The sequence below is a fragment of the Acidovorax sp. Leaf191 genome (genome assembly GCF_001424425.1).
In the GTDB taxonomy this organism is placed as follows: Bacteria; Pseudomonadota; Gammaproteobacteria; order Burkholderiales; family Burkholderiaceae_C; genus Acidovorax.
The window spans coordinates 1-55,831 of the sequence record NZ_LMPT01000008.1 but is presented as its reverse complement, the minus strand read 5'-3'; the positions used below and the strand labels follow the sequence as shown (position 1 = coordinate 55,831).

Genomic DNA, 55,831 nt, shown 5'->3' with positions numbered 1-55,831 from the left:
AGCCAAGAACTTATCCACAACGTGAGCGTGAAGCTCACGAACCAGGGTGGGTCAGATCGAGATGGAAATGGTGGGTTACGGTTGCATGGAAATCAACAGTCGGGCATTCGGCCGCTGGCAGCGAACTCGCCTGGGTGGGGGCACTGATTCTCGTCGTGGTGCTTGTGCTTTCCTTTTGGGCAAGGCTGCGCAAGACAAGGACTGGGCGGAATGATTCGCAAGGCGCTCCACCGGCCGTCAACTGGTTGAGTCGTTTGCAAGGCAGATCAGCTTCCACACCCTTGGTCGTGGTAAGCACTCGACTGACGCCGACCCATAGCCTGCACGATGTGCAATGGCAAGGCCGCCGTTTGCTTATCGGATGCTGCGATCAATCCATACGGGTACTGAGTGAGGCACCAACGGTGGGAACCAGTGGCGAAGTCTCTGGAATGTCCGGCGACACCGAGAAAGCCACACGATGAGAGATCCTGGATCCTTTCTGTCAAAGGTGTCCCGCTCCCGGTCAACGAGGTACGTGGCAGCGCTGGGTATCGCTTGTTCTGTGCTCCTCACGGGCCTCGTACATGCACAGACCAAAGGGGCGCTCCCGCCAGTGGCGGCGGAGACTTCTCAAGCTCTGCGCATCGTGCTCGGGCTGACAGTGCTGGCTGTTTTGCCTGCCTTGTTGGTCTGCGTGACGGCGTTCTTGCGGATCATCATCGTCTTGTCCATGCTGCGCCATGCAATTGGCATGAACGAGACGCCCCCAAATACAGTACTGATCGGTCTCGCACTTTTTTTGACGATGTTCACCATGTCGCCAGTGATCGAGCGGGTCAACAAGGAAGCGTTTCAGCCGTTCATGGCTGGCGCCATAGGTTTTGAAGCGGGCTATACGAAGGGAGTTGCTCCGCTGAGGGAGTTCATGGTTCGCCAGACACGGGAACAGGATCTGGCTTTGATGATTGAATTGTCCAAGTCAAAACCACCAGAGTCTATGGAAGACATCAGCAATGTTCAGCTGATTCCTGCATTCATGCTGTCTGAGTTGCGTGCCGCGTTTCAAATTGGCTTCGTGGTGTTTCTGCCCTTTCTGCTCATCGACTTGATCGTCTCCAGTGTTCTGATGACGCTCGGCATGATGATGATGCCGCCAACCACCATTGCGTTGCCCATCAAGATCTTGATGTTCATCCTGATCGATGGATGGAGTCTCTTGCTCAAGGCCTTGGTTGGCAGCTTTCGCTAGATAGTGAGCGAAGCATGGGTATGGAGGGAACGAAAGACCCTTTCGAGTGCAACTTCTCAGATGGCTCTGACATAGGCATCTCAGAGTCAGGTTTGTGGCAGCGTTGGCACGGGGACGGAGACCTGAGCGCCCGGGAAGCACTGGTCAGCCTTTTCACTCCCTATGCACGCATGGTGGCCGCGGTAGCGTACAAAGGGCGGTTTCATGACGAGGTGGAGTTCGCGGACTATCATCAATTGGCCTGTGTCGGTTTGCTCGAAGCCATCGCGCGATTCAACCCAGACGCAGGAGTGCATTTCAAGGCCTACGCAACCCACAGGATTCGAGGCGCCATCCTTAGTGGACTTGAGAGGCAAACCGAGAAGAATCAGCAAATTGCAGCCCAACAGCGCCTTCGAAAGGAGCGCCTCGATTCGCTCAAAGATGCTCCGCAATCTTCATTGGGAGAGACTGCCGGCAGTCTTTCGGGTGATCTGCCCAATCCACTGCTCAGCTACATGGCCGAAGTCGGAATTGGCTTGGCTTTAGGGGTCATGCTGGAGGGCACCAGAATGTTTGCCTCGCCAGAGGACGCTTCGGTAGTGGCTTCGCCCGAGGTCGATTACTTTAAAAAGAGCGAAGCGCTTCAACTGGAAGAAACCTTGCACACCGCTATCGGCAACCTCGCGCAGCCTGAACGCCGAGTTATCCGCTATCACTACCACCAGGGCCTTGCATTCGAGGAGATTAGCCAATTGCTGGGCATTTCTCGAAGTCGTGTTTCTCAAATTCATCGCAAAGCACTGGCCCACCTCAGGCATCTTCTGTCGCAGCGACCGGGGGGGGATGTTTTCCTCTAACGCGCGAACTTGCCTCAGCAGCGAGACTGCCTCGTCAATCCCTAGCGCGCACCGCTGAATTAGGATGAATGAGTTGTCTGACGAGGCTCCAGCAACTGACTGACCTTTCTTCAATCATGAACTACGAATCTATCATTGCTGCTCAGAAATCCGCCTCTGTAGAGGTTGTGCGTCGCCTGGATCGCTTGGAGGCGTACCTGCGTGACGATCCCGGCAATGCCTCGTTGCTGGCGGAGGCGTTTGAAACAGCGTTGATCGCGCGCCAGTGGGATAGAGCACAGTTTCATATGCAACATGCTCTGGCGCTGAACCCTGGATCTTTGGCATGGTCGTTGCGAGAGGCCGATTTTTGGCTTGCACAAGGTAAGTCTGATGAAGCTCTGAATGTTTTGCACAAGCTGGAATCCCTGGCCTCGCCGCCTCCTGGCTTGGCAGATGCTGTATTGCACAACCTCGCACTTCTTGATTTTCAGTCAAACCAGTATGTGCAGTGCATTGCTCGTCTGCAATCGCGTATGGATACTGATGCCGCACCGGGATTTTCGCTGCCCCTGACCAAGCTTTGGCTGCGTGCCTTGCACCAGTCGGGAGAGTTGGATCGCGCGGTTCAATGGGTGCTTCATTTGAGTCCCGAGCACCGCCTTGACCCTGATGTCAGCGGCATCGCAAGCTTGATCGCGCTGGATTCTCAGCGGTTTGACCTCGCTGGCGAGTGGTCAGAAGCGGCACTTGTTCACGTCGGGCAGAGCAAGCGACCCATGGAGGCACTCATTGCCCAGGCCTCCCTCGCTTTGGCAAGACGTGATGCGGCTAGGGCCCGGGAACTGTCTCTGGCTGCTTTGCAAATGAATCCTGCCGATGGTCGCTCCTGGTCGACTTGTGCTTTCGCGGAACTGTTGGCTGGCGAGGCAGCACTGGCCAGCCAGCATTTTCAAACAGCGATCCAAACGATGCCGGAGCACATTGGTACTTGGCATGGACTAGGTTGGTCCAGGCTGATACAGCACCAACTGGAATCAGCGCGAAGCGCTTTTGAAGCTGCTCTCGCCCTAGACCGCAATTTTTCGGAAAGCCATGGTGGTTTGGCGGTGGTACTTGCTTTGGAGAACAACTTGCGAGGCGCTACTGAGCACGCTGAGCGAGCACTTCGCCTCGATCCCGCAAATCTCAGCGGGCGCTTTGCGCAGGCCATTCTCCGAGGTGAAATCAGCAACCCTCAAGCCTTCGAACAGTTGGCCCAGCGCCTGCTGAGCGATCAGGCCGCCCCGTTGGGAGGAGGGAGTATCTGGAGTGGTGCGCTCCAATCGGCGATGGCTCGGAGTGTGAACGCGCGGGCCGATTAGCCTCTAGGTTTTACGGGGATTTGCAGTGGTAAGGTCAACGGTGGCCACGAATACAACTTCCGCACAGCCATCACTGCGACCGGTTGCAAAGGCGCATTTTTTTCTGCGCCTCACGGTGCAGTTTCAGTAAGGAATCCATGGTGCTTCTGGCCACTCAATCCATTTACCGCCTTGCTGCGATCACTGCGTGTCTTCTGATGTCGAGCCCCCTATACGCCCAGGACAAGAACGCCGCGGCCTGTGATGCCGCCATGCTGGGCGATTTCAAGATCGTGGAAAAGCGCACCGCGCGGGGGAGCAGCAAGTCCGATGACGAGGATCGCATCCGGATCTCGCGCGACGGCAAGCGCTATGCCTTCTCATTCGTCGGGCCGGACGGCAAGGCTTTTCCGGACGACACCGGCAAGCCGAACGTGGAGTCACTGGCGCCCATCGATCCCGATGCTTTGTGGAAGATGTTGACGGGCAACGACAACGACGCGATAGCCGAAGCCAAGAAAAGTGGCACCACCGTGTGCGGGTTGAAAGGCAAGGACGGCTACTTCATGCGGATGAGCGACAAGGCGCAAACCAGCTTCACTGCAACGCTGGGCTCGGGGTTCGGCTCTGTGGTGCTGACACTGGAAAAAGCGCAGTAGCGGCGAGGCCGATCCAGACGTCGATCAGCCTGGGCCCAGCGCGAGCAGCCCCCCTGCGGCAAAAGGGCGTGCCCTTCGCGGGGCCACCTTGTCGCAACGCAGGGGCCGATGCGCAGGCACTCCCCCTCAAGATTTCATGCCAGGGCCGCCAACTGCGTGACCGACCCTGCGAACCAGTCCTGGTCGACAGGTCCGGTGACACCGGGGACCGGGGTGCCTCCGTTGGAAGTGCCGTCGCTGTACTGCCAGAAGGTCCACGCGTTCCATGGCGGCGGTATGCGGGGCGTGGCCGAATAGGCGGCCAGCCACAGCGGGCGGGACGCCAGCACCTCGCAGCCGGGCAACGCACAAAGTTGTTGCCAGAAGCCAGCGTCGGTGTAGAGCACCGTCTGACGGCCGAAGAGGGCGTCGGTCCGTGCCAGGAACTGCAGGGTCCATTGCAGGGTGTCTTCCGGGCTTTGTCCATCCAGCGTTTCCAGGTCCAGAACGGGCGGCAGGTCCTGCGGTCCCAGCGTCGCATCTGCCCTCACGGTGTCATAGAAGAACTGCGCCTGTGCAGTGGCGTCGGTGCTCGCTTGGCCGAAATGGTAGGCGCCCCTGAGCAGCCCTGCGGCCTCGCTACCCGACCAGTTGGTCTGGAAGTACGGGTCTACAAAGGCGATGCCCTGGGTAGCCTTGATGAAGCAAAAGGCCATGCCGCTGCCGGCCACGCTGCGCCACTGGACCATGCCTTGGTAGTGGCTGACGTCGATGCCACGGGTTTGTAAGGTCATCACGTCATGCCCCGAGGCAAAAGTTGCTTGGTGGACGGGTCTTTTTGTGCATGGTTTTTTTCCTTGCGGGACTGTCAGTGCGGGTGGCACGCGCCGCGCGCTGCCCCCAGTGTCTGGGATGCGTGCCAGCTTGGCGATTTCGGGGCATTGCCAGCGAGCACGCGCGCCTTTTGCTTCGACGATAGCTGCACAGGTTCCGAAAAACGACCTACCAAGTTTGTGAGTTGCGAGGCGTGGCGCGGACTTCCACACTTCACACGCATCGGCGGTACCTGCCATGGCTGTTCATTCACCCGCGCGCGCGACCGGGGGCTCCAGGCCCCCTTTCCCGCTGGTGGAGAGCCCTGCGGAACGGTATCGGCGGCATGCCACATTGCTCCACATGCGCCTGCGCAGACGAGGAGCCGTGGTGCCGATGTGAAGCAGAACCAATGAGGGGCGAACTGATGGCAATCCTGAAAAATAGCGCTACGCAGCGCAAGATCCATTTGCGGACGCTCCATGTGTTCGGGCGGGGCCGTTCGTCCGACACATTGCTGGACAGCCCGGACGCGTCACAACTGCATGCCTCCATCCGCTGGACGGGCACGGTGTGGGAGCTGCGCGACCACAGCCGCAACGGCACCTTGATCGACGGCACCTCCATGTCGCACGCCGACACCCAGGTGCTGCGCGTAGGAAGCACCGTGTGCTTTGGCCGCAGTCCGGGCGCTGCCTGGGTGGTGGAAGACTTGTCACCGCCCGGAAACCTGCTGTGGCCCCTGGGGCACGACGGCGCCCCCATACCGCTGCAGCGGTCCAACCTGCTGCCGCAAGGGCAGGGCGCCGAAGTGTCCATCCACTGCACTGAACAGGGCCAGTGGATCTGCACCAACCCGCATGGCAGCTGGACGCTGGAGGACGGTGATGAAGTCCGCTTCTCCAACCGGGCCTGGTGCTTCATTGCAGCGGCCGCCGAAGTCTCCTCCACGATGGAGTCGATGGCGACTGCCATCCCCTTCGTGCGTCCGCGCACGGCCTTGCGTTTCCATGTCAGCCTGGATGAAGAGCACGTGCGATTGGAGGTGCAGGAGCGGGACCGGACATTCGATCTCGGAGAACGCACGCACCACTATGCGCTGCTGACACTGGCACGCCTGCGCTGGGCGGATGCGCAGCGGCATCCGGACAGTCAGGCCCACGGATGGGTCGAACTGGATCGCCTGGCCAAGATGCTGGGGGTGGAGCCCGGGCATCTGAACATTCAGGTGTTCCGCATGCGCAAGCAATTGGCCCTGGCGATGCCGGCGGACTCCCATGTGCCCGAACTGGTCGAACGCCGCCGGGGATCGCTGCGTTTCGGCAGCCTGCGGTTTTGCATCATGCGCGGGAGCCAGCTCGAAGCCGACTTCGATCCGCTGTCGCTGAGCGGCCAGATCCACGCTGAAGAAAAGCTCGCTGCCTGACCCTGCCTCCCGATCGATATGACGCCCGTGCCCGCGCACGGTTTTCCCGTGGGCATGCCTGGCTATCAGGTGCTGGGTTTGCTGGGACAGGGCGCATCGGGCCAGGTCTTCAAGGCCCGGCAACGCAGCACCGGGCAACTCGTGGCAATCAAGGTTCCAGGTGCCGGTGCCGCGCGCGACCCGGCTGCGCGGCGCCGTGTGCACCAGCGGCTGCACCAGGAAACCCGGGTGCTGGCTCTGCTGCAGCACGCCCACGTGGTGCGGCTGCTGGACAAGGGCATGGCCGATGGAGGGTTTCCGTTCGCGGTCCTGGAGTACGTTCCGGGAGAGACGCTGCGCGACCTCCTGCAGCGCCACGGCAGGTTCCCCTTGCCGGATGCCGCGGCGCTCATGGCGCAACTGCTGGATGCCCTGAGCTTCCTGCATGTGCGCCACATCGTGCACCGCGACCTGAAACCCGAGAACGTGATGGTCGTGGCCACCGGGGTCACGTTGCATGCCAAGGTGCTGGACTTCGGGCTGGCCAGCCACCACGGAGCGCCGCAGTTCGCAGCGGGTGCGGAAGGGACGCCGGCCTACTGCGCGCCGGAGCAGTTGCGGGGCGACGCCTGCGTGCCCGCCACCGACCTCTACGCCTGGGCCTTGATCTTTGTGGAATGCCTGTGTGCCAGGCCCTGCGTCCAGGGGGCCGGCGTGACCGAAGTGCTGCGGCAGCAGCTGAGCCCATCGCCCATCGCATTGCCCGACGACGTGTTGCGCAGCCCGCTGGCCCCGCTGCTGCTGCGGGCTTTGCACAAGAACGTCCACCTGCGCGCGGCCGACGCCGCCCGGCTGTACGCAGAGCTTGCTCAATGCCTGGCGCAGATGCGCGCGGCCCCGCCGGGCCCGCCAGCGCTTTTGCCCGCGATGGCGTTGCCGGGTGCGCGCAGGAACTCCACGATCGACCCCCTGCTGCTGGCGCAAGAGCAGGCCAGGGGCACGCCATCGCGCGCCATCCTGAGCCTTACGCTGCGGCTGTATCCGGCCCGGGATGCGTCGCTGGAGCTGTCCGACCTGCAGGAGATCCGCGAGCAGCAGCTGCGCTGGTGTGCCAGCGCCGTGCAGTCCGGCCAGGGCCATGATGCGGGAACGCTGGGCGACTGCATGCTGTTCCACTTCGACCAGGGGCCCAGCAGTGCAGAGAACCTGCAGCGGGCCGCAGCGCTCGCCCAGGACCTTTGCATTCGTGTGCAGCGCCGAAGCCGCCTGCTGGAGGTGCAGCACGGCGTGCGGCTGGAGATATCCGGGGGCATGCACACGGCGGCACCCAAGCCGTCCGGAGCCTCGCCGGATGGCCGCCAGGCGGCCAATGTGACGCTGTACCTGAACAGCCTGGCAGGCCCGGGCACGGTCGTGCTGAGCCACCGGGCCCACAGCGAACTGGCGGGCAGCGTGCACTCGGAGGCCTATACCGGCATGGGGCCAGTGCGGCCCCCGGAGCCCGAGCCGGTGTACCGGCTCGCCCCGCAAGCCGCGCATCCGTGAACGGCACGCGGCTTGCCGCGTCATTCCCAACGCATCAGCGGATGGCGCAATGCAAGGAGCGGCGCACCGTGTGGATCGATGGATCGGTGGATCAGGTACGCATCAGCTGTTCGATCTGTTCCACCGGATAGCGGTGCCAGCGTCGGTTGGTGGTGTCCTTGGGGCTGGTGTTGCGTGCGTGCACCCAGGCCACGTACAGCTGCTGTTCAGGGTTGGTGGCAATGCGTTTGGCACGCACCGACCAGACGAACGCGTTGTCTTCGCCCACGTCGATGTCCGCAAATGGGGCGCTGCGCCAGAAATCCCGGCGGTAGCACAGCGTGCCGCCACACACCCAGGGCGTGCGGCCGTCGTACACGTACTGCCAGGCGCTGCGCGCTTCGGGGGCATAGAAGAAGACCTTGTCCAGCCCGCAGATATCGGCCTGTTGGGACTGCAGGGTGCGGACCTGCGAGCTGAGCCAGCCGGGGGCTCTCCAGTCGTCGTCATCCCAATGCGCAATCAGATCCCCACGCGCCAGCTCGCAAGCGAGATTGCGCTTGGTGCCGAGCGTGGATTTGCGGTCCAGCCGCAGATAGCGGATGTTCTCGTGCGCAGGGATGAGGTCTGCCACGCTGTCGCGCCCGTCGTCGAGCACGATCAGCTCGCGTGGCCCGTAGTCCTGCGCGAGGAACTGGCCGATCGCCTGTGGCACAAAATCGCGCCGGTCCGCGGTGGGCATGATGCAGGAAACCATTGGCATGGAGACGGCCTGTAGGTCTGAGGTTTGGGGGTGAAAATAGAAGTCGCCATCATCGGTCAGGCACTCCGGCAGGGGAACTCTGCGCCACGCCGCCTGCTGCAGGTAATGGCCTTCCTTGAACTTCCAGGTGTTGCCATCGTGGCGCACATAGACGCACAGCGACCGGCCCGCAATGCGGCACAGCCGCGCCCCGCCGCGCAGGGTTTTCTGCAGGAAATCCGCATCCTCCCTGAGCGAGGTGTGGGGGTACTGGCCGTGCCGCTCCCACAGGCTGCGCCTGAAGACCAGGGTGCCGCCGCTGACGTTCTCGAGGAACATCTGCCGAAACAGTGCGCGGCTGCAGGCCCAGAATTCGGCCTGTGGCCGGGCCATGAACAGCATGTCGTTGAGCCCCGTGATGTCCGCCACGTTGTGCAGGATGGGGGCCGCCTGGCGGCTCAGGCGCTGCGCGCCATACCAGTCGTCGTCGTCCCAGTGCGCGATGAGTTCGCCCCTGGCAACCGCACCGCTTCATTGCGCTTGGCACCGATGCTGGTGTGCGTGGGCGTGCGGATGCACCGGATGCGTGGGTCGTCGATACCAGCGGGCAGATCGGCATCGGTCTCGTACACGATGATGAGCTCGAGTGCCGGATAGTCCTGCCGCTGGAAGTACCGGATGGACTGCGCGACAAAGGCGGCGCGCCCCCGCGTGGGCATGATGCAACTCATCAACGGCGAGCCGGTGGCCACGGGCGGTGCCGGGGTCACGGGGTGTGCATGAGCCCGCTGGCCGGGAGCGGGCAGGGCGATGAACAGGCGCGTCTGCTCGGGCACCGCGAAGTGGCGGCATGCCTCTCCCGCGCAGTGGCCGTGGTAGGCCGCCGCTTCGCGGCGGCTTGCGGTGCGCAGCGCGCAGAACCGGTCCTGGTACAGCCGCTTGTTGGTCTCGAGCAAGCCATCGTGCGTGCCGGCCACCTGGGCGCACCGGGCCCCCCGGTGCACGAATGCCGCCTTGACCCACACCCCCTCGAAGCCGGCGCGGGCCGCGCGGATGTTGTAGTCCATCTCCCAGCACGGCCCCTGGGTGTATGCGGTATCGGCAGCGCCGATCGCTGCGACCACCTCGTTCTTCACCACGTAGCAAAAATCACCCAGGCTGTGCAAGGGGGCCAGCGGCACGCACGCGTCGCCGAAGCGGGCCAGCAAGGCATCGGCCTGCTCCCACAGGGCTTGCGGGTGGCCCGCGCAGCCGGGCGCGATGGCCTGTTCGTTCCAGCCCCGGTTGGTGGACGGGCCCGCCAGCCCGCGGCTGGGGTTGGCGTCCAGTGCAGCCAGCATCAGCTCCAGCCAGCCGGGGCAGACCTGCAGGCCGCTTTCCAGAAAGACATAGATGTCTGCGGGCTCGCTGACCAGCTGGTTGAAGCAGGCTGCGGCCCCGGGCTGGCGGGGCGCGGGCAGTTGTACCAGCGATGGCGGTGCCGGCTGCAGGGCCTGCATTGCCTTCGCCTGCAAGACGTGGTCGTCATCGGGCAGCAGTCGCAGCCCAAAGGTCAGCGGTGTGTTCTCGAAGATGCTCGAGAGCGTGGCGCACAGGCCGTCGGCCTCGCCGGTGACATGCACGCCGATGAGAATCTGGCGCTCTTGCGGTGCTGGCATTCACCACTCCTCGCTGGTGGCCACCAGGCCCGTGCCCAGCACCGCCTCCAGCTTTCGCCAGGGGCTTGCTGGGCCTTCGTCCGCCCAGTCGGTGACCGAGTCCAGCAGCCGTTCCAGTGCGATGGCCTTGGCATCGGCGGCGGCATAGAAGCGGGGATAGCACAGGAGCAACTCTTCGGTGCAGGCGCGAATCAGGGACTCCCTGCGGGCCGGCTCCGGAGCGTGGAAGGACGCATACAGCGTGGGCGGGCCGAACCTGCCCAAGCGCCGCCACAGGCCCGGAATCACGGTGTACTCACCGCCTTCGATGTCCATCTTGATGAAGTTGCAATCGCCGTCCGCGTGCCCGTGCAGGTAGCGCTCCATGTCCACCCCCTGCGCTTCGTGGCAGGGCTGACCGCTGGCGCCTGGCGCGGCCAGCATCCCCGACATGCTGTCGCCGAACTGGCTTTGCGCGCCGTAGTACAAGCCGCCCGCGTACAGTGGCATCGGACCGCTCTGCGCACCGATGCCGACTGCGTGCAGATGCAGCTTGCCGCGCAGTGCGGGGTTGGCGTCGGCGTTTCCGCTCAACTCCGCGAACGCGACCGGATCGGGTTCCACCGCGTGCACGCAGCGCGACAGCGTCGCAGCGTACAGTGCCGTGGGACCGATCCAGGCTCCCAGGTCCACGCAGCAGGCATCGGGTTGCAGGAACCGCCGCAGCACCTCGAAGGTGTGCGGCTCCCAGGCGCGGGCTTGCACCCGGTCCCAGAATGGCTGGCGTGCGTCGTCCGCACGCACATTGAAGATCCGCCCGCCCACTGAGATGCGGCGCGTGTTCTGTGCAGGGCTCATGGTCGGCGTGCTCCGCATTGACCGTCGGTTACCAGACCGTGTAGGGTGGCGGGCCGTCGTAGGTGGCGCTGAATTCAAAGGCATGGCCTTCGAAGATGAATCCCGGCACGTTGATCTGGCACCACACTGCGCCAGCATAGGGGCTGCTGGCTGGCGTCAGCTTCATCTGGATGCGGACGGACTGCTTCGAAGAGTCCTGCGTCTGCAAGGACAGCGGCAGAAAGTAGTCGTTGCCGTAGAAGTTGGCCTTCCTGCTACGGATCTCGCAGACCAGCGTCACGAACTGTCCGCTGCTGCTGTAGATCAGCTGAAAAATGAACTGGTAGTCCGCACTGGCCGGCCAGATCATCCGGATGGTGTTGCCCGCCACCACCTGCTGCTTCGGCAGCTCCGTGGAGGGGTAGACGTTGACCACGCCAGCGCCACCGGCATACAGCGCGCTGATGGCGACGTCCTGCACCGGCGATGTGCCCTGCAGCACGATGTCTGCGTTGCTGACCGGCGCGCTGGCGGACAGCGGTATGTCGGCCAGTGGTGGAACCTGCCGTGCCAGTGCCGAATGGCCTGCCGGGCCCGAGCCGTCGCAGTGGAACACCAGGCCGCCCATCTGCGTGATGACGCCGGGCGCCTCCATGCCCGTGCCGCACGACGGCACCAACTGCAGCTGGACCAGCGCCTGCCCTGGCAGTTGCGGGGGCTTTGGCTGGCACTGCGCGGTGCCGCCGGGGCCCTGGCACACATCCAGCCCCCAGGTGATGCCGGCCAGGTCGAACACTCCAGCACCGTCGTAGTTGACCCGCTGCTGCTCACGCCCCCAGCTGCCGCTGCTGGCGGCAGGCCGCTGCGCCACAGTGCCCGCCAACAGGCTGCTGGGGGTCGCTGCCGTGGCCATGCATTCAACGTCCGAGGCCAATGCCTTCGCCAGCGCGCGTGCACTGGCGTCGCCCTGCGGGGCCACGCCGCCTTGCTGCACCAGCGAAAAGCTGTAGGTGCTTTGGGGGGCCAGCGGGTCGATGTCGTAGGGTGTCGTTGGCAGCATGGCGGAAGAGCTTCCCAGGATGCTGCCGAAGACGAAAACCCAGTCGACCCATTGCTCGTCCGCCGCCATGCGCTGCAGCGAGGTGATGGCCAGCTGCACCTCCTCCATCGGGTAGGCCCCGGTCGCTCCGCAAAAAAAGAGCCCGGGGGCCATGAAGACCTTCAGCGTGTCGCCCTCGGGCACGGGTGGCGACGCCTGCGGCAGGGCGGCACGGGCGGTCTGCATCGCCCGCTCCATCAGTTGGCAGCGCGCCTGGATATCGAGCCGAGCGTCGCCCAATCCCCGATGTTGCGGTGACCCATCGGGGTGGACCTGGGGCGCGGTGTCGAGCACGTAGCCGATGAACTGGACATTTGTGTAGGCCATGCGATTTTCCTTGGTGGTTGTCTGAAAGCTTTGGCGGGTGGTGCCCCTCAGCGGCGCAGTCCGTAGGTGAACTTGATGATGTAGTTCACGGACACGTTGAGAGGGCGCGTCTCCTTCAGGCTCACTGGCACTGCGGTGCTCTGCCCCGTGCCTGCGACTGGGCCGCCGGTGGTCAGCGTGTTCTTCACGCTGGGAGCACCTGCGGCGGTGCCGTCGGGTGATGGAGCCGATGGGGCTGGCGCACTGCTGTAGGTGTGCTCATGGGCCTGCAGCGCGCTGGACTGGATCGAGCCGACGCCGTCGCTCGAGCCCTGTCCACCTGGCGGGGCTGTGCGATTGGCGATGTCGGGGTCGTTCTGGGTGCCGGTGCCCACGCCCCGCAGGAAGTAACCGCGGTAGTCCGGAATGTTGAACTGCGCGCCGGTGCCGCCGTACACATAGCCCAGCACGGCAAACAGCTCGGGGTATTCAGCGCAGGCCAGAGACCGGCCATCGCAGTACATCCACCCCCACGCCTCCAGCGGCTGGGTGGTGAATGCCGTTGGCGAAGCCGCGGTGGGAGTGCCGCTGCTGTCGGGCGCTCCCAGTGCGCCGGCAAACGCGGACACCGCCCCCACGGGCAGTTCTCCAAAACCTGGGCGTTGAAAAAAGGGGCTGCCTGCCCCCGGCATCACCATCATGGCGTGTTCCTTCCTAGCGCTGGCAAGCGCGTTCCGTGGGTTGAATCCGGCTCATCCAGCACCTGCATTGCCGTGGGCACCACCACCCGCCATGCCGGGCCCACGCGGTGCGGCGGCGGTGTTGGCGCGGGGCCCACGGCGTGCTTGAGGTCATTGACCAGTGCCAGGTCGCCGGCGTTGGCAGGGGCCAGCGGGTCGGGCCCGCTCCAGAGCATTCCGCTCGAGAAGAAATACAGGAATGCCATGGCATGTGCCGGCTGCACGGGCAGCATCACACGCGCCTGGCCGGCCTGCAAGAAATTTATGAACAGCGCATCACCACCCGCTGTGGGGCTACCCGGCTCTGGCGCGGCGGGCGGGGACCCCACCGCATCGGACACGCCGTAGAAGCTGTAGGCCATCTCGTTCCACTCGAGCACTTCGTCGAAGAACTGCAGGTAGCGCGGCTCGCCCACGGTGAACGGGGAGGGCGACCCGGGCGGCGACGAATACGCGCAGTATTCCGCCGCCCCGGGCAGCGTGGGCAGCCCGGTCAGCCGCTGCATGCGATCGAGCAGCAGCCGCTGGCACGCGTTCTTCAGTTCGCGCTGCTCGAGTTGCCGCAGCGCCAGCGGCGACCGCAGGGGCGTGCCGTCCGGTCCCCCGTGGCCGAAGCGGGCGCGGTACGCGGCCAGCCGCTCCTCGTACCCTTTGACGATGCTGGCGTACGTGCGAATGCGCCACTGGTCCATGCACCGGGGGGAGGGAATGCAGGTGACCTCGACATGGACCTGCGCCAGGCTGTCGCTCGGCGGCGAGAACAGTGGTTGGCTGTCCATCACGGACACGGGTACGGTCTCGTCCTCGCCGTCGAGCGTAACGGCAACTGCCGCCGAGCCAGCGCTCACGGTGTGCCGCCCCACGAGCACCATCGGCGCTGGCTGGCCCGGATAGGCACCGATGCAGGCGACAAAGGCCACCGTGGCGCAGTAGCCCGCCGGAACGGCCAGCTGCTTGTTCTCCCCGCTGCGCACCGTGGCGCACACGCAGCGCTTCGCCGGCGGTGGCGGCTCCAGATCCAGTACGCCGTAGCACGCGCCCAGTTGCGCATAGCTGCGCGGCCCGTCCACCCGGATGTCTTCGAAGGTGGCCACGCCCAGCTGTTGCGGGGACGGCGGCCTGGCGAAGTCCTGGCCTGCGAGGGCCTGTTCCTGTGCGATGAGGCTGGACCCAGGCTGGCACACCATGAATTCCATCATCAGCCGCTGGCCGTAGTTGACCACGCAGGCCTCGTACACCTTGTTCACCCAGCGGAACACGGCCCGCATGCTCTGGGGGCCTGCGGTGTTGTCGACGACGCTCACCACCGCGTCATCGGTCTGGCTCATGGTGCTGCTCGAGCGCGTGTGGCTGACACTGCGGCTGATGCGGTTGACGGTCTTGTTCAGGATGTCGCGCGCAAAGCGTGTGGTGTCATCCAGCCCGGGCTGGGCCCCTTGCTGCAGCGCGCGGGTCCACGAGCCATCCAGCGTGGCCTGCGTGGGAGGGCCGTAGCTGCTCGTGAACTTGTTGTACTGCTGGGTCTCGGCGACCTCGGCCACGGTCTTGCGAGACTCTTCCTGCAGGTTGCTGCGTTCGTCCGCGGCATCGTTCTGCAGGGTCTGCATCTCGGCCAGGGTCTGCTTTTGCTCGCTGTGCTGCCGGTGGGTGCGTTTGTGCGTCACCTCGCGCCGCTCACCGCGCATCACGTTTTCAATGCGTGCAATCTCGCCGCTCTGGTAGTGCAGCAGGCGCTGGCGCACCATCTGCAGGTCACCGATCGCGTAGGGCCCGATCCACCCGCCAGATGCACCAGGTGGCGGGCTGGCGGCATCGTGGCACGCAGGTAGCGGAAAGATGTTGGCAGGCAGGACCACCGTCGCCTTGTAGAGCGCCACCAGCTGGGCCGCGTTGATAGGCGCGGGCTGCAGGAGTGCCGGCGTTGCCGGGGTGCCGCTGGCCGCGACCGCCTCGGTCGCGCCCGAGGGCCAGGCCACGGCCAGCAGATGGGCCATCTGCAGCGTGCGGGTCAATGCGGCGAGCAGTGCCGTCTCGTAGCCCAGCACGATCACCAGCGCGAAGTAGCTCTGCCAGACACGGTCCAGGGTCTGCGCGTAGCTGGCCGATTCCAGGTAGGCCCAGCTCAGCCCGTGGCGCTGCAGCAGTTCTGTCACCTGTGCGTGTGCGGCGGCCAGCCATTCGCGCGGCGTGTCGCCTGTGGGGGGCGGCAACCGCGCCAGCAGTGCGGCGAACTCGCCCACCGGCCCGGGCAGCGGATGCAGGTCCGCGATGAAGTCGCCCTGGTAGGGCGCATCCCCGTCGATGAACTGCAGCGCCAGGGACCGCGCGGCCATTCGGCCCTGGCTGCGCGCAGCCACCAGATCGTCGGCAAAGCTGCTGGACGGAGGGCTGGCGCTGGTGTACTGCACGAACCCGTACAGCAGGTCGGTCGCCGTCACCTGGGGCCAGCGGCGCACATACACGTATGGGAAGAGTTCATCGGCGTGCTCGTCGATGAACGGCAGGGGCTCGACAGGATCGTCCGGCCCGTCGGGCTCGACCGGCGATGGCGATGGCGCCGGGGGCTGGGGCCTTGGCGGCGGGATCGGGCCGCGCATGGGACACGTGGCCATGATGCCCTCGAAGTGGTGGTCGTCCGACCGCCCCCGCATGCCGTAGTGGATATCGGCAAAGATGGCCGTGTGGGTGACCCCGTCGATGTGCACGGGGGTCTTTTGCTGCAGGTAGCCGGACACGTAGCAGCCCGAGGGAAACCTGAACTCGAAAGGCTGGGACGGCCACTGACCGGTGACGGTGACCTGCTGGCCGGGCGAATCGCCCGGACTGCAGGACACGATGACGCTGGAGGGAACATCGTCGTGCGGTGCGCGGTTGATGGTGATGTCGAAGACCAGGCGACCATCCATGGCGCTCCATCTTCTTTTGACCATTTCGTTCACGGGATGCCTCCTGGGTGGGCCGCGCCTGCGTCGCCTGCATCGGCGCAGGGCACCCGGGTGCCCCACGCCGACGCGTGGCTTCAGCACATCACGATGTTTTCGAGGTTGAACGCGAACGGCGTGGAGTTGGCGCCAGGGCCACCACCGGTCATCACGATGTCGGCGCTGGCGATGCCCAGCAGCGACAGCTCGGTGTTGATGTTGGAGATGATGGCCGAGTTCATGACCTGGCCCTGCACCACCTGCGACGCCACACCGATCCAGATGGTGGGCTTGAACTCGAACACTGCCTTTTGCTGCGGGGCGATGGAGGTCTTGGTGGCCAGCAGCTTGCCGTCCTTGTAGCAGCTCGCATTGATCGCGCCCTTGGGCAGCGAATTGAGCACCTGCACCTCGCGGGAGCTGGTGCCGCTGCCGGCGGCCACCAGGCGGTCGCCGGAAGTGGTCAGCGACATCTGGAACAGCTGGCCGTTTTGCGCGTCCAGCTGCGGCGTGTAGTTGCCGTAGCTGTCGCTGGCCCCGACCTGCATGGTCATGGGGAAGGTGAACGGGTGGTTGTCGCCCTGACCGCAGTATTTGATGACCTGCCAGGCCACCGCCAGTTCGTCGAAGTCGGTGGCCACGTTCTTTTGGAAGACGACGATCTCCGAGTTGTTGGTGTCGTTGGAGTTGTTGATGAAATTCAGTTGTACGCCCATGAGTTTTCTCCTGTTGGTGGAAGTGGTGGCAACACACCGCGCGTTGCCTGTTGGCCCCGACGGCCTCTCGGCCGGCAAGGCGAACCTTGTGTGCCCGGATCTGCCGCAGCGTTCAGATCCGGACGATGCTGTCGAGGTTGAATTCGTAGGGGGTCGAGCCCTCGCCCGGGCCGCCGCCGGACATCACGATGTCTGCGCTGGCGACACCCAGCAGCGATAGCTCCGTGTCGGCACTGCTCATCACGGCGGAGCTGATCGCGTCTCCCTGTGCGATCTGGGACGCCACGCCGATCCACAGCACGGGCGGATACTGGAAGACCGCCTTCTGGCCGGGCACCACGGCGTTCTTCGCACCCACCATGCGGCCGTCCTTGAAGACGCAGACGTTCATGGCGCCTTGGTCCAGGTCATTGAGCACGTCGACTTCATTGGAGGCGCTGGCGGCGCCGGATCGCACCAGGCGCCGAGAGCCTGACGGGGTCGACTGCAGCTTGAGCAGCTGACCGTTGTCAGCGCGAACGCGGGGCGAGAAGTTGCCGTATCCGTCGACCACACACACCTCGAAGCCCACCGGATAGGCAAACGGATGAAAACAATCACGGCCGCAGAAGCGGATGACCTTCCATGCCATGGCCAGCGAAGCCATGTTGGGCGCCTGGTTCTTCTGATAGATCACCACCTCCGACCTGTTGCCGTCGAGAGATCGATTGATGAATCGCAGCTTGATATCCATGAGGAACTCCTGCCTGATGTCCTGTCGCTGGGGGCTTCTTGCTGCCATTGCTCAGGCAGTGAAGCGACTGTAGGCAGAGGCCGCGATCAAAGCGATTACAGCCAATTACAACGAAGGGATGCTGGGTCGCGCGTCGCGTGGGTCAGGCAAAAGGGTTGGGACGGCAGTGGGGACGGATTGAGGCAACCGAGCTGAGACTGCTGTCAGGTCACCGCCGACCTTTTTCGTCAACCATGGCCTACGGCGGGCCAGTGCCCCAGGCGGCGACATTGCTTTGTCTTTCATTCAAGGAGATTCCATGAAAACCAACCTCATCGCCGTGGCCATCGCTGCCGGGTTTCTTGCCTCCACGGGCGCACACGCTTTGACAAGCGACCAGTACAAGGCAGAAAAGAACAAGATCGAAGCGGACTACAAATCGCAGAAGGTGCAATGCGACACTCTGAAGGCCAACGCCAAGGATGTGTGCGAGGAAGAGGCCGAAGCCAAGGAGAAGATTGCCAAGGCCGAGCTGGAGCAACAGTACAAGCCCAGCCCCGCCCATGCCCGCAAGGTGGCAGAGGCCAAGGCGGAGGGCGCGCATGACGTGGCCAAGGAAAAGTGCGACGACCAGACCGGCGACGCCAAGAACGCGTGTGAAAAGCAGGCCGAGGCCGACTACGACAAGGCCAAGGCAGACATCAAGGCCACCAAGTTCTGAACGATTGTGCGGGTGGGCCGCCGATCTGGCGCCCCCGCACCACACCGGCATGCGCGAGCCAGATGCCCCGGCTGGTTCACAGTGCCACACGCCGCGCCACTGCGCTGAATCCCTGCGCTTCAGAGACCCGCAAGCCGGCGCCAGGACCCCGCAGCGTCGCGGAAGGACCCGGCCTCGCTGAGCATCCAGTCCACCACAGCTTTCACGTGGGGGCTGGTTTTGCTGCGTTGGGGCACAACGAGGTGGTATCCGGCCGCCATGGGCAGGTAGAAGGGCCATGCCTCCACCAGTCTGCCCTGCATCACGTCGTGCGCGATGAGTGTGTCATGGCCTATGGCGATGCCTACTGCGGCCACAGCGGCCGTCAGGGTGGTCTCCGTGCCCTGCAACCGCATGTTCCTGGCGCCTGACAGATGCGTCGCGTTGCAGGCAGACAGCCACTGCTGCCACTTGCCGGCCCGCAGCGAGTCGTGCAGCCATGGAAAGCGCTGCAGGTCGCCCAACGTGCGAATCGGCCGTTCGGCCGCGAGCTGTGCAGATATCACCGGCACCAGGCTGTCGTGCATGAGCAGGTGGGATCCCGGCAGCGATCCATCGCCGTAGTGGATTCCGATATCGAAACGTTCCTTGCGAAAGTCTGCATCCCAAATCGAAGTGGCCAGGTCGATCTCTGCATCGATCCCCGCCACATGCAGCCGGGCCAGGCGCGGGATCAGCCAGCGGGAGGCAAACGACGGCATGGCCAGGATCTTGACGGTGCGCGATCTCAGGGCCGAGGTGCTTGCCAGCTGCGCTGCGCCGCGCGCCAACTCTTGCAGCGCACGGTGCACCGTCTCGAGGTAGATCTCGCCTGCGGGCGTCAGCTCTGCGCGCCGGTGCCCCCGCAAGACGAGCGTCTGCTGCGTACTGCGTTCCAGCGACGCGATGTGCCTGCTGATGGCGGATTGTGAACATGCCAAGTCACTGGCCGCAGCGGTAAAGCTGCCGCATCGGGCCACGGCCCGAAAGGCCTGCAAGGCTGCAAGGGTGATGTCGCTCATAGGCTCTGCTGCCGGGGCTGGGCAGGCAATCGGGATCGATGGGCAGTACGGTACCTCAAGCGGAGCCCGGCCGCAGGGGCAGACTGCGCGCACGGTGCCCTACGGCAGCGTGCACCGCATTGGCCACCGCCGCGATCACCGCGGACGTGCCCGGCTCCCCGATGCCTCCGGGCGGCTCGTCGCTCTGCAGCACGTGTACATCCACCTGCGGTGCCTCGGACAGCCGAAGCACGCGGTAGTCGTGGAAATTGCTCTGCTCCACACGGCCGCCCTGCAGCGTGATCTCGCCCCACAGCGCTGCCGTCACGCCAAACTGGATGCTGCCGTCCACTTGCGCATGGACGGTGTCCGGGTTGACGACCATCCCGCAGTCGACGGCACATACCACGCGGTCCACGCGAATCTCGCCTGCGGCGTCCACGGTGACTTCGGCCACCTGGGCCATGAAGCTGCCAAATGCCGACAGCACTGCAACGCCCCGGCCCCTGCGGGAGCCCTCGGCGTTTGCTGCAGGCAACGGTATGGCCCACCCCGACTTCAGCGCCACCAGTTCCAGCACGGCCCGCGCGCGGGACTTTGGGGGCAGCAGTGCCAGGCGGTAGGCCACGGGGTCCTGGCGCGACAGGGCGGCCAGTTCATCCACGAAGCTCTCGATCACGAAGCAGTTGTGCGTGGGCCCCACCCCGCGCCACCAGCCCGTGGCCAACCCCGGCATGGGCTCATGGCGCACATAGTCGAGCTGGGCAGCAGGCCATGTGTAGGGCCCAAGACCTGCTTCCACCGCATCGCCATCCAGGCCATTGCGAACAGCGCCCGGAGCGACCCGCGCGAGGATGGACGATCCCACTACCCGATGGGTGATGGCCGTGGGCCGGCCCTGCGCGTCCAGCGCCGCACTCAACCTGTCGGCGTACATCGGCCGCAGGATGTCGTGCTGGATATCCTCCTCGCGCGACCAGATGAACTGCACGGGGCCCTGCACCGTGCGCGCGAGCGCCACGGACTGCTCCACATAGTCCGCCTCCAGCCGGCGTCCAAAGCCGCCGCCCAGCAGGTGGTTGTGGATGCGGATCTTGTCGGCCGGCAGCGCCGATGCCTTCACTGCGGCATCGCGCGCGCGGATGGGCGCCTGCGTTCCCACCCACACGTCGCAGCCGTCCGGCGTGAGGTGCACGGTGCAGTTGACGGGCTCCATCGCCGCGTGGGCCAGAAACGGCGAGTGGTAGACCGCCGAATGGCGCGACGCGGCGCCTGCCAGGGCGGCTTGCACGTCGCCTTTCGACAGCGCCGATGCGGCATCCTGGCGGTCCAGCTGTCGCTCCAGGTCCTGGCGCAGCTGCGCGGTGGAGACGCCCGCCCCGGCGCCGTGATCCCACTCGATCTTCAGCGCCGCGAGCCCTTGCTTGGCCGCCCAGGAGTGGACGGCGATGACGGCCACGGCATTGGAGATTCGCACCACCTGGCGCACGCCAGACACCGCCAGGGCTGGGGCTTCGCCCACGCTGGCGAGCGTGCCGCCGAATACCGGGCACGCCGCCACCGCCGCGTAGAGCATGCCGGGCAGGCGCACATCGATGCCGTAGGTGGCCGACCCGTCGACCTTGCCCGCCACGTCCAGGCGCGGGATGGGTTTGCCAATCAACCGGAACAAGTGCCGGGGCTTGAGCGCCACCGGCTGCGGCACGGGCAGACGTGCGGCGCTGCGGGTCAGCTGGCCGTAGCGAAGCCGGCGCCCGCTGGGCGGATGGCTGACCTGGCCCCCGTGCGCCTGGCATTCGGCCGCAGGCACGCCCCATTCCTGGGCCGCGGCGCTCACCAGCATGGCCCTCGCGGTGGCGCCGGCCACGCGCATCGGCTCCCAGGCGCCCATGATGGAGTTGGACCCGCCGGTGATCTGACCGCCGCCCGCACGCGGGTTGCCATAGCGGGCTGCGTCCGGCGGGGCATGGGCCAGCGTGACGCGCGAGAGCGGCACTTCCAGTTCCTCGGCGATCAGCATCGACAGCGCGGTGTAGATCCCTTGGCCCATCTCGACGCGCGCCATCGTCAGCGTCACGCTGTCGTCGGTGCCGATGCGGATGAACGCGTTGGGTTCGAAGGGCGCAGGGGCCTGCATGGCTGCCAGCGCCTCGGAGTGCCGGCCTGCAGGTCGCCCGGGCAGCGCCACGCCCAGGGCCAGCGATCCTCCGGCCATCAGCAGTACGCGGCGGGTCAGCACGGGTGTTGCCGCGTCTTCTGGCTGCCGCCACCGTTCGCAGGGGCCAGAGCGGCCGGCGGCTAGTGGTGTTGTTTTCTGGATGCTCATGCCTGGCCTCCGCCGCGGGCCGCGCGGTGGATGGCTACCCGGATGCGCGAGTAGGTGCCGCAGCGGCAGATGTTGCCGGACATGGCTGCGTCGATGTCGGCGTCCGTGGGTTTGGCGTTCTGGCTGAGCAGCGAGCATGCCGACATGATCTGCCCCGACTGGCAGTAGCCGCACTGCACCACGGACTCATCCAGCCAGGCTTTTTGCACGGCGCGCCCCACGTCAGTGGCGCCAATGCCCTCGATGGTGGTGATGCGCTGGCCGGCCACGGCGGAAATCGGTGTCTGGCAAGAGCGGATGGCCGTGCCGTTCAGGTGGACAGTGCACGCACCGCAAAGCGCCAGGCCGCAGCCGAACTTGGTGCCTGTCAGCCCTTGCACATCACGCAGTGCCCACAGCAGGGGCATGTCGGCCGGCAGGTCCAGCGCCACATTGCGGCCGTTCAATTCGAATTCCACCATCGCTCACCCCACCGCAATGGCTTCGACTTCGATCAGCCAGTCCGGGTGGACCAGCCCCACCTGCACCACCGACATCGCCACCTTGTGGTCGCCCAGGTAGCGCTGGCGGATGTCGGCGCCCAGGCGCCAGTCATCGTAGTTGGCCAGCCATATGGTCAGTTTCGCCAGATTCTCGCGGCCCATGCCGGCCGCCGCGAGTGTGGCCTCGATGTTGGACCAGACGCGGTGGGCTTGCGCTTCGAAGCCCTTCGCCAGTCTGCCGTCCGGCTCCAGTCCCATGGTGCCGCTGATGAAAAGCAGGCGGTTCACGGAGATGGCTTCCACGGCCTGGGCGTAGGGGCCGATGGGGGCAAATATGTCGGGTGGGGTATGCGTTCTCAACATGGGCGTCCTTGGCTGACGGGTTGGATGAACGTCCATTAAAGGAGCGAATCCCTGGTGGCCCGATGCCGAATCCTGATCTCATGCCATCTGTCCTTTGCATGGATGACGGCGTCGTGGCGTGTCCAGGACCCCGCAGAATTGTCAGCAGGTTCACCCGGATGGTGTGGCTGAGACATGGCCGAACTGGGTGGCGGATGCAGGCGTGCCGCGCGAACATTAGTTGCTTGTGCTGTTTTGCACTGTTATGGTGCAATTTTTGTGGATTGTGATGCCCGCAAATAGAGGGTTCTACGAACGAACAACCAGGCCAAAAACGCTACCATTGGTTACCGTTGCCACCGCCTGAAGGCGCGCATCTTTTCTCCCAGGTCCCGGCCATGCTCAAGCGCATCCAAATCGAACATCTCACCCTGGGCATGTACTTGCACGAGTTCTGCGGCTCGTGGATGGAGCACCCCTTCTGGCGCGCCAAGTTCCTGCTCAAGGACCCCAAGGACCTCGCCCGCATCCAGTCCACTGCCATCCACGAGTGCTGGATCGACACCGACAAGGGCCTGGACGTGGCGCCAGGCACTGCTTCCGTCTCGCGCGAGGAGGCCGACGCCAAGATCGAGACCGACTTCAGCCGCCTGGAAGACCTGCCCACGCTCAAGGTCACGCTGCCGCCCCCACCGCCGCCGCCCCAGCGCGACCGGACCGCCACGGACATGAAAAGCGAGCTCAAGCGGGCCGCCGCCATCTGCACGCAATCCAAGGAGGCGATGGTCTCCATGTTCAACGAGGCGCGCATGGGCCGTGCAGTGGACGCCGCGGGCGCGCAAAGCCTGGTCGAGGAGATCACCGACTCCGTCACGCGCAACCCCGGCGCCCTCATCAGCCTGGCGCGCCTGAAAACCGCGGACGACTACACCTACATGCACTCGGTGGCGGTTTGCGCGCTCATGGTGGCGCTGGCCAAGCAGCTCAAGCTCAAGGACGACCAGCAGCGCCTGGCGGGCATGGCGGGGCTCTTGCACGACCTGGGCAAGGCGGCGATCCCGCTGGCCGTCCTCAACAAGCCCGGCAAGCTCACCGACCAGGAGTTCACCGTGGTGCGCAGCCACCCGGTGGAGGGCTACCACATGCTCAAGGAAGGCTCTGGCGTGCCCGAGGCGGTGATGGACGCCTGCCTGCACCACCACGAAAAGGTGGACGGCACGGGCTACCCGGACAAGCTCAAGGGAGAAGGCATCAGCATCATCGCGCGCATGACGGCGATCTGCGACGTGTACGACGCCGTGACGTCCGACCGGCCCTACAAGCGCGGCTGGGACCCGGCCGAATCGCTGCGGCGCATGGCGGAGTGGACGAACGACCACTTCGATGCGCGGCTGTTCCAGGCCTTCGTCAAGAGCATCGGCATCTATCCGGTGGGCTCGCTGGTGCGGCTGACCTCCGGGCGCATCGGGGTGGTGACGGAGCAGGCGCCGGCGGCGCTCACCACGCCGATCGTAAAGGTGTTCTTCAGCACGAAGTCGGACCTGCGCATTCCGCCCGAACTGGTGGACCTGGCGGCGCCGGGGTGCACCGAGAAGATCGTGGCGCGCGAGGACCCGGACAAGTGGCGGTTCCCGGATTTGAACGAACTGTGGTCGGGGTTCTCGGTCAAGGCCTGGTGAAGCCTGCAGAATGCACAGGCCTGCGGTAGCGTCCGCAGGCCTTCCCGTCTGTCCGTTCGCATTCTGGAGTGTGCTGTCCCCATGAAGCGTTTGCTGCATCCGATGTTTCGCACGCGGCTGTCCCTGGCCTTTGCGGCGCTTTTGGCGCTGGTGTGCGTGCAGGCTGCCTTTGTCTACGCAGGGGCCTACCGTGTGAACGACTACGCGCGCCACAGCCGCCTGGCGAGCGACATCCTGTCGGAGCTGCTGGACCTGTCGGCCAACAAGCAGCGGCTGCGCGTGTGGGCCATGCAGCGCCTGATGAACGCCGATGCCAGCCCCGAGGTTCGCGAACGGCTCATCAGCAGCATGCAGCGCAGCGCCGCTGCGCTGGAGTCGTTGGCCGTGCAGGACGTCACGCTCTGGCGCGAGCTGGCCGAGCGCGACGGCATTGCAGTGCCGCAGGAGGTGCACCAGCTGGTGGGCGTCTCCGAGCTGCTCAAGGACAACATCCAGGCCGTGGATGCGCGCCTCAAGCCCCTGACCCCCCTGGAGCCCGGGGCCGAGTTTGCGGTGCTGTGGGAAGAGATCAACCAGGTGTTCGACATGGCCAAGGGCCGAGATCTGCGCGAGGTGCTCAACGGGGCGATCGAGCGCCAGCGGCTGACCGTGCCCATGGCGCGGGCCGCCACGGAGCGTGCGCTCGCGGCCCTGCGCGAAAAGGCCATCGCCATGGCTCTCATCACCCTGGCGGCGGCGGTCGTCATGGCCCTGAGCCTGAGCCGGCGCCTGCAGCAGCCGCTGGACCGCCTGCTCGCCGGCACGCAGGCGCTGCAGGCGGGTGCACTGGACCACCGCATCGCCACCGGCTCCCGGGACGAGTTCGACCATGTGGCGCAAAGCTTCAATGCGATGGCGCGGGAGCTGCAAAGCCACCGCGCAGCCGCCGATGCCGCCCGGCACGACCTGGAGGTGGCGGTGCACGACCGGACGCGGGAGCTCAGCGCTGCGCACGACACCCTCAAGCAGCTGGACGAGCGGCGCCGCCAGCTGTTTGCAGACCTCGGGCACGAACTGCGCACCCCCGCTACCGCGATCCGCGGCGAGGCCGAGATCGCCCTGCGCGGCAAGGACAAGCCTACCGCCGAGTACCGCCAGGCGCTGGGCCGCGTCATCAGCGGCATCGACCAGATGACGGGCCTGATCCACGACCTGATGCTGATCGCCAAGGCCGAAGCGGACCAGCTCGTCATGAAGCCCACCTCCACCGACCTGCCTGCGCTGCTGGCCGAGGCCGTGGACCAGGCCCGCACACTGGGCGCGGCCCACCGGGTCGACGTTCAGCTGGACCTGGGCGACGCGGCGGCAGCGCCGGTGCGCGTGCATGCCGATGCGGACAGGCTGGGCCAGGCGGTCATGATCGTTCTGGACAACGCCGTGCGCTACTCGCCGGAAGGGGCGTCGGTGGCCGTCTCGCTGCGCACCGATCCTTCGGTGGCGGCCATCGTCGTCAGCGACGCCGGGATCGGCATCGACGCGGACGAGCTGCCCCATGTGTTCGAACGCTTCGTGCGCGGCCAGCGGGCGCGTGCGCACCGCGCGGACGGCACCGGCATCGGCTTGTCGATTGCACAGTCCATCGTGCATGCGCATGCCGGGCAGATCGATGTGCAAAGCGTCGCCTTGCGCGGCACGACCGTTTGCATCTCCTTGCCGGTCATTGCCGCCGACGCGCCTGAATGGGCCTTGTGACCGTATGAATATCCTTGTCGTGGAAGACGATGCCCGTGTCGCTGACTTCTTGTTGCGCGGCCTGCGCGCGGAGGGCTACCGGGTCGAGCTGGCGCGCAACGGAGCCGACGGCCTTGCCATGGCCCGCACCACTGAGCCCGCCATCCTGATCCTGGACCTGATGCTGCCGGGCCTGAGCGGCCTGGAGCTGTGCCAGACGCTGCGCGCCGAGGGGCACCACGTGCCCGTGCTGATCCTGAGCGCCCTGGGCAACACCGCGGACAAGGTGCAGGGCCTGCGCCTGGGCGCAGACGATTACCTGACCAAGCCTTTCGCTTTTGAAGAACTGCTGGCGCGCATCGAAGCGCTGATGCGCAGGGGCCGCGAGCAAAAGCCCCGCTCCACCCTGCTGCATGTGGCGGACCTCACCCTGGACCTGGAGCGGATGAGCGCCAGCCGGGCCGGCCAGACCATCGCACTCACCGCCAAGGAACTGGCGCTGCTGGAGCTGCTCATGAACTCGCCCGGGCGCGTGTACAGCCGCGAGCGCATCCTGTCGAACGTGTGGGGCACCAGCCAGGACCCCCTGACCAATGTGGTGGATGTCTACGTGCGCCGCCTGCGCGCCAAGATCGATGACGGGCATCCGCTCGCCCTCATCAAGACGGTACGCGGCTTCGGCTACCGGCTGGACGACGTGCGCGAGTGATGCGTTGCAGGGATGTCGGGCTTGTTCGCCCGTCGCCCTGGCCTCAGGGCTTGCGCGGGCGCCCGGCGATGCCCAGCTTGCGCAGCCGATAGGCGAGCGTGGCACGGCTGATGCCCAGCAGCCGGGCCGCAGAGGCCACGTTGCCGCCGGCCGTGTGGAATGCCTGGCGCAGCAGCTGCGCCTCGGCCTCGTGCAGCGGGGGCATCGCTGCTGCGGGTTGCGGCAGCGGCGGGCGCGCGGGCATCTGCAGGGGGGCGGGCGTGAACGGTGCGGCGGGCGCTGCCGCTGCTGCACCGCCCTGCAGCCTGGCCGTATGGTCTGCCGCCACCCTCAATGACAGCACGTCGTCCGCCAGCCTTTCGCCGCCGCTGAACAGGTGGTGGGGCTCGATGGGCTCCCCATCGGCGGCCAGGATCACGCTGCGCTCGATGAGGTTCTGCAGCTCGCGGATGTTGCCCGGAAAGGCGTAGTGGAACATCGCCTTCACGGCCGCCTGGCTGAACCCGGGCACCTGGCGCTGGTGCTTTTGGCGGTAGTGGGCGAGGAAGTGGCTCATCAGCAGCGGGATGTCGTCGCGCCGGTCGCGCAGCGGCGGCAGGTGGATGGGAAACACATTCAGGCGGTAGTAGAGATCCTCCCGGAAGGCCCCGGCGCGCACGGCCTGGCGCAGGTCCACATTGGTGGCGGCCACCACGCGCACATCGACGCTGAGTGTCCTGGTGCCGCCCACGCGTTCGACCTCCCCCTCCTGCAGCGCGCGCAGCAACTTGCCCTGCGCGACGAGGCTGAGCGTGCCGATCTCGTCGAGGAACAGCGTGCCGCCATGTGCGCGCTCGAAGCGGCCCGGGCGCGAGGCCCCGGCCCCGGTGTAGGCGCCGCGCTCCACGCCGAAAAGCTCCGACTCGACCAGCGTGTCCGGAATCGCCGCGCAGTTGAGCGCCACGAAGGCATTGCCCTGGCGCGGGCTGATGCGGTGCAGCATGCTGGCGAACATCTCCTTGCCCACGCCGGACTCGCCGGTGAACAGAACGGTGGCCGCCGTCGGCGCCACGCGCTGCAGCATGTGGCAGGCTGCGTTGAAGGCCGACGACGCCCCCACCATGGCGGAAGACGCCCCCTGCTGCGCGCCGGGCGCGGCGTGCGGGCCGGCCGCGATCGGACGGCCCGCGGGCGTGCCCAGAAATGCCTTGCGCGGGGCGTTGGCGGTAGCGGCGGGCAGGCTACCGACGAATTCCTGTGCGTTCAGGTACGCGAGGTCTTGCTGCACATCGTCCCAGCGTTCGGCGGATTTGCCGACCACGCGGCACTGCGTGGACCCGGACGAGCGGCATTCCACCTCCCTGAAGACGATCAGGCGCCCGAACAGGGTGCTCACGTAGCCGGTGGCGTAGCCCACCTGCATCCAGCAGGCCGGCGAGCCGCCCACGCCGTAGGCGGCGATGTGCTCGTCGTCCTCGCTGGAGTTGTGCCACAGGAATTCGCCCTCGTAGTCGCCGGTGTCGGCGTCGTAGCGAACATGCACCACCTCGACCTGCACCACGCCCTCCAGTGCGTGCAGCCGTGTGCCGGCGATGGCGGCTGCGGGCGGGTCGGCATCGGGCCACTGCTGGCGCACCAGGCGGGCATCGCGTGCGCCGCTCACGTAGCCTGCGCGCGTTAGCAGGCCGCGGGCCTTGTCCAGGCCGATGCTGTCGATCATCTCGCGGCGCAGCGAACCAAGAGCCTCGGAGTGCAGCAGGATCATGCGCTGGTCCTGCAGCCAGATTCGGCCGTCGCCCGGAGAGAAGAACAGGCACTCGCTGATGTCCGCCACCGTGGGGTGCACCTGCTCGCCCAGCCCGGCCGTGTCGAAGCCCGCCAGCGCGTGAGCGTCGTCCGCGGCCGTCGGCGTCCGCCGCGTGGCGGCGGGATCAGCTTGGGGAGCGGGGGCCCGCTTCAGGTCGGCCAGGGACACGCGGCGTTGGGTCATGGAGTTCACCAAAAATTGATCATTTGAGCAATCTGCACTGGCTCTTTTGATTATTGATGGTAACTATTTAAGGGCCTCAGGGCACTACTGCCACCGTATTTCAGCCCTAGGGAAAGTCCGTAGCCGCCCCTCTCACGGAACCCGGGCGGCAGGCCCTGGCGGCCGCCTTGGCGGACATGTCGGGTACGCCCGTTGCAAACCGCAAGGCCAGTGCCGCGCCGTTGCGGCCAATGCCATGTACCAAGGAGCAATGCAATGGGTGTTTCAGAAAAACCGGGCCTGCTGGACAACCGCCTGTGGGCGGGCAAGGCCTTCGATGGGGGATGGGCCACGGCGCTGAACGCGTCGCGCGATGTGGCCGAGCCCGCCACAGGACAGGTGCTCAGCAGCGTGGGCATTGCCAGCGCGCAGGACATGCAGGCGGCCATCGGGCGCGCGCAGCAGGCGCAGCCCGCATGGGCGGCCCTCGGCCCGCGTGAGCGCGCCGCGGTGTTCCACCGTGCGGCCCAGGTCTTCGAGCAGCACTTCGGCGAGCTGGCGCTGGCCATCGCCCGCGAGACCGGCGGCATCCTGGCCAAGGGCCAGCACGAGGTGCGCGAGGCCATCACCCTGTGCCACCTGGCCGCCGGCTTGCCCCTGCAGGCCCAGGGCCAGGTACTGCCCAGCGCGCCGGGGCGCCTGTCCATCGCCCGGCGCGTGCCGCACGGCGTGGTGGGCGTGATCTCGCCCTTCAACTTTCCGCTCATCCTGGGCCTGCGTTCGGTGGCTCCGGCGCTGGCGCTGGGCAATGCGGTGGTGCTCAAGCCCGACACGCGCACGCCGGCCAGCGGTGGCTTCATCATGGCCCGCGTGTTCGAAGAGGCCGGCTTGCCCCAGGGGCTGCTGCAGGTGCTGCCCGGCGATGCCGAGGCCGGCGAGGCGCTGGTGGTGGACGAACGCGTGCCCATGATCGCCTTCACCGGCTCGCCCGCCGTGGGCCGGCGCATCGGTGCGCTGGCGGGGCAGCACCTCAAGAAGGTGTCGCTGGAGCTGGGCGGGGCCAACAACCTCATCATCCTGGAAGATGCCGACCCGGACGCCGCCGCCAGCGCCGCTGCTTTCGGCGCATGGTTCCACCAAGGGCAGATCTGCATGGCGGCCAACCGCATCCTGGTGCACGAGTCGATCGCGGGCGCCATCCTGCAGCGCCTGGTGGGCAAGGCCACGCACCTGCCCGTGGGCGACGGCGCGAGCGGCCAGGTGGCCCTGGGGCCGATGATCGACGCGAAGCAACTGGAACGTTTCGACCGCGTGATCCAGGACAGCATCGCGCAAGGCGCAAAGCTAGAAGCCGGTGGAGTCTTCCACGGTCTGTACTACCAGCCCACGGTGCTTTCGGGCGTCGAGCCCGGCATCCGCGCGTTCGACGAAGAACCGTTCGGTCCGGTCGCCAACCTCGTCACCTTTCGCACCGACGACGAAGCGGTGCAACTGGCCAACACCAGCCAGGGCGGCCTGGCCGCGGCCGTCATCAGCCCCAGCGTGGGTCGCGCTATGGCCATCGGACAGCGGCTGCGCGCCGGCATGGTCCACATCAACGACCAGACGGTGAACGACGAGTGCACCAACCCGTTTGGCGGCCCGGGCGTGGGTGGCAACGGCGGCAGCGTGGGCGGGCCGGCGGACATCGACGAATACACGCAGTGGCAGTGGATCACGGTGAAAGACGCGCCGCCTGCGTTCCCGTTCTGACCTCGCAAGCCCTTGGTGCAGCGTGGCCGCACCGAGGCCTGTGCTTGCCCCCACACCAAAAAACCGGAGACAACCCTCATGACCCTTCACAACAAAACCATCGTCGTCACCGGCTGCTGCTCGGGCATTGGCGCAGACTTCGCCAAGCTCGCCCGCCAGCAGGGCGCCCGCGTGATCGGCGTGGACCGCAATGCACCCACGCTCACGCTGGACGGCTTCGTTCAGGTGGACCTGGGCGATGCGGCCGCCATCGATGCCGCCGTGGCGCAGCTCCCCGCACGGGTGGATGCGCTGGCCAACATCGCTGGCGTGCCCGGCACATCACCCGCCGAACTGGTGGGCCGCGTGAACTACCTGGGCCTGCGCCATCTCACGCACCGCGTGCTGGAGCGCATAGGCGAGGGCGGCTCTATCGTCAACATCGCCTCCATCCTGGGCGCCGAGTGGCCGCAGCGGCTGGAGCAGCACCGCACGCTGGGTGCCACGGCCAGTTTCGACGAGGGCGCGGCATGGCTGGCCGCGCACCCCGTGCCCCAGGAGACCTGCTACCAGTACTTCAAGGAGGCGCTGATCGTATGGACCGTCACCCAGTCGCAAAAGATCTTCATGGAGCGTGGCGTGCGCATGAACTGCGTGGCCCCCGGGCCCGTGTTCACGCCCATCCTGGGCGACTTCGTGCAGATGCTGGGGCAGGACCGCGTGGAGAAGGACGCGCACCGCATGAAGCGCCCCGCCTTCAGCGACGAGGTGGCGCCGGTGATCGCCTTCCTGTGCAGCGACGCGGCGCGCTGGGTGAGCGGCGCCAACGTCCCGGTGGATGGGGGACTGGCCTCCACCTACCTCTGAGCCAGGGCGCCCCTGTGTGCACGGCAACGGCAGGCCCTCTTGCCGCGGTTCGTGCAGACCCCATCGCCCGCTGCTCCGGCCCCTGCGGCGCCGGCGAACGTTCAGTTCAGGCCTGCTGCGGCCTGGCAGTCCTGAGCCAGCGGATCTCCTCGATCAGGTCCGCCAGTCCAGCACGGATGAAATCCAGCGTGGGGGCATCGGTCAGGCGCCCGTCCTGCATGCGCGAGGCCACGCCGGCGATGGCGATGTGCTGGCGCACCAGCGGCCGGGCCAGCGTGGCAGCCAGGGCGTCGCGGATCTGGGCCTGGGCGCGCACGCCACCGGCGGTGCCGGGCGATGCCGTCATGATCAGCGCCGGCTTGCCCTTGAGCGGCGAGGCGAAGCCCGGGCGCGAGGCCCAATCGATGGCGTTCTTGAGCACGCCGGGAATGCCGTAGTTGTATTCGGGGGAACAGATCACGAGCCCGTCGGCACCCGCGATGGCTGCTTTGAGCTGCGCGACGGAGGCCGGCGGCGAGTCTCCGTCCAGGTCGGCGTTGTACAGAGGGATGTCATCCAGCGCAGCCAGATCCAGTGTGGCCGTGGCCGGCAGCAGTGGCGATAGGCTGCGCAGCACGGCCGTGCAGTGCGATGCGCGGCGGATGCTGCCGGAGATGGCGACCAGGCGAATGGGGGTGTCGATGGCGGCGGTCACTAGGGTTTGCTCCTTGTTCGAAAGGCGCGAGTTTATGCATAAAATTCAAATCATGTATGAAAAAGAACAACCCACGCGCACGCCGCCCTTGGTCGACCAGGCTTTCCTGCAACTGCGCCGCGATGTGCTGAGCGGCACCTACGGTGCGGGCGCCAAGCTCAAGCTCGACGAGCTGCAGACGGCCTACGGTTTTTCCAGCAGCCCGCTGCGCGAGGCGCTGAGCCGTCTGGCCCAGGAGGGGCTGATCCGTGCGGACGAGCGGCGCGGCTTTCGGGTGGCGGCAATCTCGGCGGCCGACCTGGCCGACATCACCCGCATGCGCGTGATGCTGGACGTGCAGGCCCTGCGCGAATCCATCGACCACGGCGACGACGCCTGGGAGGCTGCGGTAGTCGGCGCCTACCACCGGCTCGAGAAGGTGGAATCCCGGCTGGGCGACGGCCCCGTGGTGCTCGACGACGGCTGGACCGATCTGCACACGGCCTACCACCGGGCCTTGATCAGCGCCTGCCCGTCGGAGCGCCTGCGCAACTGGAGCGCCAGCCTGTTCGACCAGGCCGAGCGCTACCGCCGCTATTCCGCGCGCTTTCGCAAGACCTCGAGGCGCAAATCCAACGAGCACCGCAAGCTCATGGACGCCACCCTGCGGCGCGATGCGGACACCGCCTGCGCGCTGCTCGAAGAGCACATCCTGAGCACCGAGCGCAACGTGCTGGCGGTGCTCGACCAGGTGGTCCAGCACCAGCAGGGGGCCTGAGACCGAGCCTCGGCTTCCTGCCCTCCCCACGCCCTGCGGGGTGCGCTGCCGGTGCAGCGCCCTCGCGACGACAAAGCCCCGCCCCAGCGGGGCTTTGTCGTTTCTGGCCGTCCGCCGATGGTGCGTTGGCTTGCGCGAGCCGCGCCCCCAGGCTGGCGGAGACGATCCGCCGCACCTCGCCACCACAGCGTTGGAACCCACTTCTGACCTTGCTTTCCATTTTGTGCTTGGTGTAAACCACTATGCATTAATTTTATTTTGTGCATAAAAATAACTTCACGCACCAAACGCGGACAAGGTGATGGGTCTGGCACGCCGCGTTGGCCGCCTTCTCTTTCTGTCTCTCACAAACGCTCAAGGAAAACCATGAAACTGATGTCCTACTCGCTGGCCGGCCGTGACACCTGGGGTGTCGTCATCGCCGATGGCGTGGCCGAACTGGCCACGCGCACCGGCCATGCGACGCTGGCCGACTTCATCGCCAGCCCCGACTTCGCGCGGCGCGATGCGCTGGTGGCGGGTCTCAAGCCCGACGCCAGGCTGGCCGACGTGGCCTTCCTGCCCGTGATTCCCCGCCCGGAAAAAATCGTTTGCGCAGTGCGCAACTACATGGACCACCACCAGGAGGTGCTGGCCGCGGGCATGCAGCGCGAGCTGTCCGAGCAGCCGCCGATCTTTCTGCGCGTGTGGCGCTCGCAGACGCCGCACCAGGGGCCCATCGTGCGTCCGCACGTGTCGGAATCGCTGGACTGGGAAGGCGAGCTGGCCGTGGTCATCGGCAAGCAGGGGCGGGACATCGCCGAAGCCGATGCGTGGAACCACGTCGCGGGCTACAGCTGCTACAACGATGCGAGCGTGCGCGAGTGGCAGTTCCACGCCAAGCAGATCGCGTCGGGCAAGAACTTCGAGTCCACCGGCGCCTTCGGCCCCTGGATGGTGACGGCCGATGAGATCGCGCCGGGCCGCGAGCTCAAGCTGGAGACTCGGCTGAACGGGGCTGTGGTGCAGTCCAGCCACACGGGCCACATGATCTTCTCCATCCCGCGCCTCATCGCCTATGCCTCGACCATCTTCACCCTGGTGCCTGGCGACGTGATCATCACCGGCACGCCTGCGGGCGTGGGCTGGAGCAAGAAGCCACCGCTGTTCATGAAGCCCGGCGACGTGGTGGAGGTGGAGATCGAGGCCGTCGGCCTGCTGCGCAACCCGGTGGTTGCGCAGGCCTGAGTCGCCTCGCCACCCGATCCCGTCCATCCATACCACCACCCGGGCAGAGCCAGGTCCCACGCGGCCGCCGCCCATCGGAGACAAGCAACATGCACAGAAGACACATCCTGGCCGCCTGTGGCGCGGCGGCCCTGTCCTGGCCGGTACGGCCGGTCCTGGCGCAGGCGTATCCCGAACGCGCCATCAAGCTCTACCAGGGCTTTGCGCCCGGCGGCAATGCCGATGCGATTGCGCGCGCCGTGGGCATGGAGATGTCCAAGGCACTGGGCCAGCCCGTGGTGGTGGAGGCCCAGTCGGGGGCGGGAGGCACCATCGCCGCCACCACCGTCGCACGCGCCAGGCCGGACGGCTACACCCTGCTGCTGGCCACCGGCGGCCATGCGGTGGCGGGGGCGCTGTACAACACGCTGCCCTACAAGTCGGTGGCCGACTTCGAGATGGTCTCCACCGTCACCTACTTCCCGTTCCTGATCGTCGTCAACGCCAGCTCCAAGGTGCAGGGCCTGCGCGAGGTGCTGGCCGCCGCCCAGGCGGCACCGGGCACGGTGGCCTACGGCACGGCGGGGGTGGGCTCCACCCACCACCTGGCGGGCGAGCTGCTGGCCAGGCTGGCGCGGGTCCAGCTGCTGCATGTGCCCTACCGGGGCGACGCAGCGGCCCTCACCGCCCTGCTGGCGGGGGACGTGCCTTTCATCATCGCGCCGCCCACGGCGGTGCTGTCCAACATCCAGGCGGGCAAGCTGCGCGCCATTGCGACCACCGGGCCCCAGCGTTGGCCGGGCCTGGCCCATGTCCCCACCGTGGTGGAGCAGGGCGTGGCGGGCTACGACGTCCGCTCGTGGGCGGGCCTGATGGCGCCCGCCGGCACGCCCCGGCCCGTGGTGGACCGGCTCCATGCCGAAACCCTGCGCGCCCTGCAGGCACCGGCCGTGCGCCAGCGCCTGGAGGACATGGGCGGCGAGGCGCGCGGCAGCACCCCCGAAGAAATGAAGGCCATGGTCAGCCACGAGCTCGAGAAATGGCAGCAGGTGGTGGCCGATGCCAAGATTCCGAAACAATGAACTGAACGCATTCACTGAAAGACCGTCCGCATGACACTGATCGCCATCCGCAAACGCAGCCTCACCATCGAGACCATCCACCACGAGGGCGGCCCGCCAGCGGACACGCCGCTGCGCGTGGCGTCGGCCTGCGCGGTGATCCGCAACCCCTACGCCGGCCGCTACGAGCCCGACCTGCTCCCCTTCATGGCCGAGCTGCGCGGCCTGGGCACCGTGCTCGCGCAGGAGCTGGTGGACACCCTGGGCAAGGAGAACGTGCAGGCCTACAGCAAGGCCGCCATCGTCGGCGTCAATGGCGAGCTGGAACACGGGGCGGTGTGGCACGAAGCCGGCGGCTGGGCCATGCGCCAGGTGCTGGGCGAGCCCAAGGCCATCGTGCCCTCGGCCAAGGCGGTGGCTGCCACCGGGTACCGGCTGATGGTGCCGCTGCACTACATCCACGCCGCCTATGTGCGCAGCCACTACACCAGCGCGGAGGTCGGCATCCAGGACGCGCCGCGCCCCGATGAAATCCTGTTCGCGCTGGTGATGGCCGACCGTGGCCGGATCCACTCCCGCCTGGGCGGCCTCACGCGCGAGCAAGTCTCCGTGCACGACGGGCAGCGCTGAACATGGCAGGCACCACCATGGCGAACACGACGATGAAGGCCGTGCAGTTGCAGGTCACCGGCGGGCCCGAGGTCCTGTCGCTGGTCGACCTGCCCGAGCCCCGGCCGGGCCCGGGCGAAGTGCGCGTGCGGGCGCACGCCATCGGCGCGGGCGGCCCGGACGTGCTGATCCGCAACGGCACCTACAAGTGGATGCCGCCGCTGCCCGCCGTGCCCGGCAATGAGCTGGCAGGCGTGGTGGACGCCGTGGGCCAGGGCGTGGCGCGCCTGGCCGTGGGTGACCGCGTGCTGGTGAGCGCGCGCGAGCTGCCACAGCGCGGCGGCTGCTACGTGCAGGCGATCTGCGTGGCCGAGGCCGTGCCTTTCGTGCTGCCGCAGAGCATTGCGTTCGACGACGCAGTGAGCCTGGGCAACTTCCAGCTGGCGCTGGCGCTGCTGGCCAGCAACGGCAACCTGCCGGCGCAGGCCATCCTCGTGCCGGGCGCGGCCGGCGGTGTGGCCACGGCGCTGTCGCAGGTGGCGCGGTCGCGCGGGCTGCGGGTGATCGGTACCGCGTCCACGCCGCAAAAGCAGGCCTTTGCCCTGGAGAACGGCGTCACCGACCTGGTCGACGGCGATGTACAGGCCTTGCCGCAGCGCGTGATGGAGCTCACCGGCGGCCGGGGCGTGGACCTGGCGTTCGACCATGTGGGCGCGGCGCTGTTCATCGCCTGCCTGCGATCGCTTGCCCCGTCGGGCATGGCGGTGTCGTACAACATCCTTGCGGGCCCGCCGTCGGCCGACGTGTTCGACGAACTGCGCAAGCTGCTGGCCAGGAGCCTGGCCATCCGGACCTTCTCCATTCACGCGGTGGATGCCGACGTCACGCAGCGCCGCGGTCTCATGGAGCAGGCCATTGCGCTCATGGCCAGCGGCCAGGTGCGCGCACCGCGCGCCATGCGCCTGCCGCTGGCGCAGGCCCGCCAGGCCCATGAGCTGCTGGACAGCGGTGGCACGCTGGGCAAGCTGGTCCTCATTCCCTGAACTGTGTGGAGCCCGTCACCATGAGCACCCCCTACACCGCGAACCTCTCGCACTGTGGCATCTTCTGCCGCGACCTGGAGGTGATGAAACGCTTCTACACCGGCGTGTTCGACATGCAGGAGACCGACCGCGGCGAGGGCGTGACCTTCCGCTTCGAGATCGTGTTCCTGAGCGGCCGCGACGACCAGCACCACCAGCTGGTGCTGGCCGGCGGGCGCGGCGCCGATGCGCCCAGCACGGTGATGCAGCTGTCCTTCAAGGTCCAGACCCTGGACCACCTGCGCGAGGCGCGCCGCCGGGCCCTGGCGCTGGGCGCGACCAGGATGCGGGGGCTCAACCACGGCAACGCCATCTCCATCTACTGCATGGACCCTGAAGACAACACCGTGGAGGTGTACTTGGACACCCCCTGGTACGTGAGCCAGCCCCATGGCGACCCGCTGGACCTGGACCAGGACGACGAGGCCATCTGGGCGCAGACCGAGCGCGTGGTGCGCACCGATCCGAGCTTCATGCCGGTGTCTGAATGGGCCGCGCGGTTCGCGCTGCGCAGCCAGGCACTCAAGACATCGCCACAGGCAGCCCCGGGGCCCTGAGTGTCGGGTGGCCGTCCTCCGGGGCCAGCATGGACACGGTGCGCAACGGGTGGGGTGGCGGCACGCAGCATGGTGTCAAATATGCCGCTACCGCTTTCCAGTGAAGGTTTATTTGCTATAAATTAAATAGCATTTTGGGTTCCGCGCGTCAATCGGTGGCGGGAGACTCCGCAAGGCCCGCCAGCACCAGCCGAAACTCGGCGCCGCGACCCACGTCGCTGTCCACCTCCAGCGTACCGCCGTGGCGCTGCACCACGGTGTGCACCAGCGCCAGGCCCAGGCCCACGCCGCTCACCGCAGGATGGCTGCGGTCGTGCAGGCGTTGGAAAGGGGCGAACAGCTGGCCTTGCATCTGCGGCGCGATGCCCGGCCCCTGGTCCCGTACCGATACCACCCACCGGGTGCCCCGCGGCGTGATGGCGCATTGCACGGCGCTGCCCGCAGGGCTGAACTTGATGGCGTTGTGCAGCACGTTGGTGAGGGCGCGGCCCAGCAGCGACCGGTCCCCGAGCGTGGGCGCGGTGTCGGGTGTGGTCGTGATGAGCACGTCCACACCGCCTTCGCGCGCCAGGGCCCAGGTGTCGTCCACCGTCTCTGCCAGCATCGCCACCAGGTCCAGCGGCGCCATGCGGTACTCCTGCGACTGCGCGCTGGCCAGGTGCACGAAGTTCTCCGCCATGCCCAGCGAGGTGCGCGCATAGCGCTCGATGCGCCGCAACATCTCTTCGTCCGCCATGCGGCCGGGGTAGGCGCGTTGCATCTCCAGCAGGGTGAGGATCGACGCGTTGGGTGCACGGATGTCGTGCGAGATGAAGTTCATCGCCTGGTCGCGCTGCTGCTGCGCGTGCCGCATTTCGGTCAGGTCCACCAGCGTGATCAGCCAGCCCGCCTTGGCCAGGTCGGTGAAGCGCTTGCACTGCACCAGCAGGCTGCGCCCGCGTGCGTCGTGGCCTTCGCTTTGCTCAGGCATATCCCCTCGGCGCAGGCTCTCGGCGGTGACCAGGGTCTGGCCGGTGCGCGTGTGCACCAGGTCGTGCAGCAGGTCCGCCACCGACTGCCCTTGCAGCGGCAGTGCGGCATCTCCGCCCACGTGCCTGCGGGCGGCCATGTTGGTGAGCAGGATGCGGCCTTCGGGGTCGCAAACGATGGTGGGCGAGGGCAGTTGCTGCAGGCTCTCGCTCACGAAGTGGTGCAGGTCGCGCAGCTGGCGCGACGCCCGCTCCACGGCGTTGATGCGCTTTTCCAGGAAGTCGCCGCCATCCCCGGCGCTGCCTGCCAGCCGCAGTGACAGCCCGTCGCGCTGCAACCGCTCCATCTCCTGCCGCAGGAACTGTGCGGCGGCGCTCAGGCGCCGCCAGCTCCACAGCGGGTAGGCGAGCACCAGGCCCACCAGGGCCGCTGCAGGGGCCACGTGCACGCCCAGCCACCAGGGCAGGGCCACGCCCAGCAGCAGGGTGCCCACAGCCAGCAGGGCGCTGGTGAGCAGCGCGACGAACGGGCCGGCCAGCAGCAGTGCGAGCAGGGCGCATGCCACGGGTACCAGGTTGAAGAGGGTGTTGGCCACAGGCCCGGCGGGCCGTATGCCGACGCCCGAAAGCCGGCTGTCGAGCACATGGGCCACCACCTCCACGCCCGGCATCAGCCGCGATTGCTGGCTCACGGGCGTGGCAAACATGTCGCCAAGCCCCGATGCCGCAGCGCCCACCAGCACGTACTTGCCGCGAAATGCGTCTGCCGGCACCTGGCCGCGCAGAACGTCGATGTAGGAATAGGTGGCGAAATGCCCCGGCCCGCCGGCATAGGCGATCAGCGTGCGGTCCTGCCGCTGCCACGCGCCGGTGCTGGCTGCGGCCGGGGGCGTCGCAGGCAGGGCGCAGCCGGGGGCCTCGGGCTGGCCCACGCAGTACAGCGCCGTGCTGAAGTGGGGCCAGGACGCTGCGCCGGGGCCTTCGGCCAGATAGAAGCTGCGCACCACGCCGTCGGTGTCGGGATCCACATGCACATGCCCCAGCCGGGCCGCCGCCTCGGCCAGGGGCGGCCACGGCAGTTCGGCCTGGCTGGCCGCGGGGCCATGGCCGCGCCGCAGCATGGGCAGCACCACGCGGCCGCTGCGCGCCACGGCGTCGGCCAGCAGCGCATCGTCTTCGGGATAGTCCTGGTCTTCTTCGCTGAAGAGTACGTCCATGCCAATGGCGCGCGGGGCCTGCGCCGAGATGCGCGAGACCAGTTCCGCATGCAGCGCGCGGCGCCAGGGCCACCGGCCGATGGTGGCGATGCTGCGGTCGTCGATGGCGACGATCACGATGTCGGGGTGCGCGGGGCGCGACAGCAGGCGCAGGCCCGCGTCCTGGACCAGGTGGTTCATCCGGCCCAGGCTGGCGGGCGGGCTGAGCCACGCCACCAGCGTCAGCAGAACGATGGCCAGCAGGCTCCATTCAAGGCGCCGCTGTCGGCCGCGGCTGCGTGCGAGGGTCCACATGGGTCAGAAGCCCCGTACTGCGTACAGGTACAGGCACAGACCCGGGCCGCCGCGCGGCGCGATGCCGCCTGGCCGCGCCGAGCTCAAGGACGCCCCAGCGGCTGGCCGCTGGATGTGGACACGGGCAGGCCCGCGCCGGTGCGGATGCCCGAGCCCACGCGGATCTGGCGCGCAGGAGAAAAATCGCTGTCCAGGCCCGTGGGGTCCAGCACCTGGATGCGCACCAGGTACTCGCCGGGCGTGAGCGCGCTGCCGGTCCACTGCGGTGTGTCGAGCACGGTGTCCAGGGTCACGTTCTCGAAACCAGGGTCGGAGGCGGCCGCCAGTTGCAGGCGAAACCTCTGGCCGGGCCGGGCGGGCCAGTGGAGGTGCACGGAGGTATCGCCGTCCTGGGCTTGCAGGGACTGCGCAGACAGCGCGGCGGGCCGGTCGGCCACCGTGAAGGGCTGCGGTGGCGCAAACGGCCCCTGGTCAGCCTGATCGGCCTGGGCGCCCTGGACGCGGGGCAGCTCGCGCAGGCTGGCAGCGCGCCAGACGTACTCGCCCGGCGGCAGGCTGGGGATGGCCAGGCGGCAGTCGGTCAGGCGCTGCTCGTCCAGCACGGGCTGGGCCCATAGCGCCTCGCCGGTCTTGCCGGCCTCGCTGGCGGCCACCTGCACGCGGTACCACCGCACGCCCGGTACCTGCGTGCACCGCAGTTCCCCGGCGCCCCGCGCCACCACCGCGCCGGGCGAGGGCGCCTGGTACAGCGGGGGCACGGGCCGTGTCTTCACCGCGATGGGCAGCACCGCGGGCACGCCGGGGATGCCTGCGTCATCCAGCCCCCGCACCGAGAGGTAGTAGCGCCCATCCTCCAGCGCCTTCCACCGCAGCTGTCCGTCGGCAAAGCGGCCGTGGCGCAGCACCTGCGTGAAGTCTGCGTCCTGCGCAATCTGGGCCTCATACCTGGCGGCACCGGCCAGGGCCGGCACATCGATGGCCAGCAAACCCGCGTCACCCAGCGTGGCGGGTATCGCGGAAGTGTCGGGTGCCGGCAGCAAAGGGCGGGGCGCTCCCACCGTACCATCGGCGGCCACGGCCAGGCCGTGCCCGGGTGCGAGCAGGGCGGTGGGTGCGGAAGACGCCGGTTGCGCCGTGGTGCTGTCGCCCTGGCGCGCCTGCACCGCCACCGATCCATTCAGCACCGAAGCCGTGGTCGCACCGGTGTCCGTCATCGCCACACTGAAGTGGGTGCCGCGCACGCTGGTGACGGCCAGTGGCGTGCGCAGCTCGAAGCGGCGAAACGGCTCTGCACTGGGCGGCACCGACGATTCCACCGCGCCGCTGCGCATCTCCAGCACCGACTGCACGCTGCCTGCGCGGCCGCGCCGGCGCAGCTGCCGCAACTGCAGCTCGGAGTGGGCCTGCACGCGCACCACGGTGCCGTCAGCGAGCCTGACGGCCACGAAGGCGTCGGGGCCCACCTGCAGCGCGGTGCCTTCCTCGAGCTTGCCGCCCTGGGCCACCGGCGCGCGCAGCCCACCCGCGCGGCCCTGCGCGGTGACCGTGCCGTGGACGAACTCCACCGTGGCCGACTCCGCGGGCTGCAGGCGCACGGGGATCCACACCACCGAGCCGGGTTGCAGGCGCCGTGGGTTGGCGACCTTGTTGCGGGCCTGCAGCAGCGGCCATTGCCGGGGAGCATCCAGGTAGGCGCGGGCCAGGCCCTCCAGCGTGTCGCCGTCCTGCACGGTGTGGGCGATCTCGTCGTCCTGCGGGCTGGGGGTGTCGGCGCGCGCACCAGCTGCGGCCACGCCTGCGATGCACACGGCAAGGCCCAGGGCCGACAGCGGATGGAAGGCTCGCCGGGTCGGGCGGTGAATGCTGGCCAATTGAGAATCTCCTGTTGTGCGCCGGGTCGGCGGTGCGCTGGCGGCCTGGGGGTATCGGGACGCCAACGGCAATGGTCATGCCCATGTCAGGCGTCTTGCGGGCCCGCTTCAGGCTCTTTTCTGGGCCTCGACGGCTTCGAAGCGGTAGCCCACGCCGTACACCGCCGAGACGATGAAGCCGTTGGCGGGGCGCAGGTCCAGCAGGGTGCGCAGGCGCGAGATGTGGGTGTCCAGCGAGCGGGACATGACGTCGGCCACCTGGCCCCAGATGATGTCCTTGAGGTGATCGCGCGACAGCAGCCGGCCCATGTTCTGAAACAGGAACAGCGCCAGGTCGTACTCGCGGTTCTTGAGCTCGACGGCCACGCCATCGACCTCGATGGAGCGGGTTTCGGGCAGAAAGCGGTAGCGGCCGAACTCCATGACGCCGCCCGCATTGTCGGGGTAGGCGCGCCGCAGCAGCGCGGCCACGCGTGCCGTGAGCTCGCCGATGCGCACCGGCTTGACCATGAAATCGTCCGCCCCGCTGCCCAGGCCCTCGACGATGTCGCGTTCTTCCTGGCGGTGGGTCACGAACAGGATGGGCAACTGGGTCCCCACGTTCTTGCGCACCCAGCGCACGACTTCGGGCCCGGTGGTGTCGGGCAGATGCCAGTCCACGATCAGCAGGTCGAAGGTTTCTCGGCGCAGTTCGCGCAGGAATTCCGCGCCATTGAGGTGCGTGTGGCACACGTGCCCCATCGCTTCGGTGGCCTGCTTGATCAGGTCCAGTTGCAGCGCGTCGTCGTCCAGTGCGGCAATTCGCATGGTGTCCCCCTGTCCAAAATATCCAACCTCGGATTATTTGCGAGAACGGGGAATGCACGCGGACCGTGCCCGACGGGGCTTGCGCCGGTTGACATTTGTTGACCTTGTGATGGCAGCACCGCCGGACCGGCACGATCACGCCTGCACCACGCAGCACGGGGAGTGCCCTGCGTGCGGTCCGCCAAGGCCTGCCGCAGCGGCCAGGATGCGGGGCCGGTCAGCGGCCGGCCGCAGCGGGCGCACCGATCTCGCGCACCAGCCGCATGCCCACCAGGGTGTAGCGTGTCTCCGGGCTGTTCCAGTTGCGGTAGCCGCAGCGCGCATAGAACGACCATGTGTGCCACGAGCCCCCCCGGCGCACGCGCACCGAGCCTTCCGCCGGGCCCTGCGGGTCGTCGGCCGGCGACTGCGCGTAGTAGTCATCGCCATGCCAGTCCGACACCCATTCCCAGGCATTGCCCAGCATGTCATGCAGGCCGAAGGCGTTGGGCTGGTAGCTGCCCACCGGTGCGGTGAATGCGTGGCCGTCGTTGCCTGCCAGGGCGTGCTGCTGCCAGCGGGGCCACAGGGGCGCGGCGGCCTGGTCGAAGACGTTGGCCGACCGCACCAGGCCCTCGGGGTCGTCGCCGTGCGGGTAGCGGGTGCGGGTGCCCGCACGGCAGGCGTATTCCCACTCGGCCTCGGTGGGCAGGCGGTAGCGGTGGCCCTCGGTGCGGCTCAGCCAGGCGGCCAGGGCCTGGGCGTCGTTCCAGGTGACGTTGACGACCGGGTGGTCATCGCCCTGCGCAAAGCCGGGGTTGCGCCAGGAATAGCGCGGGTCGCGTCCCTCGAAGGCGTCGCCCCGGCGCGTGGTGGCCGGGTCGTACTGCGCGTTGTAGCCGTACCCGCCGGTGCTGTCCGCCACCGACTCAGGCACGTAGCCCGAGGCCTCGAGGAAGCGCCGGAACTGGCCCACCGTGACCTCGTGCTGCCCCAGGTAGAACGCGCGGCGGATGCGCACCGTGTGCGCGGGTTGTTCGTCGGCCAGGTCGGTGAAGCGCTTCGCCTCCAGCGTGGGGTAGGAGCGGGCCAGTGTTTCGGGGGGTTCGACGCCCCCCATCGTGAAGCTGCCAGCGGGCACCTGCACGAACACCATGCCCAGGCTGTTGGTCCATGTGTTGGCGGGTGCTGCAGCGGTAGTGGTGTTGCCCGCGCTGGCCTTCGGACCCGGATATGCAGCGCAGCCCGCCAGTGCGGCGGCCAGCGCCACGCACCCGGCAGCCCGGACGGACCGTCTCATGGCTGGCCGTTTTGGGATTCGCTCACGCATTCAAAGACCAGGCGCGAGCCGTCGTTGCGCAGCAGCTTGGGGAACAGCATGAGCTTTTGGCACTCGCGCGTGGCGGCACCGTAGGCGGGCGCAGTGTCCGTGCCGTACACCGGCACGCTGAAGGTGCGGTCCCGGCCCGAGGCCATGGCCGAGGAGGGGCGGGTGGTGGCGGCGTTGCAACCCGCCAGCAGGGCGACTACGCAGAGCGAGGCGCTCAAAAGCTTCATGGCATCTCCAGGTCCAGCGGACAGATGGAGCCAGTTTAAGCACAACACGGGGCCCGACGCCATGGCACGCGCGCCGCATGCGGTGCGCCTCTCAGGGTGTCTACCGTGTGCAGAACGGGCCATGGGAGATACAGTGTGTTACACGCAATCGGGCACAAAAGCATCGCATTCCATCGCGTGAAGAGGGGCAGGGGATGGCAACCAGTCGGATACCGGACGGGTCGAAGGATGCGTGGCAGTCCTGGGCGCTGCGGGTGCTGGCTGCGCTGGTGCTGCTGGCACTGCTGCACCTGCTGCCCGTGTGGACGCCCCTGGAGCGGCTCGAGTACGACCTGCTCAACAGCCTGACCGCGCCGGTGCGCCCGGACGCTGGCGTACTGGTGGTGGGGATCGACGAGCCCAGCCTGGCCGAATTGCAGCAGTCGCCGCCGTTGCCGCGCCGCCTGCACGCCCAGTTGCTGGACGCGCTGGCCACCGCAGGCGTGGCCGCGGTCGGGGTGGACCTGCTGCTGGCAGAGCCGCAGTCCCCCGCGGACGACGCCGCCCTGGCCCGCGCGCTGCAGGGCCGCATGCCCGTGGTGCTGGCCAGCGCCGAGGTGGCGGTACAAAGCTCGCAGGTGGCGCAGTACCGGCAGACCCTGCAACCCATCTTCACCCAGGCGCCGCACGGCAGCGTGGGGGTGGCGGTGGACGACGATGGCGTGCTGCGCCGCGCGCCCCTGGGCAGCGATGCGTTCTGGCGCGTGCTGGCGCACGCTGCCGGGCGCCCTGTCACTGCGCCGCCGCCGGGTGCGCTGATGCGCCACTACGCGCCCGAAGTGGCGCTGCCCTACGCCCACTACAGCCAGGCCCTGGCGCCTGGCAGCCGCTTGCCGGCCGGCGCGCTGCAGGGCCGGCTGGTGCTGCTCGGCCAGAACACGCCGGTGGGCGGGGTGGACCAGTTCACGACACCGCAGCGGGTGCTGGGCGGGGGCACGCAGTCCGGTGTGTTCGTGCATGCCACGGCCCTCATCAACGGCCTCACGGGCGACTGGATCGTGCCCGCGCACCCGGGGGGGCCTGCGCTGCAGGCGCTGCTGGCCGTGGCATTCGCCGCGTGGGGCACACGCCGCTGGAGCGGCTGGCGCGCAAGCTGGCTCACCGTGGCGCTATCGCTGCTGGCGTTGATCGGCACCTTCTGGGCGTACCTGCTGGGTGTGTGGTGGAGCGCGCTGCCCACGCTGGCCGGCCTGCTGCTGCACCTGAACGTGGGGGCGGCCGGCAGCTACTGGCGCGAGCACCGCCGCCGCGAGCAGTTGCGCGGCGACTTTGCACGCTATGTGCCGCCTGCGGTGGTGGACGCGCTGGCCGCTGCGGGCGCGGCCAGCGTGGCCGTGCAGGGCGAGCGCCGCGTGCTCACGCTGCTGTTCTCGGATTTGGCGGGCTTCACCGCTGCCAGCGAGCACCTGCCGCCCGAGTCCGTGGCGCATGCGCTCAATGCCTATTTCTCGCGCATGACGCACTGCGTGCACCAGCATGGCGGCACGCTCGACAAGTTCATCGGCGATGCCGTCATGGCTTTCTGGAATGCACCCTTGCCCGAGCCCGACCACGCCGAGCGCGCGCTGGCGTGCGCGCAGGCCATGCAGGCCGAGATGCTGGCCCTGCGTGCCGCGTGGCAGGGCACGCCGTTCGGCGAGGTGCGGTTGCGCATCGGCCTGCACACGGGCGAGGCGGCAGTGGGGCACCTGGGCTCGCACCAACGTTTCACCTACACCGCGGTGGGCGACGCGGTGAACACCGCCGCGCGGCTGGAAGGTGCGAACAAGGCCTTTGGCACCGGCATCCTGCTGTCGGCTGCCACGCGCGCGGCACTTCCCCCGGACAGCGCCGCGCTGCGGCACCTGCTGTGGCTGGACACCGTGGTGCTGGCCGGGCGCAGCGCGGGCATCGATGTCTACACCCCGTGCGACGACGCCGCGCTGGCGCAGATCAGCTTGGCGCTGCACCGCCAGGTGCTGGCCGGTGATGGGAACGGTGCGCTGGAGTGCTGCGCGCAGTGGCAGGCGCAGGCCAGGCAGCACGCGCCGCAGTGGGTTGCGCACGCCGCGCAGTGGCGCGAGCGGATTGCGATGTGGGTGCAAGACCCGCCGCCGGCGCGGGCCCAGGGCGGCGGCGTGAAGGCGGGCGACGCCGGCCTGCCCCCGTCCCCGTCCCCGTCCTCGTCCCCGTCACCGTCACCGACACCGACACCGACACCGACACCGACACCGACACCGACACCGACATGGGGGCGGGGGCCCGCGCGCTCGACAAGTCCTGAGTCCTGAAGCTCCGTGTCAAGAAAGGCCCGTCCCATGCGAACACACCGCCGCGTCTCGATGACCCCTTTGGGCCTGGCCGTCGCCGCACTGGCAGGCCTCGCAGGCCCCTCTGCCTGGGCCCAGTGCGCTGGCGTGGCCGCGGTGCCCGGTGTTGCCGCCGCGCAGATCGTCGCCCTGGCCGGGCAGGGGCAGACGCGTGCCCCGGGCGTGGAGCCCTGGTCGCCCGCCGTGCTGGCGCAGCAACTGGGCAGCGGGGCCGACGTGCGCACGCTGGCGCTGTCATCGGCCGCGCTGCTGCTGGCCGACCGCACGCAGATCCGCATGGCGGCCCAGGCGCAGGTGCGCCTGTGCGAATCGCAGCCCGCGCGCACGGTGCTGGAGCTGGCCGCGGGCCGCCTGTGGGCCCGCACCAAGAAGACCCCCGCATCGCTGCAGCTGCAGACCCCTGCAGCCCTGGCCGTGGTGCGCGGCACCGACTGGGACGTCCAGGTGGATGCCCAGGGCCGTACCACGCTCACCGTGCTCTCGGGCCTGGTGGAGCTGAGCAACGCGCAGGGCAGCGTGCAACTGGGCCCTGCCGAGCAGGGCTACGTGGAGCCTGGCCAGGCCCCCGTCAAGCGGCTGCTGGTACAGCCGCGTGAACGGGTGCAGTGGGTGGCGGCGTACCCGGGCGATGCCACGCGCTGGGCCGAGTTCGCGGCACCCGGCCTCGCTGGGCCCCTGCAGGCCGTGCGCGCCGACCTGCGCGGCGGCCAGTGGTCGCGTGCCCGCGACCGGTTGCTGGCGCTGTCGGCGCGCGGCGAAGGGGGCGCGGTGGTCGAACTGGTCCTGGCCGACCTTGAGGTGTTTGACGGCGAACTGCAAGCCGCCCAGGCGCGGCTCGCAGCCGCGTGGCAGCGCCTGCGCGACCCGCGCACCGCGGCACGCCGGGCCGAGTTGCTCATGGCGCTGGACCGGGGCGAGGTGGCCCGCGCCTGGATCGCCGAGACCCGGGCCACCTCACCCGACGCGGTGGAGCTGCTGCTGGCCGATGCCGACTGGCACCGCCTGGACGGCCAGGGTGATGCCGCCCTGGCCCTGTACCGGCAGGCGGCAGACCGCGCGCAGGGCGACGCGCAGCAAGCGGCGGCGCTGTGGGGCCTGGGCCGTGCACAGCAGGAGCGGGGCGACCTGCATGCCGCCCGCACCACCCTGGCGCGGGCCGTGGCGCTGGCACCCGACCACCCGGTCTACCGCGCGGAGCAGGCCACGGCGGACACCGAGGCGCTGCGGCTGGCCGACGCGCACACTGGCTTTGATGCCGCCCTGGCCTTGGCGGGCGACGACTACACCAGCCTGGCCGGTGCCGGCCTGCTGGCGCTGCAGCAGGGCGATGCCGACGCCGCGCGCACGCAACTGCTCAAGGCGCTGGTGATCGAGCCCCGCTATGCCCGCGCCCAGGTGTGGCTGGCCGTGGCCGAGTACCGGCTGGGCGAGCTGGCCGCGGCCTTCGACTCGCTGGACCGGGCTCGGCGGGCCGACCCCCACGACCCGCTGCCCTGGCAGATCGAATCCATCCTGCGCAACGACAGCGGCCAGCCCGAGGCCGCGATTGCCGCCGCGCGCCAGGCGCTGGTGCTGCTGCCGTACCTCAAGTCGCTGAACCCGCTGGCATCGGACAGCCAGGGCTCGGCCAACCTGGGCAAGGCGCTGGGTGATTTCGGGCTGGAGCACTGGGCACGGGCCTATGCGCAGCAGTCGTACTACCCGCTGTGGGCGGGCAGCCACTTCTTCATGGCCAACCGGTACGAGAGCAGCTTCAGCCGCAGCTCCGAGCTCTACCAGGGCTACCTGGCCGACCCATTGGCCTTTGGCGCGAGCGAAAAGCAGCCCCCTTTGCTGCGCACCACGGGCAGCGAATGGCTGGCCGGCGCCAGCGCACAGCGCGGCCCGGTGCACGATGCGGGCGTGGCCGACCTGGGCCACCGGGGCCTGGCCGCAGCGCCCGTGCCGGTGGCCTGGCGCGTCGGCATCGAAGGCCAGCAGCAGGACCCGCGCGACGGCACCGGCAGCTACCGGCTGCTGTCCTCGGGCGTGCGCATCGGTGTGGGCATCAAGCCCACGGACCGGCTCAGCCTGCTGCTGCTGCACTTCGAGGACCGCACCCGCTACGCCGTGCCGGGCGGGCTGGTCGACAGCGACGGCGTCGTCTTCAACACCCAGGCGCGCAGCCCCACGCGGCGCTCGGACGTGGGCGGCGCGTGGCGCTGGTCGGCCGACGAGCAGACCTGGTTCAAGGCCGGGCGCGCCAGCTACGGCGACAGCAAGGCGCTGCAGCAATCCCTGGTCGGCGCATACGACGAGCGCAGTGCCGACACGGCCGACAGCCTCATGCTGCGCCACACGGTGCAGCATGGCGCCCAGCGCTGGAGCGGGGGCTGGGAGCGCAGCCGTGTGCGCCTGGGTTTCCACCGTGCGTACTCGCTGGTCACGCGCAGCGAGGACTCCGACCTGCGCTTCGACATGCCTTGGCTCGCGCTCGAGACCACCCACGGCCCGTGGACCTGGCATGCGCAGGCGTCGTGGCCGCGCTTTGACATGCACTACCGCGCCCGCGTGTTGGCGGGAGCCTCCGGCGAGGACCTGCGCGCGCCCGTGCTGGACCAGGGCGGCCACCCCCGGCGTTGGTTGCCGCGCCTGGGCGTGTCGTACCGCTTCGGCCCCGGACGCGCGCTGCACGCGGCCTACATCGAGAGCATGCATGCCCCGGCGGCCAACACGCTGGCACCCGTGTCGGTGGGCGCCATTCCCATCGACCACCAGTACCAGATGCCGGGAAGCCTGGTGCGCAAGAGCGCCGTGCAACTGGACTGGGAGATCGACGCTCGCACCTTCGGCTATGCCAGCCTGTCGCAGCAGACCATCGCCAACGCCATGTACACGGACGGCAGCCTGCTGTACATGCCCAACGTGTTGGTGGGCGAGCGGGTGGAGTCGCTGGGCCCGCTGATCCAGACCGCCGAGACCGCCGTGGACGCCTACAACGGCACCCCCCTGTTCGACAAGGGCCGGCTGCGGCAGGCGGGCGCGGCGCTCAATCGCATCCTGACCCCGCGCTGGAGCCTGCTGGCGGGCTACACCTGGGCGCAGGCGCGCAACACGGGCGACTGGGTGCCGGGCAACGCGCTGCCGGGGTTCCCGCGGCACACGCTGGTGCTGGTCAACGTGTGGCGGCACGGCGGGCGCGACTACACCTATGGCTCGCTGGTGTACCGCAGCACCCGCTTCACCACCGTGCTCAATGGCCGCAGCGAGGCGCCGGGCTGGAGCCTGGCGCTGGCCCATTCCATGGACCTTTCGGACCGGCGGTGGTCGCTGATCGGCTCGGTGCAGGCGCCGCTCGACGGGCGGGACAAGCCCACGCTGTGGATGCGCGTGCGGTATCGGGACTAGACGTCGGGTGTTTTTGGCCGCTGGCGCTTGTCCATCGAGCGCCAGCAGCTATCAAAAAGTGAGCGCTCCGGCCGCGCAGGCCGGAGGCTTCACGCCGCCGCTTCGGCCAGCGCGGCCAGCGCCGCGGACACCTGCGCATCGGCCACGCCCTCCACGGGCGCGATGTGGCCCGCGAGCGCGCCCAGGCCTTCGCGCTGCAGCCGCGCGATGGCCTGGCCAGCCTCCTTGGGCGCATCGAAACCGGTGCTCTGCAGCAGCAGGCGGCCATCGGCATCCACCAGCTTGAAGTAGAACTTGCCGTCGGCTTCGCGGTACTGCTTGAACGAGGGCAGGGCGGCCTTCGCTGCCTTGGCGGGCTTGGCTGCGGTGGTGGCCTGCGCCAGGCTGCGCAGGCCCACGGCCGAGCGCAACTCGCGGATGAACGGCGTGGCCAGGGCGCGGGCCCGTTCGGCGCCGGCCAGCAGCGTGGCTTCGATGCGGGCGGGGTTGTGGATCAGCTCCTCGTACTGCGCGCGCATGGGTGCGATCACCTGGTCCACGCGTTCGAGCAGCGTGCTCTTCGCGTCGCCCCAGGCAATGCCGTCGGCATAGGCCTTGCGCAGCGCCTCGGTCTCTTCGGGCGTGGCAAAGGCCTGGTAGATCTGGAACAGGGCCGAGCCGTCCACCTCCTTGGGCTCGCCGGGCGCGCGCGAGTCGGTCAGGATGCCGCCGATCAGCTTCTTGAGCTGGTCGCGCGAGCTGAACAGCGGGATGGTGTTGTCGTAGCTCTTGCTCATCTTGCGCCCGTCCAGGCCGGGGAGCGTGGCCACATGGTCGTCGATGGCGGCTTCGGGCAGCACGAAGTGCTCGCCGTACAGGTGGTTGAAGCTCGCGGCCATGTCGCGCGCCATCTCGATGTGCTGGATCTGGTCGCGGCCCACGGGCACCTTGTGCGCCTTGAACATCAGGATGTCGGCGCCCATGAGCACCGGGTACATGAACAGGCCCGCCGTCACGCCGTCGTCGGCCTCGCGCCCGGCAGCGAGGTTCTTGTCCTGCGATGCCTTGTAGGCATGGGCGCGATTGAGCACCCCCTTGCCGGTCACGCACGACAGCAGCCAGTTGAGCTCGGGAATCTCGGGGATGTCGGACTGGCGGTAGAAGGTGACGTGGTCGGGGTTCAGGCCCGCCGCCAGCCAGCTGGCCGCGATCTCCAGCGTGGAGCGCTGGATGCGCACCGGGTCCTCGCACTTGATCAGCGCATGGTAGTCGGCCAGGAAGTAAAAGCTCTGCACGTTGGGCGACAGGCTGGCCGCGACCGAGGGGCGGATCGAGCCCACGAAGTTGCCCAGGTGGGGCGTGCCCGTGGTGGTGATGCCGGTGAGAAAACGCGTGGTGCTCATGGGGACGGTGTCAGCAAAAAGGGAGGGAAGAATCAACGCAACAGGGCTGTGAGCGGGGTGAGCAGAAACTGGATGACGGTATAGCCCACCGACATCAGCGGGCGCAGCCACAGCGCGCCCACCACACCCGCCACCACCAGGGCCAGCACGATGAAGAAGCCGTAAGGCTCGATGCGCGAGACCATGTGCGCCTGCTTCCAGGGCAACAGGCCCACCAGGATGCGCCCGCCGTCGAGCGGCGGCAGCGGAAACAGGTTGAAGGCCCACATCACCAGGTTGACCAGCACGCCGGCGCGCGCCATCTCGATGAAGAAGCGTTCGTCCACACCCGAGCCCACCAGCGCCACCAGCAGCACGGCCCAGCCGATGGCCTGGATGAAATTGGACGCCGGCCCGGCCAGCGCCACCCAGATCATGTGCCGCTTGGGGTTGCGCAGGTTGCCGAAGTTGACTGGCACCGGCTTGGCGTACCCGAACAGGAACGCGCCCGAGGTCGCGAAGTACAGGAGCAGCGGCATCAGGATGGTGCCGACCGGATCGATGTGCTTGAGCGGGTTGAGCGTGATGCGCCCCATCATGTACGCGGTGTTGTCGCCGAAGTGGCGCGCGGCGTAGCCATGGGCTGCCTCGTGCACCGTGATGGCAAACAGCACCGGCAGGGCGTAGATCAGAACGGTTTGGATGAGATTGGAGATGTCCACCCGTCGATTGTCTCAGACGCACGCAACACGCCCACGCGGCCAGGGGAAAGCCCAGGCCGTGCAGGAAGGGTGATGCGGTTGTGCGACAGCGTTACACCCTCCGCGCTCAATCGTTGATAGCATGTGGTACGGAGTAACAAAATGCATCGCAGGTTTGGGGTGCTGTTTCTCGTTGCGCTGCGGACCATACTCATACAAAACACCCTTTCGGAGACATCCCGTGCCCCTGGATCACCTCAAAATCGGAACCCGCCTCGTACTGGCCTTTGGCGGCATAGCGCTGCTGATGGCGTTGATCATGGGCATGGGTTTGTCGCGCATCAGCCGCGCTGAAGACGCTTACCGCAGTGCAGTGTCCACCGCCGCGGACGGCGAGCGCGCCGCCAAGTCCACGCAGGCGCACGAGCACCTGTCCGGTGCACGCTCGTGGATCGTGGGCGGCGGCATCGCGGTGTTCGCACTGTCGCTCGTGGCCTTCCTGACCCTGCGCAGCGGCATCGTGAGCCCGCTCAACCAGGCCATCCTGATCGCCGAGACCGTGGCGTCGGGCGACCTGAGCCAGGAGTTCAGCTCCGACCTCGAAGGTGACTTCGGGCGGCTGCTCGACGGCATGGGCACGATGGAGGACACCCTGACCGAGCTGGTCTCGCGCATCAAGCAAAGCACCGACTCCATCACCGCATCGGCCGCCGACATCGACCGGGGCAACAGCAATTTGTCGCGCCGCGCCGAAGACCAGGTGTCGTCCCTGACCGAAACCGCCGCCAGCATGGAAGAACTGACCGCCACCGTGCGCCAGAACGCCGAGCGCGCACATTCGGCCAGCGGCCTGGCCGTCAAGGCATCGGCCATCGCCGAGCAGGGCGGCTCCGTGGTGGGCGAGGTGGTGCAGACCATGCAGGCCATCAGCGGCAGCTCGCGCAAGATCGTGGACATCATCCAGGTGATCGAAGGCATCGCTTTCCAGACCAACATCCTCGCCTTGAACGCAGCGGTGGAAGCCGCCCGCGCGGGCGAGCAGGGCCGCGGTTTTGCCGTGGTGGCCAGCGAAGTGCGCAGCCTGGCGCAGCGCAGCGCGGTGGCCGCGCGCGAGATCAAGGCGCTGATCAGCGCATCGGTCGAGCAGGTGGAAAGCGGTGCGGGCCAGGTGGGCAAGGCCGGCAAGACCATGGAAGAGATCGTGGTTGCCGTCGGCCAGGTCAGCACCCTGCTGGGCGAGATTTCGGTGGCCCTGCGCGAGCAGAGCGAGGCCATCAGCCATGTGAACGCCGCCGTATCGCACATGGACGGTGCCACGCAGGAGACGGCGGCCCTGGTGCAGAACGCGGTGGCCACGGCCTCGGCGCTGTCGGCACAGGCCAGCGATCTGGAGCAGGCGGTCGGCGCGTTTAAGTTGTAGGCCCCCTGAGCCGCTGCGCGGCTTCCCCCTCAGGGGGACGCCACCCCTGGACTGGCGGAGCCAGATCCACGGTGGCACTGGCCTTGGGCCGCGCCAGTTTTGGGCGCTGCAATCCAAAAAAGGACTCTGAGGCTCAGCACGGTCTGCACAGGCGCAGAGGAGGGTCCGAGACCTTGGTTCTACAACCCCAGCGCCTGCAAACTTCCGCGGCCTTCGCGGATGACTTCGGGGTCTCCGCCGGTGCCCATGGGGGTCAGGTCGATCACGGTGGTGGGCTCCAGGGGGCAGGCGCCGGCGTCCACGATGGCATCGAGCAGTTTTTCGTAGCGCGCGCGGATGTCCTGCGGGTCGTTCAGGGGCTCGGTTTCGCCCGCGGGGATCAGCGTGGTGGCCAGCAGCGGGGCGCCGTGCAGCTCCAGCAGCAGTTGCAGGCCCTTGCGGTCGGGCACGCGCAGGCCGATGGTCTTGCGCGAGGGGTGGCTCACGCGGCGCGGCACTTCCTTGGTGGCTTCCAGGATGAAGGTGTAGGGGCCGGGCGTGCCCAGCTTGAGCAGGCGGTACTGCCGGTTGTCCACGCGGGCGTAGTTGGCCAGCTCGGACAGGTCGCGGCACAGCAGCGTGAGGTGGTGCTTGTCGTCCACCTGGCGGATGCGGCGCAGGCGGTCCACCGCGTCCTTGTCGTCCAGGTGGCAGACGAGTGCGTAGCTCGAGTCCGTGGGTACGGCCACGATGCCGCCCTTTTGCAGCAGCAAGGCGGCCTGCTTGAGCAGGCGGGGCTGGGGATTGTCGGGGTGGGCTTCAAAATACTGGGCCATGGTGGGGCGCTCTCAAGGGTTCACAAAAATACGAAGTGCACGGCGCGCAACGGCCGACCCGCTGCAGTCGAGGCCAGTGCACCGCACAGTGCGGTCTCGGCCCTTCGGTCCGCCGACCGGGGCGTACCCCACGCTGCAGACGGCCGGTGGTGCACGCTGCGCCGCGCAGCGGCTGGCTGCGCCGCGCAGCGACTGGCTGCGCCAGGGCGGGTTCTATCGCTGGATTTTGTCGGCCAGCAACTCCCACACGGGGGTCAGCTGGCCCGGCAGCATCGGCAGCGTGCCCAGGTCGGTGTGCGATTCGTCGGGGCTGTGGAAGTCGCTGCCGCGCGAGGCGGCCAGGCCGAACTCCTCGGCCATCGCGGCGTAGGTCACGTATTCGGGCGCGCTGTGGCTGCCGGTGACCACCTCCACGCCGCGCCCGCCGTGCTGCTTGAATTCGGAAAACAGCGCGAACTCTTCATTGGCGCTGAACTTGTAGCGGGCCGGGTGGGCGATCACCGCCATGCCACCGGCCTCGGTGATCCAGCGCACGGCGTCGCCCAGCGCTGCCCAGCGGTGCGGCACGTAGCCGGGCTTGCCTTCGGTCAGGTACTTGCGAAAGACCTCGGGCGTGTCGCGGCAGACGCCGGTTTCCACGAGAAAGCGGGCAAAGTGCGTGCGCGAGATCAGCGCGGGGTTGCCCACGAACTGCAGGGCGCCCTCGTAGGCGTTGTGGATGCCCACCTGCGCCAGCTGGGCCGCCATGTCCTTGGCGCGTTCGCCGCGCCCGCCGCGCGTGGCGGCCAGGCCGTCGACCAACTGGGCGTTGTCGGGGTCGAACCCCAGGCCCACGATGTGCACCGTGGTGTCGGCAAAGGTGACGGAAATCTCGACGCCCGTGAGGTAGGGCATGCCCTGGGCGCGCGCTGCGGCCAGGGCGCGGTGCTGGCCGCCGATCTCGTCATGGTCGGTCAACGCCCACAGCTCGACCCCGTTGGCCTTGGCGCGGGCGGCCAGGTCTTCGGGCGTGAGGGTGCCATCGGAAACAACGGAATGGCAGTGCAGGTCGGCGTTGAGAATGGTTGTCACCGGTTCATTTTAGGGCTTGTACCGATAACGCGCGCTGCCGAACCCAGCAACACTGCCAGTAGGGGCATGGGCCCATGCTGCGCACCGGTGCCTTCGGCGTCGCCGCAGCGGCAGCGCGATGATCCGCGCTGCGCCAAGGAGTGAGCATGAAATTCAACGACCTGCGCGTGGCCCACAAGATGTGGAGCGTTGTTCTCGGTCTGCTGGCACTGATGCTGGTGACCACCCTGTGGACCCAGTGGTACGGCCGACAGGTCTCCGCCGCCACCGAGCAGTCGGTCGACAAATACGAGGAAGCGATCACCACCGCCGTGACCTGGCGGGGCCTGGCCGAGGTGGCGGTGACCATGTCGATGGCCAGCTTCGTCACCACCGACCAGGCCCTCAAAGCCGATTTCGATGCCCGCGTGGCGGCGCTGACGGCGCGCATCACGCCAGTGCAGGAGCAGATTGGCAAGACCTCGGTGTCCGCAGCGGACAAGGCCGCACTGGCCAACGTGGCCGCCGCGCGCGCGGACATCCGGGGCCAAACCGACAAGCTCAAGGAGCTGACCGACGCGGGCGATGCCGCCGCCAAACAGGCGTACCTGGCCAGCACCTACCGGCCCAAGGCCGTCGCGTACCTGGAGTCCATCGACAAATTCGTGGCCGCGCAGCAACTGCAGCGCGACGAGGCCGTGAAGGCCGCCCGTGACACACGGGGCAATCTGGTGGTGATCGGCCTCACGGCGGCGGTGGGCGTGGTGCTGCTGGGCATGCTGATGGCATCGCTCCTGGTGCGCTCCGTCACGCGGCCGCTGGACCGTGCCGTGCTGCTGGCCGAGGCGATCTCGGCGGGCGACCTGACCCAGAACATCCACGACGACCGCAAGGACGAGCTCGGCACGCTCACCCGCGCGCTGTCGGCCATGTCCGAACGTTTGCGCGGCGTGGTGGGCGAGGTGCGCACGGGCGTCAATTCCGTGTCCTCGGCATCGGTGGAGATCGCCAACGGCAACCACGACCTGTCGGCCCGCACCGAAGATGATCTTGATGTCATGCGCCTGCAGCCAG

46 protein-coding genes are annotated in these 55,831 nt (G+C 67.8%); 22 read left to right on the top strand and 24 right to left on the bottom strand.

Going from position 1 to position 55,831, the window contains the following annotated elements; genetic code table 11:
- The first annotated feature begins 517 nt into the window (after positions 1-517).
- From fliP to ASG27_RS07740, 4 genes are all read left to right on the top strand, one after another.
- Positions 518-1,231: a flagellar type III secretion system pore protein FliP gene (gene fliP, locus ASG27_RS07755; protein ID WP_235504009.1), complete on the top strand. Its 714-nt coding sequence runs from the start codon at positions 518-520 to the stop codon at positions 1,229-1,231.
- Positions 1,189-2,070, top strand: coding sequence for a sigma-70 family RNA polymerase sigma factor (locus ASG27_RS07750; RefSeq protein WP_082485879.1), 882 nt, complete (start codon positions 1,189-1,191; stop codon positions 2,068-2,070). Before fliP ends, ASG27_RS07750 begins: the two co-directional genes overlap by 43 nt.
- A 116-nt stretch (positions 2,071-2,186) precedes the next feature.
- On the top strand, positions 2,187-3,413 hold the full coding sequence (locus tag ASG27_RS26590; RefSeq protein ID WP_156370574.1) for a tetratricopeptide repeat protein: 1,227 nt from the start codon (positions 2,187-2,189) through the stop codon (positions 3,411-3,413).
- 140 nt (positions 3,414-3,553) lie between these two features.
- Positions 3,554-4,051 carry a hypothetical protein gene (locus tag ASG27_RS07740; RefSeq protein ID WP_156370576.1) on the top strand — a complete coding sequence of 166 codons (498 nt, stop codon included), beginning with the start codon at positions 3,554-3,556 and terminating at the stop codon, positions 4,049-4,051.
- A gap of 134 nt (positions 4,052-4,185) precedes the next feature.
- On the opposite strand, the gene ASG27_RS07735 is transcribed toward ASG27_RS07740, so the two are convergent.
- Positions 4,186-4,824: a glycoside hydrolase family 25 protein gene (locus tag ASG27_RS07735; RefSeq protein ID WP_056416521.1), complete on the bottom strand. Its 639-nt coding sequence runs from the start codon at positions 4,822-4,824 to the stop codon at positions 4,186-4,188.
- Between the two features lie 446 nt (positions 4,825-5,270).
- On the opposite strand from ASG27_RS07735, the gene ASG27_RS07730 reads away from it, so the two are divergent.
- A complete protein-coding gene (locus ASG27_RS07730; RefSeq protein WP_056416546.1) occupies positions 5,271-6,269 on the top strand; it encodes an FHA domain-containing protein in 999 nt (332 codons plus the stop codon).
- Between the two features lie 18 nt (positions 6,270-6,287).
- Complete coding sequence (locus ASG27_RS07725; protein ID WP_056416516.1) at positions 6,288-7,793, top strand: protein kinase domain-containing protein; 1,506 nt, start codon at positions 6,288-6,290, stop codon at positions 7,791-7,793.
- Between the two features lie 91 nt (positions 7,794-7,884).
- Here the strand turns inward: ASG27_RS07725 and ASG27_RS27500 are convergent, their stop codons facing one another.
- From ASG27_RS27500 to ASG27_RS07690, 8 genes are all read right to left on the bottom strand, one after another.
- The gene (locus ASG27_RS27500; protein ID WP_235504008.1) at positions 7,885-8,943 is read right to left on the bottom strand and encodes a glycosyltransferase family 2 protein; all 1,059 of its coding nucleotides are present in this window, start codon (positions 8,941-8,943) and stop codon (positions 7,885-7,887) included.
- Between the two features lie 29 nt (positions 8,944-8,972).
- Positions 8,973-10,172, bottom strand: coding sequence for a hypothetical protein (locus ASG27_RS27495; protein ID WP_235504007.1), 1,200 nt, complete (start codon positions 10,170-10,172; stop codon positions 8,973-8,975).
- Positions 10,173-11,009 carry an FkbM family methyltransferase gene (locus ASG27_RS07715; RefSeq protein WP_235504006.1) on the bottom strand — a complete coding sequence of 279 codons (837 nt, stop codon included), beginning with the start codon at positions 11,007-11,009 and terminating at the stop codon, positions 10,173-10,175.
- A 28-nt stretch (positions 11,010-11,037) separates the two neighbouring features.
- Positions 11,038-12,414 (bottom strand): hypothetical protein, encoded by a 1,377-nt coding sequence (locus tag ASG27_RS07710; protein ID WP_056416509.1) that lies wholly within the window; start codon positions 12,412-12,414, stop codon positions 11,038-11,040.
- Positions 12,415-12,461: 47 nt separating this feature from the next.
- Positions 12,462-13,094 (bottom strand): tail fiber protein, encoded by a 633-nt coding sequence (locus ASG27_RS07705; protein ID WP_056416507.1) that lies wholly within the window; start codon positions 13,092-13,094, stop codon positions 12,462-12,464.
- On the bottom strand, positions 13,091-16,063 hold the full coding sequence (locus tag ASG27_RS07700) for a hypothetical protein (protein ID WP_235504011.1): 2,973 nt from the start codon (positions 16,061-16,063) through the stop codon (positions 13,091-13,093). Before ASG27_RS07700 ends, ASG27_RS07705 begins: the two co-directional genes overlap by 4 nt.
- An 89-nt stretch (positions 16,064-16,152) precedes the next feature.
- Complete coding sequence (locus tag ASG27_RS07695) at positions 16,153-16,770, bottom strand: hypothetical protein (protein WP_056416501.1); 618 nt, start codon at positions 16,768-16,770, stop codon at positions 16,153-16,155.
- A gap of 112 nt (positions 16,771-16,882) precedes the next feature.
- Positions 16,883-17,503, bottom strand: coding sequence for a hypothetical protein (locus ASG27_RS07690; protein WP_056416498.1), 621 nt, complete (start codon positions 17,501-17,503; stop codon positions 16,883-16,885).
- Between the two features lie 298 nt (positions 17,504-17,801).
- Here ASG27_RS07690 and ASG27_RS07685 point away from each other — a divergent pair, with 298 nt between their 5' ends.
- Positions 17,802-18,203 (top strand): hypothetical protein, encoded by a 402-nt coding sequence (locus tag ASG27_RS07685; RefSeq protein ID WP_056416496.1) that lies wholly within the window; start codon positions 17,802-17,804, stop codon positions 18,201-18,203.
- 119 nt (positions 18,204-18,322) lie between these two features.
- Here ASG27_RS07685 and ASG27_RS07680 read toward each other — a convergent pair whose 3' ends face one another.
- The 4 genes from ASG27_RS07680 to ASG27_RS07665 all read right to left on the bottom strand — a co-directional run bounded on the left by ASG27_RS07680 (position 18,323) and on the right by ASG27_RS07665 (position 22,393).
- The gene (locus tag ASG27_RS07680; RefSeq protein WP_056416491.1) at positions 18,323-19,243 is read right to left on the bottom strand and encodes a LysR substrate-binding domain-containing protein; all 921 of its coding nucleotides are present in this window, start codon (positions 19,241-19,243) and stop codon (positions 18,323-18,325) included.
- A 55-nt stretch (positions 19,244-19,298) separates the two neighbouring features.
- Positions 19,299-21,461: a xanthine dehydrogenase family protein molybdopterin-binding subunit gene (locus ASG27_RS07675; protein ID WP_235504005.1), complete on the bottom strand. Its 2,163-nt coding sequence runs from the start codon at positions 21,459-21,461 to the stop codon at positions 19,299-19,301.
- Between the two features lie 83 nt (positions 21,462-21,544).
- A complete protein-coding gene (locus tag ASG27_RS07670; protein WP_056416482.1) occupies positions 21,545-22,009 on the bottom strand; it encodes a (2Fe-2S)-binding protein in 465 nt (154 codons plus the stop codon).
- A gap of 3 nt (positions 22,010-22,012) precedes the next feature.
- Entirely contained in the window at positions 22,013-22,393 is a 381-nt protein-coding gene (locus ASG27_RS07665; protein ID WP_056416479.1) for a RidA family protein, read from the bottom strand.
- Positions 22,394-22,770: 377 nt separating this feature from the next.
- Between ASG27_RS07665 and ASG27_RS07660 the strand changes: the two genes are divergently transcribed.
- From ASG27_RS07660 to ASG27_RS07650, 3 genes are all read left to right on the top strand, one after another.
- A complete protein-coding gene (locus ASG27_RS07660; protein ID WP_056416476.1) occupies positions 22,771-24,051 on the top strand; it encodes an HD-GYP domain-containing protein in 1,281 nt (426 codons plus the stop codon).
- Between the two features lie 102 nt (positions 24,052-24,153).
- Positions 24,154-25,782, top strand: coding sequence for a sensor histidine kinase (locus ASG27_RS07655; RefSeq protein ID WP_056416542.1), 1,629 nt, complete (start codon positions 24,154-24,156; stop codon positions 25,780-25,782).
- 4 nt (positions 25,783-25,786) lie between these two features.
- Positions 25,787-26,470, top strand: a complete 684-nt coding sequence (locus tag ASG27_RS07650) for a response regulator transcription factor (protein ID WP_056416473.1) — start codon at positions 25,787-25,789, stop codon at positions 26,468-26,470.
- A gap of 43 nt (positions 26,471-26,513) precedes the next feature.
- Here the strand turns inward: ASG27_RS07650 and ASG27_RS07645 are convergent, their stop codons facing one another.
- Positions 26,514-28,439 carry a sigma-54-dependent Fis family transcriptional regulator gene (locus tag ASG27_RS07645; RefSeq protein ID WP_056416470.1) on the bottom strand — a complete coding sequence of 642 codons (1,926 nt, stop codon included), beginning with the start codon at positions 28,437-28,439 and terminating at the stop codon, positions 26,514-26,516.
- Positions 28,440-28,694: 255 nt separating this feature from the next.
- On the opposite strand from ASG27_RS07645, the gene ASG27_RS07640 reads away from it, so the two are divergent.
- Complete coding sequence (locus ASG27_RS07640; protein WP_056416467.1) at positions 28,695-30,170, top strand: benzaldehyde dehydrogenase; 1,476 nt, start codon at positions 28,695-28,697, stop codon at positions 30,168-30,170.
- 78 nt (positions 30,171-30,248) lie between these two features.
- Positions 30,249-31,016 (top strand): coniferyl-alcohol dehydrogenase, encoded by a 768-nt coding sequence (locus ASG27_RS07635; protein ID WP_056416464.1) that lies wholly within the window; start codon positions 30,249-30,251, stop codon positions 31,014-31,016.
- A 106-nt stretch (positions 31,017-31,122) separates the two neighbouring features.
- On the opposite strand, the gene ASG27_RS07630 is transcribed toward ASG27_RS07635, so the two are convergent.
- The gene (locus ASG27_RS07630) at positions 31,123-31,710 is read right to left on the bottom strand and encodes an NADPH-dependent FMN reductase (RefSeq protein WP_082485880.1); all 588 of its coding nucleotides are present in this window, start codon (positions 31,708-31,710) and stop codon (positions 31,123-31,125) included.
- Between the two features lie 34 nt (positions 31,711-31,744).
- Between ASG27_RS07630 and ASG27_RS07625 the strand changes: the two genes are divergently transcribed.
- From ASG27_RS07625 to ASG27_RS07600, 6 genes are all read left to right on the top strand, one after another.
- On the top strand, positions 31,745-32,467 hold the full coding sequence (locus ASG27_RS07625) for a GntR family transcriptional regulator (RefSeq protein WP_056416462.1): 723 nt from the start codon (positions 31,745-31,747) through the stop codon (positions 32,465-32,467).
- Between the two features lie 366 nt (positions 32,468-32,833).
- Positions 32,834-33,694: a fumarylacetoacetate hydrolase family protein gene (locus ASG27_RS07620; RefSeq protein ID WP_056416459.1), complete on the top strand. Its 861-nt coding sequence runs from the start codon at positions 32,834-32,836 to the stop codon at positions 33,692-33,694.
- An 89-nt stretch (positions 33,695-33,783) separates the two neighbouring features.
- Positions 33,784-34,755 (top strand): Bug family tripartite tricarboxylate transporter substrate binding protein, encoded by a 972-nt coding sequence (locus tag ASG27_RS07615; protein WP_056416456.1) that lies wholly within the window; start codon positions 33,784-33,786, stop codon positions 34,753-34,755.
- Positions 34,756-34,785: 30 nt separating this feature from the next.
- Complete coding sequence (locus ASG27_RS07610) at positions 34,786-35,364, top strand: amino acid synthesis family protein (protein ID WP_056416453.1); 579 nt, start codon at positions 34,786-34,788, stop codon at positions 35,362-35,364.
- Positions 35,365-35,381: 17 nt separating this feature from the next.
- Positions 35,382-36,386, top strand: coding sequence for a zinc-dependent alcohol dehydrogenase family protein (locus ASG27_RS07605; protein WP_056416535.1), 1,005 nt, complete (start codon positions 35,382-35,384; stop codon positions 36,384-36,386).
- A gap of 20 nt (positions 36,387-36,406) precedes the next feature.
- Entirely contained in the window at positions 36,407-36,982 is a 576-nt protein-coding gene (locus ASG27_RS07600; RefSeq protein ID WP_056416450.1) for a VOC family protein, read from the top strand.
- A 148-nt stretch (positions 36,983-37,130) separates the two neighbouring features.
- Here the strand turns inward: ASG27_RS07600 and ASG27_RS07595 are convergent, their stop codons facing one another.
- The 5 genes from ASG27_RS07595 to ASG27_RS07575 form a co-directional block, all read right to left on the bottom strand.
- Positions 37,131-39,461: a CHASE2 domain-containing protein gene (locus ASG27_RS07595; protein ID WP_056416447.1), complete on the bottom strand. Its 2,331-nt coding sequence runs from the start codon at positions 39,459-39,461 to the stop codon at positions 37,131-37,133.
- A gap of 83 nt (positions 39,462-39,544) precedes the next feature.
- On the bottom strand, positions 39,545-41,332 hold the full coding sequence (locus tag ASG27_RS07590; protein ID WP_326938706.1) for a FecR family protein: 1,788 nt from the start codon (positions 41,330-41,332) through the stop codon (positions 39,545-39,547).
- 108 nt (positions 41,333-41,440) lie between these two features.
- Positions 41,441-42,139, bottom strand: coding sequence for a response regulator transcription factor (locus tag ASG27_RS07585; RefSeq protein ID WP_056416444.1), 699 nt, complete (start codon positions 42,137-42,139; stop codon positions 41,441-41,443).
- Positions 42,140-42,356: 217 nt separating this feature from the next.
- Positions 42,357-43,418: a formylglycine-generating enzyme family protein gene (locus ASG27_RS07580; RefSeq protein WP_056416441.1), complete on the bottom strand. Its 1,062-nt coding sequence runs from the start codon at positions 43,416-43,418 to the stop codon at positions 42,357-42,359.
- A complete protein-coding gene (locus ASG27_RS07575) occupies positions 43,415-43,675 on the bottom strand; it encodes a hypothetical protein (RefSeq protein WP_056416438.1) in 261 nt (86 codons plus the stop codon). The genes ASG27_RS07580 and ASG27_RS07575 overlap by 4 nt, the downstream gene beginning before the upstream one ends.
- Before the next feature lie 194 nt (positions 43,676-43,869).
- Between ASG27_RS07575 and ASG27_RS07570 the strand changes: the two genes are divergently transcribed.
- Positions 43,870-45,984 (top strand): adenylate/guanylate cyclase domain-containing protein, encoded by a 2,115-nt coding sequence (locus tag ASG27_RS07570; RefSeq protein ID WP_162240437.1) that lies wholly within the window; start codon positions 43,870-43,872, stop codon positions 45,982-45,984.
- 27 nt (positions 45,985-46,011) lie between these two features.
- The gene (locus ASG27_RS07565) at positions 46,012-49,410 is read left to right on the top strand and encodes a FecR domain-containing protein (protein ID WP_082485882.1); all 3,399 of its coding nucleotides are present in this window, start codon (positions 46,012-46,014) and stop codon (positions 49,408-49,410) included.
- 89 nt (positions 49,411-49,499) lie between these two features.
- Here the strand turns inward: ASG27_RS07565 and ASG27_RS07560 are convergent, their stop codons facing one another.
- On the bottom strand, positions 49,500-50,792 hold the full coding sequence (locus ASG27_RS07560; RefSeq protein WP_056416430.1) for a tryptophan--tRNA ligase: 1,293 nt from the start codon (positions 50,790-50,792) through the stop codon (positions 49,500-49,502).
- A 32-nt stretch (positions 50,793-50,824) separates the two neighbouring features.
- On the bottom strand, positions 50,825-51,493 hold the full coding sequence (locus tag ASG27_RS07555; RefSeq protein ID WP_056416426.1) for a site-2 protease family protein: 669 nt from the start codon (positions 51,491-51,493) through the stop codon (positions 50,825-50,827).
- A gap of 220 nt (positions 51,494-51,713) precedes the next feature.
- Here ASG27_RS07555 and ASG27_RS07550 point away from each other — a divergent pair, with 220 nt between their 5' ends.
- On the top strand, positions 51,714-52,892 hold the full coding sequence (locus ASG27_RS07550) for a methyl-accepting chemotaxis protein (RefSeq protein ID WP_056416423.1): 1,179 nt from the start codon (positions 51,714-51,716) through the stop codon (positions 52,890-52,892).
- A gap of 179 nt (positions 52,893-53,071) precedes the next feature.
- Here the strand turns inward: ASG27_RS07550 and ASG27_RS07545 are convergent, their stop codons facing one another.
- Together ASG27_RS07545 and ASG27_RS07540 are read right to left on the bottom strand one after the other, a co-directional pair.
- Positions 53,072-53,707, bottom strand: a complete 636-nt coding sequence (locus ASG27_RS07545) for an L-threonylcarbamoyladenylate synthase (protein WP_056416419.1) — start codon at positions 53,705-53,707, stop codon at positions 53,072-53,074.
- Between the two features lie 213 nt (positions 53,708-53,920).
- On the bottom strand, positions 53,921-54,778 hold the full coding sequence (locus tag ASG27_RS07540; protein ID WP_056161763.1) for a 3',5'-nucleoside bisphosphate phosphatase: 858 nt from the start codon (positions 54,776-54,778) through the stop codon (positions 53,921-53,923).
- A 146-nt stretch (positions 54,779-54,924) separates the two neighbouring features.
- Here ASG27_RS07540 and ASG27_RS26585 point away from each other — a divergent pair.
- The coding region (locus ASG27_RS26585; protein WP_156388132.1) for a HAMP domain-containing protein at positions 54,925-55,831 on the top strand (907 nt) is incomplete at its 3' end.

Coding starts and splice junctions, on each gene's coding strand:
- ASG27_RS07715 (WP_235504006.1), bottom strand. CDS start 11,009: ATGAGCCCTGCACAGAACACGCGCCGCATCTCAGTGGGCGGGCGGATC.
- ASG27_RS07735 (WP_056416521.1), bottom strand. CDS start 4,824: ATGACCTTACAAACCCGTGGCATCGACGTCAGCCACTACCAAGGCATG.
- ASG27_RS26590 (WP_156370574.1), top strand. CDS start 2,187: ATGAACTACGAATCTATCATTGCTGCTCAGAAATCCGCCTCTGTAGAG.
- ASG27_RS07560 (WP_056416430.1), bottom strand. CDS start 50,792: ATGAGCACCACGCGTTTTCTCACCGGCATCACCACCACGGGCACGCCC.
- ASG27_RS07730 (WP_056416546.1), top strand. CDS start 5,271: ATGGCAATCCTGAAAAATAGCGCTACGCAGCGCAAGATCCATTTGCGG.
- ASG27_RS07620 (WP_056416459.1), top strand. CDS start 32,834: ATGAAACTGATGTCCTACTCGCTGGCCGGCCGTGACACCTGGGGTGTC.
- ASG27_RS07705 (WP_056416507.1), bottom strand. CDS start 13,094: ATGATGGTGATGCCGGGGGCAGGCAGCCCCTTTTTTCAACGCCCAGGT.
- ASG27_RS07645 (WP_056416470.1), bottom strand. CDS start 28,439: ATGACCCAACGCCGCGTGTCCCTGGCCGACCTGAAGCGGGCCCCCGCT.
- ASG27_RS07695 (WP_056416501.1), bottom strand. CDS start 16,770: ATGGGCGTACAACTGAATTTCATCAACAACTCCAACGACACCAACAAC.
- ASG27_RS07580 (WP_056416441.1), bottom strand. CDS start 43,418: ATGAGACGGTCCGTCCGGGCTGCCGGGTGCGTGGCGCTGGCCGCCGCA.
- ASG27_RS07610 (WP_056416453.1), top strand. CDS start 34,786: ATGACACTGATCGCCATCCGCAAACGCAGCCTCACCATCGAGACCATC.
- ASG27_RS07625 (WP_056416462.1), top strand. CDS start 31,745: ATGCATAAAATTCAAATCATGTATGAAAAAGAACAACCCACGCGCACG.
- ASG27_RS07565 (WP_082485882.1), top strand. CDS start 46,012: ATGCGAACACACCGCCGCGTCTCGATGACCCCTTTGGGCCTGGCCGTC.
- ASG27_RS07655 (WP_056416542.1), top strand. CDS start 24,154: ATGTTTCGCACGCGGCTGTCCCTGGCCTTTGCGGCGCTTTTGGCGCTG.
- ASG27_RS07700 (WP_235504011.1), bottom strand. CDS start 16,063: ATGGTCAAAAGAAGATGGAGCGCCATGGATGGTCGCCTGGTCTTCGAC.
- ASG27_RS07670 (WP_056416482.1), bottom strand. CDS start 22,009: ATGGTGGAATTCGAATTGAACGGCCGCAATGTGGCGCTGGACCTGCCG.
- ASG27_RS07650 (WP_056416473.1), top strand. CDS start 25,787: ATGAATATCCTTGTCGTGGAAGACGATGCCCGTGTCGCTGACTTCTTG.
- ASG27_RS07600 (WP_056416450.1), top strand. CDS start 36,407: ATGAGCACCCCCTACACCGCGAACCTCTCGCACTGTGGCATCTTCTGC.
- ASG27_RS07685 (WP_056416496.1), top strand. CDS start 17,802: ATGAAAACCAACCTCATCGCCGTGGCCATCGCTGCCGGGTTTCTTGCC.
- ASG27_RS07710 (WP_056416509.1), bottom strand. CDS start 12,414: ATGGCCTACACAAATGTCCAGTTCATCGGCTACGTGCTCGACACCGCG.
- ASG27_RS07660 (WP_056416476.1), top strand. CDS start 22,771: ATGCTCAAGCGCATCCAAATCGAACATCTCACCCTGGGCATGTACTTG.
- ASG27_RS07690 (WP_056416498.1), bottom strand. CDS start 17,503: ATGGATATCAAGCTGCGATTCATCAATCGATCTCTCGACGGCAACAGG.
- ASG27_RS07635 (WP_056416464.1), top strand. CDS start 30,249: ATGACCCTTCACAACAAAACCATCGTCGTCACCGGCTGCTGCTCGGGC.
- ASG27_RS07640 (WP_056416467.1), top strand. CDS start 28,695: ATGGGTGTTTCAGAAAAACCGGGCCTGCTGGACAACCGCCTGTGGGCG.
- ASG27_RS07665 (WP_056416479.1), bottom strand. CDS start 22,393: ATGTTGAGAACGCATACCCCACCCGACATATTTGCCCCCATCGGCCCC.
- ASG27_RS07575 (WP_056416438.1), bottom strand. CDS start 43,675: ATGAAGCTTTTGAGCGCCTCGCTCTGCGTAGTCGCCCTGCTGGCGGGT.
- ASG27_RS07595 (WP_056416447.1), bottom strand. CDS start 39,461: ATGTGGACCCTCGCACGCAGCCGCGGCCGACAGCGGCGCCTTGAATGG.
- ASG27_RS07725 (WP_056416516.1), top strand. CDS start 6,288: ATGACGCCCGTGCCCGCGCACGGTTTTCCCGTGGGCATGCCTGGCTAT.
- ASG27_RS07570 (WP_162240437.1), top strand. CDS start 43,870: ATGGCAACCAGTCGGATACCGGACGGGTCGAAGGATGCGTGGCAGTCC.
- ASG27_RS07750 (WP_082485879.1), top strand. CDS start 1,189: ATGGAGTCTCTTGCTCAAGGCCTTGGTTGGCAGCTTTCGCTAGATAGT.
- ASG27_RS07605 (WP_056416535.1), top strand. CDS start 35,382: ATGGCGAACACGACGATGAAGGCCGTGCAGTTGCAGGTCACCGGCGGG.
- ASG27_RS07615 (WP_056416456.1), top strand. CDS start 33,784: ATGCACAGAAGACACATCCTGGCCGCCTGTGGCGCGGCGGCCCTGTCC.
- ASG27_RS07680 (WP_056416491.1), bottom strand. CDS start 19,243: ATGAGCGACATCACCCTTGCAGCCTTGCAGGCCTTTCGGGCCGTGGCC.
- ASG27_RS27495 (WP_235504007.1), bottom strand. CDS start 10,172: ATGCCAGCACCGCAAGAGCGCCAGATTCTCATCGGCGTGCATGTCACC.
- ASG27_RS07545 (WP_056416419.1), bottom strand. CDS start 53,707: ATGGCCCAGTATTTTGAAGCCCACCCCGACAATCCCCAGCCCCGCCTG.
- ASG27_RS07585 (WP_056416444.1), bottom strand. CDS start 42,139: ATGCGAATTGCCGCACTGGACGACGACGCGCTGCAACTGGACCTGATC.